Consider the following 41,561-nt stretch of genomic DNA (forward strand, 5'->3'; position numbering starts at 1 on the left):
TTCCGGCGCCGAGACTATGAAGGCTGCGCATTCGTCAACATCCTGCTCGAAAGCGAAGTGAACTCGCCAGTCCACCGGGCCGCGGCGCGTCATCTTCTGAATATTCGGAACTTCGTGCGGGGGCTTGCCCAAGATGCCGGGCTTGCCGACCCGCAAGCCTTTGCGGAAACTTGGCACTTCCTGATGAAGGGCGCGATCGTCTCGGCATATGAGGGCGATCGGAACGCCGCCTGCCGCGCGCGTACCGCGGGAGAGGCGCTGCTCCGTTCATGGGACAGGGCAATCGAAGAGATGCCGTCCTGAACAGACGGGGCACTCCTTTCAGCCGACAAGTGCAATCTGGATATCTGCGACATTGGTTCCAGTCGGGCCAGTGATGAAGGCATCGCCCGTCGCCCGCAGCGCGGTGTATGAATCGTTGTTCGCCAGGATTTCCTTCAGCTTCAGCCCGTGATGCATAAGGCGGTTCATTGTGTCTGAATCCGCAAACCCGCCCGCTGCCTGTGTGGGGCCATCCCTGCCGTCAGTCCCCGCGCTAAGAAAGGTCCATGGGCGGCCTAGCGGGCTTGCCGCTTCGGTCTGAGCGAGCCGAAGCGCGAGCTCCTGATTGCGGCCACCGGTTCCGCCGCCCGTAACGCGCACCGTAGTCTCGCCGCCGCAGATGATTGCGGTCAATCCCTGTTGATCTGTGGTAAGCTTCATCATCCGGAGGATGGCTTCCGCTGCCGCTTGCACATCGCCGTCAAGCCAATGCTGATAGCAAACAGCGACGATGCCTTTACTGGCCAGGAACCGCCCCACGGCCGAGACTGACGCCGCATTCGATGCAATGATCTCGTTATGGACGTGGCAGAGACCGAATGAATCGGGTGCGGCAAGCAGAAGCTCTGTCACAGTCGCGGGCAGGCCGTGATCCAGATTGGCGGCGCGCAGCACCGCTTCCACAGGTTGACCAGGGCGCATTGGCGCGGTTGGTCCCGACGCGATGATTGTTGGATCATCGCCCGGAACATCCGAGACGATCAACGCCAGGACCGACGCAGGCGCGGCCGCGCGTAGTAGGCCGCCACCCTTCAAGAGGGAGAGCCTGCGTCGCACTGCGTTGATTTCCGTTATGTCCGCACCCGAGCGCAGCAGAGCCTCGGTGATCTGCTGTTTCAGCGCCAAAGTGAGGCCGGGCTTTGGTGCGACCGCAAGGGCCGACCCGCCGCCGGAAATCAGCGCCAGGACCAGATCTGTTTCAGCCGCGGTTCGAGCCAGCGACAAGATGGCCTCTCCGCCGCTGAGACTGCCCGCATCTGGCACGGGATGGCCGCCGGCGATGACCTGAAAATCCGCCACTGGACGCGCGGATTCTTGCGTTGTGACGACAATGCCGGCCGTCGCCTTTTCGCCCAACTCATTTGCCGCCGCTTCGGCCATGGCGCAGGCGGCCTTGCCAAGCGCCACGATTAGAACCCGCCGGGCCTTCGCAACACGTTCCTGATGGCGCTTCAGCGCCTGCCGGACGGCAGATGCCGGATCGGCTGCCTTGACGGCAACCGAAAAGCAATCGGCCAGAAGTGCCCGCACGTCGTCAGGCGACACGGTTGACCAACTCCGTACCGTCGAAGAAGGCGTCGAGGCTATCCGCGACCATCATCCCCATGGCAGCTCTTGTCTCGCGCGTTGCGCTTCCCAGATGCGGTAGAAGGACGGCATTGGGCGCATTCAGCAAGGTCGCAGGAATGTCCGGCTCGTTCTCGAAGACGTCCAGTCCGGCACCCCCAATCGCGCGCCTTTGCAGAGCGTCGGTAAGGGCTGCTTGGTCGATGATGTCGCCCCGCGCCGTGTTGATCAGATACCGCGACGGCCCCATGCGGCGCAGGCGCCCTGCGTCGATCAGGTGACGGTTTGCGCCCCCTCCGGGGCAGTGAAGCGAGATGATGTCGGACGCATCAATCAGAGCTTCCACACTGTCGCAGGCCAGTGCCGACAGGCCTTCAAGCTCTGTCTCTCGCAGCGGAGTCCGGCTGAAATAGGCAATTTTCATTCCGAAGGCCGCTTGTGCCCGCTGGGCCACCGCGCGACCGATACGCCCCATGCCGAGAATGCCTAGGGTGCGGCCGGACAGCGCCATCCCCATCATGTGGGTCGGGCGCCAGCCTTGCCAGCGGCCCTGGCGCAGCTCGCGTTCGCCTTCGGCAAGTCGGCGGGTCAGCATCAGGATCAGGCCGATCGTCAGATCGGCTGTCGCGTCGGTCAGGACGCCGGGCGTATTCGTCACCGCAATGTCTGCGGCCTGCGCCGCCGCAAGGTCGATGTGATTTACGCCGACCCCGAAATTGCCAAGTATCCGCGCACGCGGCCGGTCGGGAAAGGCCGAAACATCCAGCCGGTCGCTGACCGTCGGGCAAACCGCATCATATTCCAGCATGGCCCGCCGGATTTCCGATGTGGACATGGCGACATCCGCTTCATTCAGCGTCACCTGATAGCGCGCGGACAGCCGGGTCTCGACTTCGGCGGGCCAGCGCCGTGTCAGCAGGACCCGAGGGCGGGTCACGACATTATCCCGCATGAGCAAGCCCGGCGAGCACGCGTTCGACCGTTTCGCCGAAAGCAGACGGATTTGGGATGATCGTGTGGCCGGCCTCCCGGATGATCTCGACCTTCTCCTGAGCGGATTCCCCGAAAGCGGAAACGATTGCCCCGGCATGTCCCATCCGTTTGCCCTTGGGCGCGGAGAGCCCGGCGACATAGGCCATCAGGGGTTTCTTCATGTTGTCCCGGGCCCAGATTGCCGCCTCGGCCTCTTGCGGGCCGCCGATCTCGCCGATCATCACCACCGCATCGGTCTCGGGGTCTTCGCTAAAAAGTTCGAGAATATCCCGGAAGGACGATCCGTTGATCGGGTCGCCGCCGATCCCGACCGAGGTTGACACGCCGATGCCCCGCGCCTGCATCTGGCTTGCGGCTTCATAGCCAAGCGTGCCGGAACGGCCGACAATGCCCACCCGGCCCGGCATGTAGATATGACCGGGCATGATGCCCATCATGCCCTGCCCTGGGGTGATCGTGCCTGCACAGTTCGGGCCGGACAGGCGCATCCGGTTTTCGGCCTTGTAGCGCCGCATATAGCGCTTGACCCGCATCATATCCTGGGCAGGAATCCCATCGGTGATGCAGACGCAGTATTTGATCCCGGCATCGGCGGCCTCCATGATGGAATCCGCGGCAAAGGGGGGCGGCACGAAGACGATGGTCGCCTCGGCGCCCGTTTCGGCCACCGCACCCTTGACGGTGTTGAATACCGGCAGGTCGAGATGTGTCTTTCCGCCCTTGCCAGGCGTCACCCCGCCGACGACATTGGTGCCGTAATCAAGCATTTCCTGCGCATGGAACGAGCCGATGCGGCCCGTAATGCCCTGCACCAGGACCTTGGTGTTCTTGTTCAACAGAATTGCCATCAAATCTCCTCCTCAGGTCGCGCGCCCGGTGGTCGCTTTCCACTCGGTCACCGCCCGTTCAGCCGCTTCGGACAGGGTGTCGGCGACGATGACGCCAGGCGCGCGCTCGGCCAGGATCGCCTTGCCCTCCTCAACCTTGGTCCCGGAAAGCCGCACCACCAGCGGAACGGCGACGCCCACCTCTTCAAGCGCCTTCGCAACACCCTCCGCCACCCAGTCGCAGCGGTTGATGCCGGCAAAGATGTTCACGAGGATCACTTTCACGTTCTTGTCCTGAAGCACCGCCCGGAAGCTCTTCGCCACCCGTTCGGGGCTTGCCCCGCCCCCGATGTCGAGGAAGTTGGCCGGCTCTCCGCCTGCGATCTTGATCATGTCCATCGTGGCCATCGCCAGGCCCGCGCCATTGATGATGCACCCGATTTCGCCATCCAGCCCGACATAGCTGAGGCCACGATCCGCGGCGAAAGTCTCGCGCGGATCTTCCTGGCTCTTGTCGCGCAGTTCCGAGATGTCGGGGCGGCGGAACAGGGCGTTTTCATCGAAGCTCATCTTGCAGTCGAGCGCCACAAGGTCATCCCTTGAGACGACCAGCGGATTGATCTCGAGCATCGAGGCATCAAAGTCGCGGAACACCCGATAGCAGCCCAGAATCGTGTTCACCGCCTTGCCGATCAAGGCGCCGTCCAGACCAAGCCCGAAGGCAATCTCACGGGCCTGGAATTCGTGCATCCCAAGGCCGGGATCGACAGAGCAGCGAACCAGACTGTCCGGTTCCCGCTCGACAATCTCCTCGATCTCCATCCCGCCCGAAGACGAGGCAACGATCATGATGCGCTCTTCCTTGCGGTCCAGGACGAAGCCCAGATAGATCTCGCGGTCAATATGGATGGTCTCTTCGATGTAGAGACGATTGACCAGCTTGCCGGGCGCCCCGGTCTGTGACGTGATCAGCCGTCGCCCCAACATCCGTTCGGCGGCTTGCTCGACTTCCTTTTCCGAGCGGCAAAGCTGGATTCCACCCGCCTTGCCGCGCGCCCCGGAATGGATCTGGGCCTTGACGACCCAGGCTTCCCCGCCAATTTCCTGCGCCCGATAGTGCGCCTGTTCGGGGCTGTAGGCCAGTCCGCCGCGCGGCAGGCGAACCCCTTGGCTCGCCAGAAGTTCCTTGGCCTGATATTCGTGAATATCCATGTTCTGCCCGTCCTATGCCACGCGCTTGCGGATCGTTTCGTCGATGGCGATCACGTTTTTCGCCATGCGCTCAGACGCGGCGTCGATCATCTTGCCGTCCAGGCTGGCCGCGCCCTTGCCCTGATCCGCAGCCTCACGCAGGGCCTCGATGATGCGGCGCGCCCGCTGCACTTCGGCTTCGGGGGGCGAGAATTCCTCGTTCGCCAGTTCGATCTGGCTGGGATGGATTGCCCATTTCCCCTCGATTCCCAGAGCCGCGCCGCGCCGGCAGGCATCACGGAACCCGATCGGATCAGAGAAGTCACCGAACGGTCCGTCGATCGGCCGCAGGCCGTAGGCTCGGCAGGCGACCGTCATGCGCGACAGGGCCGCGTGCCACTGGTCGCCCGGATAGTTCGGGTTCAGGCCACCGATGTTCACCGTGCGCGCCTTGTTGAACGCGGCATAGTCCGCCACCCCGAAATGCATCGCTTCAAGTCGCCCGGGGGCGGCGGCAATCGCTTCGACATTGGCCATGCCCAAAGGCGTTTCGATCAGCGCCTCGATCCCGATGCGATGGGTGAACCCCTTCGCCATTTCGATCTGATTGAGCATCGCCTCGACCATGTAGACGTCGGCCGGGACCCCTACTTTTGGCACCAGCACCAGATCGAGGAACTGCCCGGCCTGCTCGACGACATCCACCACGTCGCGGTACATATAATGGGTGTCCAGCCCATTGATCCGTACGGACATGGTCTTTCCGCGCGCCTTCCAGTCGATGTCGTTCAGAGCCTGGATGATGTTGGTCCGTGCGCGTTCCTTGTCGTTCGGCGCGACCGCATCTTCCAGGTCCAGAAAAATGCAGTCGGCAGCACTTTCGGCAGCCTTCTCGATCATCGCCGGGTTCGATCCGGGCACGGCCAGTGTGCTGCGTTGCAGTCCCACCTTGCGCAGGTGGTTAATGGTATGGCTCACGGTATTTCCTCCCTTGCCTCGTTCAGGCGACTTTCGCGGTGGCGGGTGCGGCCGTCGCGCTGAAATGGCGGATCGCCGCGCCGACACCTGTTCCGGGCTCGATCTGGATGCCGCAGTCGATCATCGCCATCTCGGCGACCGACAGCGCGGTGGCCACCATTCCCTCGTTCAGCCAGCCCAGATGGCCGATCCGGAAGACCTTGCCCATCACCTTGCTGAGCCCCGTTCCCAGCGAGGTGTTGTAGCCGCGATACGCCCGTGCGATCACGTCGCGCGCATCGAAAGTCTCGGGCACGACGATGGCGCTGACCGTGTCGGAGTGCCATTTCGGCTCTTTGGCGCAAAGCCGCAGCCCCCAGGCCCCGACCGCCTTGCGCACGCCGGTGGCAAGCCGGTTGTGCCGGTCCCAGACCGCCTCAAGCCCCTCTTCCAGCAGCATGTCGCAGGAAACCGAGAGTCCGCGCAGCAGTTGCGTGGCTGGCGTGTAAGGGAAATAGCCGGAATCGTTGGTGGCGATCATGTCGTCGAAAGAAAAGAAGGTCCGCCCAAAGCCTGCTCGCTTGCGCGCCTCAAGCGCATAGGCCGATACCGAGAGGATCCCGAGCCCGGCCGGGAGCATGAAACCCTTCTGGCTGCCTGATACCGCACAATCCACGCCCCAGGCATCCTGATCGAATTCGATGGATCCGATGGAAGAGACCCCGTCCACCATCAAAAGGGCCGGATGGTTCGCCGCATTCAACGCCGCCCGGATCGCCTTGATGTCCGAAGTGACGCCGGTCGCCGTTTCGTTGTGGGTGGCAAACACCGCCGCATACTCATGCGACACGTCCTTGCTGAGCTTTTCGGCATATTTCTCGACCGGAACGCCTTCACCCCAGTCGCAGTCAATCACGTCGACTACGAGGCCCAGCCGCTGCGCCATATCCACCCAAAGATGCGAGAACTGACCGAAGCGGCTCATCAGCACCTTGTCGCCTGGGCTGAGCGTGTTCTGGATCGCAGCCTCCCAGGCGCCGGTTCCCGACGACGGGTACAGGAACACCCGGCCCGATTTGTTGCGGAACACGGTCTTCAGCTTTTCGAAGATCGGCAGCGTCAACTCGGGGAAATCCGGCGCCCGCATGTCCTGCATAGAGACATTCATCGCCATGCGGACCTGTTCGGGTATGTTCGTGGGGCCAGGAATGAAGAGATGCGTGTAGCCGGGCATGGCAGATTTCTCCCAAAGAATGCCCGACCAAATTCTAGCAATCCGCCCTTGCGGCAACACACGGCAGGATAGGGATTTTCGTCTTCCGTGGGGCATCGCCCTACCCGTTCGGAACTAGGCATCCACCTCGCGCGACCAGATTGCCACGGCCCTCGCGCGATTTTGGACATCCAGTTTCTGGTACAGGTTTTTGAGGTGGTATTTTACCGTGTTCTCGGAAATGCCGGTCCGGTTCGCGATTTGCTGGTTGGTCCAGCCGCGTGCCAGCACGTCCAGCAACTCGCGTTCACGGATGGTCAGTCCGGCCAGCGGTGTCTCGTTGATCCTCGTGATGTCGAGGTAGGGAACGCTGATGTGTCCGCTGGCCACCTGGCGGACGGTATTGAACAGAACACTGGCCTTGTCATATTGATAGCAGAACCCGTGAACCCCGAGCCGAACGGCCAGCCGCAACGCTGTGGCGTCGCGGCTGTTGCAGAAGACAACGCTTTTCAGCCGGCTTTCGCGAGCGCGCAGCCGTTTGAGTACTTCTGGAGCTTTCATGTCCGTCATGTCCCAAGCCATGATCGCCACGTCGAAATCCGAATCATCCGCGGCCAGCAGGTCCGCCGCACGATCGCTGGTCGCGATGATGCTGAGATCCGCTTCCACCTTTGAAAGCTCCATGATTGCCGATTGAACAAGCGGATTGGCATCGACGTAAAACAGTCGACATCTGGTGTCTCCAACCGTCGTTCCGTCCATCGTTCCCTCCCTGATCCCGCCCGCGCCCCCTCCGCGCCGAGACCACAGTAGGACGACCGGTCTATATGTAAAAGCAAAAAAACTGCACTACACGAGCATCACACGCGAGTCTTGATCTACTTGAAAATACTACCTTTATGGGTAGCTGCGTGCGCCTTTGTGGATAGATTCTCATTGCATATCAAAAAGAATCTAAGACTACCCTGTCTTTGGTTGATAGATATCTGCGCCAACCACAGTCGAAAATCGGAGGAGCGACATGGCCTTCAAGACGGATATCGAGATCGCCCGGGAGGCGAAGAAGAAGCCGATCATGGAGATCGGCGCCAAGCTGGGCATCTCGGCTGAGCATCTGCTGCCCTATGGCCACGACAAGGCCAAGGTCAGCCAGGAGTTCATCAAGTCGCTGGAGGGCAAGAAGGACGGCAAGCTGGTCCTGGTGACAGCAATCAACCCGACCCCGGCGGGCGAGGGCAAGACGACGACGACGGTGGGGCTTGGCGACGGTCTGAACCGGATCGGCAAGAAGGCCGTGATCTGCATCCGTGAGGCCAGCCTTGGTCCGAACTTCGGCATGAAGGGTGGTGCGGCAGGTGGCGGCATGGCGCAGGTGGTGCCGATGGAGGAGATGAACCTTCACTTCACCGGCGACTTCCATGCGATCACCTCGGCGCACAACCTGCTGTCGGCGATGATCGACAACCATATCTACTGGGGCAACGAGCTGAACATCGACGCCCGCCGCATCGTCTGGCGCCGCGTGATGGACATGAACGACCGGGCGCTGCGCGATATCGTGGTCAACCTTGGCGGCGTGTCGAACGGCTTCCCGCGCCAGACCGGCTTTGACATCACCGTGGCGTCCGAAGTCATGGCGATCCTGTGCCTGTCGAACGACCTGGAAGACCTGCAGAAGCGGCTGGGCGATATCGTGGTGGCCTATACCCGCGACAAGAAACCGATCTACTGCCGCGACATCAAGGCTGACGGCGCGATGACCGTTCTGCTGAAAGACGCGATGCAGCCGAACCTGGTGCAGACGCTGGAGAACAACCCGGCTTTCATCCACGGCGGTCCGTTTGCAAACATCGCCCACGGCTGCAACTCGGTCATCGCGACCAAGACCGCGCTGAAGCTGGGCGAATATGTCGTGACCGAAGCCGGCTTCGGGGCTGACCTCGGCGCGGAGAAATTCTTCGACATCAAGTGCCGCAAGGCGGGCCTCAAGCCCTCGGCCGCGGTGATCGTGGCAACCGTGCGCGCGATGAAGATGAACGGTGGCGTCGCGAAGGCCGACCTCGGGACCGAGAACGTCGAGGCGGTCAAGAAGGGCTGCCCGAACCTTGGCCGCCATATCGCCAATGTGAAGTCGTTCGGCGTGCCGGTGGTGGTGGCGATCAACCATTTCTACAGCGACACCGATGTCGAGATTGCTGCTGTGAAGGCCTATGTGGCCGAACAGGGCGCCGAGGCGATCCTGTGCAAGCACTGGGCACAAGGCTCGGCCGGGATCGAGGAGCTTGCGAAGAAAGTCGTGTCCCTGGCGGAATCCGGTGCCGCGAACTTCGCGCCGCTCTACCCCGACGAGATGCCGCTGTTCCAGAAGGTCGAAACCATTGCCAAGCGGATCTACCACGCGGACGAAGTGCTGGCCGACAAGTCGATCCGGGACCAGCTGAAGGCCTGGGAGGCCGCGGGCTACGGCAACCTGCCGATCTGCATGGCGAAGACGCAGTATTCCTTCACCACTGATCCGAACGTGCGGGGCGCGCCGACAGGCCACTCGGTCCCGGTCCGCGAAGTGCGGCTTTCGGCGGGGGCAGGGTTCATCGTGGTGATCTGCGGCGAGATTATGACCATGCCGGGCCTGCCCAAAGTGCCCTCGGCCGAGGTGATCCGGCTGAACGAAGCGGGCCATGTCGAGGGGTTGTTCTGAAGCATGCGCGCGATAGACAGGAGAGGCGCATGACAGCAGTCGTGATTGACGGCAAGGCCTTTGCGGCCAATGTGAGGGCGCGAGTCGCCGCGCATGTGGCGAAGCTGAAAGAGGAACGGAATCTGGTCCCGGGTCTAGCCGTGGTTCTTGTAGGCGAGGATCCTGCCAGCCAGGTCTATGTCCGCAACAAGGGTGAGCAGACGCATGCGGCCGGCATGGGCTCGTTCGAACACCGGCTATCATCTGACACGGCGGAGGCAAATCTTCTGGCGCTGATCGCCAGACTGAACGCCGATCCTTCCGTCCACGGTATCCTTGTTCAGCTACCACTGCCGCCGCATCTGAATGCTGAACTCGTCATCAACGCCATTGATCCGGCCAAGGACGTAGACGGCTTTCATATTTCGAATGTCGGGCTTTTGGGCACCGGGCAGAAAAGCATGGTGCCCTGCACTCCTCTGGGCTGCCTGATGCTGCTGCGTGACCGGCATGGATCGCTTGCGGGGAAGGAGGCGGTAGTGGTCGGCCGATCGAATATTGTCGGCAAACCGATGGCGCAGCTCTTGCTGGGCGACAGCTGCACCGTGACCATCGCGCATTCCCGCACGAAGGATCTTGCCGAGGTCTGCCGCCGCGCCGATATCCTTGTGGCCGCAGTAGGCCGCCCCGAGATGATTCCCGGTGACTGGGTGAAGCCAGGCGCGACGGTGATCGACGTCGGCATCAACCGGATCGAGCGCGACGGCAAGGGCAAGCTCGTGGGCGACGTGCATTACACCAGTGCGGCGGCGGTCGCGGGCGCGATTACGCCGGTGCCTGGCGGCGTGGGTCCGATGACCATCGCCTGCCTCTTGGCAAACACGCTGACGGCCTGCTACCGCGCGAACGGGCTTGCCGCACCAGACGGACTGACAGCCTGAGCGGCCGAATGATTGACCTCGCAATCTGTAGGTGCCGACCAATCAAGGCCGGCACCTGTAACGTGGTTTGGCCCTTTCAGGGCCGGTCGTATATTGGGTAGCCGCTCAGCAAATGCGCAACTTTCGACCGCACACTGCTTTCGACCAGATCATTTCCGTCTGCGCCGTTGCGGGCAAGGCCATCGATGACTTCCAGGATCAAATTGCCGATCGTCGCCACCGCCTCGGCCTTCATGCCGCGCGAGGTGATGGCCGGAGTTCCTAGGCGTATTCCCGACGTGATCATTGGCTTTTCGGGATCGAAGGGAATGCCGTTCTTGTTGCAGGTGATGTGCGCCCGGGAGAGCGCCTGTTCCACGGCCTTGCCGGTCAAGGCCTTTGGCCGCAGATCGACCAGCATCAGATGGGAATCCGTCCCGCCCGAAACGATCTCGACGCCGCCTTTCTGCAGAAGGCGCGCGAGAACCTTTGCGTTTTCCAGCACATGGCGGATGTAGTCCTCAAACGCCGGTTCAAGTGCTTCGCCGAAGGCTACGGCTTTTGCGGCAATCACATGCATCAGCGGGCCGCCCTGAAGACCAGGGAAGACCGCTGAGTCGAGCCTTTTGCCAAGTTCTTCGTCATTTGACAGGATCACACCCCCGCGCGGGCCGCGCAAGGTCTTGTGCGTGGTTGAGGTCACAACATGAGCATGGGGCAGTGGGCTTGGATGGTGGCCCGCCGCAACAAGCCCAGCGAAATGCGCCATGTCGACGAAGAGTTTTGCACCGACAGAATCCGCCACCTGCCGGAAGGCCGCAAAATCAGGGTGCCGGGAATAGGCCGAATGGCCGGCGACGATGACCTTGGGCCGATGCTTCCGGGCCAGATCCTCAACCTCGTTCATGTCGATCAGGCCGCTCTCCCGACCAACGCCGTAATGCACCGGATTAAACCATTTCCCCGACATATTGACCGGCGCGCCGTGCGTCAGGTGCCCGCCCGCGGCCAGATTGAGGCCAAGATAGGTGTCCCCCGGCTGCATCAGGGCCATGAAGACAGCCTGATTGGCCTGGCTTCCCGAATTGGGCTGCACGTTCACCCATGCGCAGTCGAAAAGCGCTTTCAACCGGGTGCGGGCCAGTTCTTCGACCTCGTCGACATGCTGGCATCCGCCGTAATACCGGCGGCCGGGATAGCCCTCGGCATATTTGTTGGTCAGGACCGAGCCCTGTGCTTCAAGCACGGCTCTGCTGACGATGTTCTCAGAGGCGATAAGCTCGATCTCGTCGCGCTGCCGGCCATATTCTCGGCCGATCATGGCCGAAAGTTCGACATCGCTGTCTGCGAGATGTCGATCAAAGAAGCCCGTCAAGGACATCATCTGTTTCTCCTACATAAAGCGGTGCGTCAGCCGGTCCAGCCAAGGGCACCGGAAATCACGTGGATGGTCATCATCAGCGTACTGATGTCGTCCTGCGTCGCTGCCTCGGGACCGCCAGACGCCCGGACCTTGCGAAGCGTATCGACCTGAAGGCGGTGCAAGCCTTCCATCTGCGGGCGCATCTCATGGACCCTGGCATGGAATTCGGGGAACCGCTGGCAAAGATTGCCTTCACCTGTGATCCTCAGGATCATCTCTCGCGTCAGATCATGTTCCGCGCTGATCGCACCGAACACCGCTGCGGCGCTCTGCTTGTCGGTGACGAGGTCAGCGTAAAGCGATGCAATGCCGAGGTCAGACTGAAGCAAGAGCTTTTCGGCTTCGTCGATCACAAGGCGGAACAGCCGCGATCCCTCGAACATCCTCCGCAAAAGTGCCATGCCGCTGTCGCCGCGCACGCGTGCCAGATTGGAAAGGGCGGTGCCGATGCCGTACCAACCTGTCAGCATGTGCCGGTTCTGGCTCCAGGCGAAGACCCAGGGAATGGCGCGCAGATCTGAAATATCCCGTGTCGCGCCACCGAACCGGCGCGCCGGGCGTGACCCCATCTTGAGAAGGCCAAGCTCTGAGATCGGGCTGGCCTGATCGAAGTAGCTGATAAATCCCGGCGTGCGGATGAGGTCGAGATATTTCGTGTGGCTCAGGCCCGACAGGGCCTCAAGCGCCTCGAAGAATTCGCCCGCTTCGTCGGGACGCTGCGCCCCCGGCGGTTCAAGCGTGTGAAGCAGGACCGAAGCGACAAGATGTTCCAGGTGGGCAAGCGCGGTGCCGCGGTTAGCAAAGCGGGCAGAGACGATTTCTCCCTGCTCCGTCACGCGAAGGCGGCCATTCACGGTCCCGGGCGGCTGGGCCCCAATGGCTCGGCCCGTCGGCGCGCCGCCGCGGCTGACCGAGCCGCCTCGGCCATGAAAGAAACTGACGTCGATGCGGTGTCGCGCGCCCACTTTCCGCAAAGCCATCTGGGCCTTGAAGAGCTCCCAATTCGAGGCCAGAAATCCGCCATCCTTGTTGCTGTCGGAATACCCCAGCATCACCTCTTGGGAATCGCCCGCCTCGTGGATCATCCGGCGAACGGCACGGTTGCCCAGCACCGCCGTCATGATGCCGGGTGCGGCGCGCAGATCGGCGATCGTCTCGAACAGCGGTACGACGGACAGCGCCTTTTGGCCGCCATGGAAGGGGCCGGTCGCCCAGCGGGCAAGTACATGTACAGCCAATATGTCCTCGGCCGATGTCGTCATGGAAAGAACAAATGCCCCGATCGCGGCGGGGTCGCGGCGGCGTGCGTCGATCAGGACTTCGAACAGCGTGATCAGGTCCCGCGTTTCTTCCGAGGTTTGTAGAGACGCAAAGTCGGGCGGGTCTTCTTTCAGCGCCCGCGCAAGCCGCGCCGACCAGCCGAGCGTACCGGGCATCGGACAGTCCGCTGGGTCGAGGAGACGGAGAATTTCAGCTAGGCTACGGTTTACCACGGTCGCATTTTGCCGGATATCCAGCGAAACGGTATGAAACCCGAAGATCCGCGCCCGCCGTTCCAGCGGCAGGACCCTGCGGCGTGATACAGCCGCAGCGCCGCATTCGCTAAGCCCATGGCGCAACGCCATTACCGCGAGGCGAAATTCCTCGCTGCGGCCGAATGGTACCACCCCCGGATCACCGGAAAGTGTTGCCTCCAGGCGCAAGAGTAGCGCGGCCGCAAACTGTCGGAATGGCTCGCCAGGATTGCGTTGTTCGATCGCGGCACGGGCTGAGCCACAGTGGTCTAGGGCGTCCTCCAGAGCTGCCATGAACCGCGTCGATGGTTCTGCGACGCTCATTGCAACCGACAAGCTGGGAATCAGCGCAAGAAGGGATGCCCTGGCCTTGGACAGCGCCGCTTCTCGGTATCTCTGCAATGCGTACCGGGTGACCTCTGCCGTCACAAACGGGTTGCCATCGCGGTCGCCGCCGATCCAGGAAGAAAACTGCAGAAAATGCTCGGGTGGCTCTAAACCGTATTGATGTTCAAGGGCATATCCCAACCCATCGACGAGAGTTGGCAGGGCGTCAAACAGCACCTCGTGGAAGAAGTGTATGCCCCAATCAATTTCTTGCTGGACTGTTGGCTTGGCAAGCCGCAACTCACCCGTCAACCAAAGCAGTTCGACCTCGGCAAGCAGCGCGTCGCGATAGGAAGCTTCCTCCTGTGGCGCCCAAGTCCGAGTCAGCAACTCGGTAAGGCGGCGATAGATGCGCCGATGAATCTCAAGCACCGTTACCCGCTTGGTTTCCGTCGGATGGGCGGTCATTGTCGGGCAGATGCGCAGTCGCGACAGAGCCGCAGCCATCTGGCCCGGCGATACCTGCATCGACCTGGCCCGCTGCAATACGGCGGAGAAACCACCCGCAACCGGGGCTCCTCCACGCTCGCTTAGCCGTCGCAACTGACTTGCCTCAAACTCCTGGGCGATCGCCGACATCTGGTGCCACGCTCCAAGGCATTGGAGGGCAAGAAAATGCCTGTGGGATGGCACCTGATCGATAGCGATCCTGCCAGAGAGGAAGTCACCGATCTCGGGAAAATCGCGCTGTCCGGCTTTGATTAGGCATGCCCTCAACACTGCGGCCGCGCCAATCTCATCCGCAGAGACTCCCGCGAGTCGGCGCTCCGGGGATACTCTATGCTGGGGCAAAACTTCAGATTCTGCTGTCATACGCCCAGTATGGCCATGCAAAATTCACGCGCATCCAACAATCGAATAGAAAATCCTACCCATTTGGATCGCTGAAACTCACCCATCGTCCGATGTCTCGATCGCGGATGCTCTCTTTGACGGCGCCAAGCCCTTTGAGTAGCCAAGGACTACCTGTGCGGGTCGTAGCTGCCAAGTTATTCTTGTGCCATCATCTTTATCAATGTCTATCCCGCAGGTCCGCCTCTCCGCTTTTTAGGTGTAAAGCTGCCGATTGACCACCTGTCGCCGACTTGAGTGCCGCCTCCGAGTTGAAAGGGAAGCGGTGCGCGGCTCTTGCCCGAATGAGACGAGAAAATATGCCGCGCAATACCCAGAAGTACCAAGACCAAAGTCTCGGTGGCGGCGACCGGTTCCTGACAAGAGACGAAATCCGCAACTTCAAGATCAAGGCGCATCGCGGCGATCAAGCAGCGGCCGTTCGCCTTTTGGAACACAGCGTGAAATGTCAGCATCGGAAATTGGCGTTTAGGAGATACTTCTTGTCGGTGGAATTGGGAGCCGCCATCTCAGAAAATGCACTGGTTTACTTGAAGCGCATTAGCGTAGATTTCTCAACCGAAGCCCTGAACGAAATCGAGAGACTTGCCATTTCAGATCTTGAAATGAAAGCCACGAAGTAAATGCGGCAAGAAATCCGTCTTGCTGGCGGGCAACGGCAATAGTCTACGAAGAGGGGGCAGCTCAACCTTGGCGAAGGCGGCGACAGGACAGTTGTCTCGGATATCGATCTCCCGTCACCCTGGCCAGCAAAGCGCGGACAACAACTATCAGACTCATGCCCACGGTGACTGGGACGATGACGAACAAGAAACCATGGGTGAAGCCAACGTCGCCGCTCATCGCTGCCGTAACCGCAACCGCGCCGGCAGGCGGGTGAAAGGCGCGAGACAAAGATATCGATATCAGAGTCAGGCCGACAGACAGGGCAACATTGAGAATAGGAATGTGAACCGCTGTCGCTATCAGTACGCCGATTGATGCAGCCATTGCGTTGCCGCCAATAGCTGGCCATGGCTGGGCGTACGGGCTTCCGGGGCACATGAATATGAGTGTCGCCGTCGCGCCAAATGATGGAATAAAGATAACATCCGGGAAGGGAATCGCCAGCAATAGCACGAGAAAACCAACCAAGGCAATCGCGATGGACGCCCCTATAGCCGCCCTGATTATTCCAGAAGACTCTAAATTGGCTTGCGCAATGCTGGATGCAGCCTCTTCGGAACTCTCACAACTCTCGCGCGTTTGACACAAGCTTGACATTTCCTGAATTAACCACCGGCCGCATCTGCTGGTGTCAGTGCGTCCGCGGTGCGCGGTCCGAGACCGACTTCGGTTTCTTCTTCCTACGGAGTTCCCTGGTTGCGCAACGCTCGAACGGGTTGGATTTTGGCGCAGCCAGGTAATCAGCTCCTACCCAGAGTCGCATCACGCAGGTAGAGATCTCGACTGGAAGAAAATCTCACGCTGCCGCGACCCCGGTGTGAAAGATTTCGCGTGATTCACTCAAAGCACTGATTGCGAAAGTTCTTTTGCGAGGATAATGATTGAACTGTCTGGTGCCTGCGATCGTGCAGGATAATCGGGAATGCGGTGAAATTCCGCAACGTGCCCAACGCTGTAAGGTGGACGGGTCTGCAGTTGCCACTGGCCTCTTGGCCGGGAAGGAGCAGGCCCGGAAGAAACCGAGTCAGAAGACCGGCCAGACGAGACCGGAGCGCGGGATGGTCAGCCCGCAATCCGTTTCGATGACGGGGGATCCGTGCCGTGCCAGCCTTTGTCCAACCTTGCCCCGCGACGGGACCGGTTCCTGCGGGCGCTTTCAGCGCCGAGGAAACTGCCGCTGTCTACCGGGCCATCTACAGCCGCCGGGATGTGCGCAGCCAGTTCCTGGCGCGACCCGTCGACGAGGCCGTCCTGCTTCGGCTGCTGGGGGCTGCACATCATGCGCCCTCGGTCGGGTTCATGCAGCCCTGGAATTTCATCGTAATCCGCGATCAGGCGGTGAAAGAACGGGTGCAGACGGCCTTTCGCGCCGCCAATGCCGAAGCCGAGGCGATGTTTCCCGAAGCGCGCCGCCCGCATTATTCGGCGCTGAAGCTGGAAGGCATCACCCAGGCCCCGGTAAACCTTTGCGTCACCTGCGATCGCAGCCGGGGCGGGCCGGTGGTGCTGGGCCGCACCCATGCCGCCGAGATGGACCTTTTTTCCTCGGTCTGCGCGGTGCAGAATCTTTGGCTGGCGGCCCGGGCCGAGGGGATTGGCGTCGGTTGGGTCAGCATCTTCCGCGATGGCGCGCTGCGCGAGATTCTGGATCTGCCCGGCCCGGTCGTGCCGGTGGCCTATCTGTGCCTTGGCCATGTCGATGCGCTTTATGCCGAGCCCGAATTGCAGGCAAAGGGCTGGGCAAGCCGATTGCCGTTGGAAGAGCTGATCTATCGCGACCGCTGGGGGCAAGGTGACGGCTGATCCCTTGCCCAGCTGGTTCCGCGCCGGGTACCGGGGGCTTCGCCTGCCGTGCCATTTCGGCGAATGGCTGCAGGGACGCCTTGGTCGGGAAGGCCCGGTCGCGCTGGTCACGCTCATGCCCCGCCTTTGGGGAATGCACGCGCAAATGCGGCGAGGGCCGCTGACGACTTGCAGGTTCGGGGGCGGTTCGGGGCGCCTGCCGCTGCCGCTGATGCGGCGCTTTCTGCAGGATCTGGACCTGCCGGCCACCGGCCGCTTCCATTTGCGGCCAAGCTTCGTTCCCGGCTCGGGCACCGGCATGTCGACCGCCTCGCTTCTGGCCGTGGCGGCACTTGCCGGCTATCGCGGGACGGTCCTGCGCCTTGCCCGGGCCTGCGTCGCGGCCGAAGGCGCGAGTGACCCGCTGATGTTCCGCGGGCCGGATCGCCTGCTCTGGGCGTCCCGAGAGGCGCGTCTTCTTTCGGTCATGCCCCCACCGCCGCAGGCACATCTGCTGGCAGGGTTCTGGGGCCCGCCCGAGCCGACGCGCGCTGCGGACAATGGCTATGCGGATATTGCCGATCTGGTCCGGGCCTGGGCGCGGGCGCCGGACCTGGCCGGATGCGCCGCGCTGGCCAGCGAAAGCGCCGCGCGCTGCCAGGCCCTTCGCGGCCCGCAGGACGACCCGACCGCGCAATTGGCCCGCGATCTTGGCGCGCTCGGCTGGGCGCGGTCGCATTCAGGCCCCGCCCGGGCGCTGATCTTCACACCGGGTCAGGCGCCGCCGGCAGGGTTGCAGGCACTGCGCGCAGCGGGTTTGCGCGACGTGCGGGTAATGAGTACCGGAAACCGCTGAAAGGATCAGTCGATGCGCGATCACGGCGGCAACCTGGACTGGGCGATGGCGCGCTGGGGCGCGGGCGATTGGCTGGACCTGTCCACGGGCATCAACCGGCGCCCCTATCCGATGCCGGCCCTGTCGGGCGATGACCTGCGCGCACTTCCGACACAGGCAGCGCAGCAGGCGCTGGTCGCCGCCGCCCGCGAAGCCTGGACCGTGGCGCCGGACTTTGCCTGCCTTGCGCTTGGCGGGGCCCAAGCGGCGATTCAACTAGTGCCCAGATTGGCCCGGGCGGGGCGGGCCTGCGTTCTGGCGCCGACCTATAACGAACATGCCGCCTGCCTGCGGACCGAGGGCTGGATTGTCGAAGACAGCCGTGACCTTGCCGCTCTTGAAGGCGCCGATCTGGCCGTGATCGTCAACCCCAACAACCCTGACGGCCGCTGCACCGCGCAGCCGGCCTTGCATGCGCTGGCAAGCCGGGTCGGGCTGCTTGTCGTCGATGAAAGCTTTGCCGATCCCCTGCCTGACCTGTCCCTGCTGCCGCATCACCCGCCGGAAAACCTACTGGTCCTGCGGTCGTTCGGCAAATTCTATGGCCTTGCCGGGCTGCGGCTGGGTTTTGCCTTTGGGCCCGAGCGGCTGATCGGCCGGCTTGCGGCGATGGCCGGGCCTTGGCCGGTTTCAGGCCCGGCGCTGGCCGCCGGAAGGGTTGCCCTTGGCGATCGCGTCTGGGCCAGAATGATGCGGGCCCAGCTTGCGCAGGATGCGGCACGAGCCGACACATTGGCACAGGCGGCGGGCTGGGATCTGGTGGGGGGCACCCCGCTTTTCCGCCTGTATCACACGCCCGATGCCCAGGCGGCGCAGGACCATCTGGCCCGCCACCACGTCTGGGGCCGCATTTTCCCCTGGTCTTCGACCCTGATCCGGCTAGGGCTGCCGGGTGGCGAAGGCGAATGGGCGCAGCTGGCCGGGGCCTTGCCCAGACCGTCACATGGCCAGGTCGAATAGACCCTCCAGATCCAGATGGGCTTCCAGATGCGCGGCAAGCGCATCGAGCACGGTCTCGACCCCGGCGGCATAGGCCAGTCCGGAAGGCACCGCGCCAAGGTCCCTGAGAAAAGCCGCACGGAACGCATCGTCGGTGAACATTCCGTGCAGGTAGCTTCCGCGCACCCTGCCGTCGGCACTGGTCGCCCCTTCGTCCCTGCCATCCAGCAGCCGGGCGAAGGGCTGACCGCAATCAGCCCCTTCGGTTCGGCCGATGTGGATCTCGTAGCCATCCACCGTCAGCCCGCTGGCGCAATGAATGGCTCTTGACCGTGTCAGGCGTTTGTCGGCCGTCATCACGGTCTCAATGTTCAGAAGGCCCAGCCCCTCGGTCACGCCTGCAGGCCCTTCGATCCCGTCGGGGTCGGCCACGCTGCGGCCTAGCATCTGATAACCGCCGCAAATGCCCAGCACATGGCCACCGCGTCGACGATGCGCGGCAAGATCAATGTCCCAGCCCTGTTCACGCAGGAAAGCAAGGTCGCCGCTAGTCGACTTCGAACCGGGCAAGATGACCAATGTGGCGTCTCCGGGGATCGGGCGGCCTGGCAGGATCATCTCGACCGTCACCCCCGGCTCCTGCTTCAGAGGGTCAAGGTCATCGAAATTGGCAATACGCGACAGGGCAAGGCAGGCGATCTTGACCTTGCCGTCCTGGCGGCCACCGGCAAGGTCAAGCGCATCCTCGGCTGGAAGCCGTGCGGCAGCCGGGAACCAGGGCAGGACGCCGTAGCCGCGCCAGCCTGTGCGCGCCGCAATCAACCGGTAGCCGTTGTCGAACAGCTGCGGGTCGCCCCGAAACTTGTTGACCAGGAAGCCCCGGACCATCGCCGTATCCGCCGGGTCGAGAATTGCCTGCGTCCCGACGATTTGCGCGATGACCCCGCCGCGGTCGATATCCCCGGCCAGCACCACCGGCACATCCGCCGCCCGAGCAAAGCCCATGTTGGCAATGTCACCCGCCCGCAGGTTCACCTCGGCCGGACTGCCCGCACCCTCGACGATCACAAGGTCTGCGCGCGCCTTCAGCCTCCCGAAGCTCTCAAGAACCGCCCCCATCAGCTGCGGTTTCAGCGCCGCGTATTCCGCCGCCCTGGTCGTGGTCAACCGGCGCCCTTGCACCACCACCTGGGCACCCCGGTCGCTTTCGGGTTTTAGCAGCACCGGATTCATGTCGGTATGCGGCGCCACCCCGCAAGCCAGGGCTTGCAGGGCCTGCGCCCGCCCGATCTCGCCCCCGTCCTCGGTCACGGCTGCATTGTTCGACATGTTCTGCGGCTTGAACGGCAGCACGTTCCGCCCCCGCAACCGCGCCGCCCGGCACAGGCCTGCGACCAGCATCGACTTGCCCACGTTCGAGCCGGTTCCCTGGATCATCAGCGCTGGCATCGGATCAGAATTCCACTCCGGCCTGGGCCTTGATCCCAGCGCGGAACGGATGTTTTACCACCGCCATCTCGGTCACGAGATCGGCCGCTTCGATCAACTCGGGCTGGGCATTGCGTCCGGTCAGGCAGACATGGGTCATCGCGGGTTTCTCGGTCACAAGAAACTCGACCACCTCGGCGATATCCAGGTAGTCATACCGCAAGGCGATGTTGATCTCGTCCAGCAGGACGAAGCGGACCTTCGGCTCGCGGATCAGCTCCTTTGCCTTCTCCCATCCCGCCCGCGCCGCCGCGATGTCACGGGCGCGGTCCTGGGTTTCCCAGGTGAACCCCTCGCCCATAGCGTGGAACTGGCAGAGATCCTCGAAATGCGTAGTTAGCAGCCGTCTTTCGCCGGTGTCCCAAGCCCCCTTGATGAATTGGATGACGGCGCAGGGCATGCCATGAGCGACGCAGCGCAGGATCATGCCGAAGCCCGAAGAAGACTTGCCCTTCCCGGGGCCGGTGTGAACAATGATCAGACCTTTCTGTCCATTTCTTGTCAGCATCATCCGGTCGCGCGCGGCCTTTTTCTTGGCCATCTTTCTTGCATGTCGCGCAGATTCGTCCAGCACATCCTCGCCGGTCCACGAATTCTCGTCAGTCATGCGGACGGTCCTTTCTCTTGACTTGAAAGCTTTGCTGAACGATTGAGTGTCTAAGTAACGCTGGTGCCTGTTCATAAGACAGGTCAATAGGGAATGCGATCAGCTTTGCGACCTATCGGGTCAAGATGCTGAAGCGCAGCCGCCCCCGCGACCGTGACCGGGAAGACCTGTCCCATGCCACTGGCGTCAACGCCGGGAAGGCGGACAGAGCGCCGAGGCGCCGCAAGGCACCTCGATATCCGCAAGCCGGGAGACCTGCCAGTGCGAATGTCAACGGGCGGACGGGGTGTTCCGCGACCGGGAAGGCGCCTTGTCGGCGTCCCCTCGGCCCTTTCCCCCTACGCCGCAAGGATGTGAAGGTTGAACGGCCAATGGCGGTGACGCTTCTCGTATGCACAACATGTCGCGCCGGAGAGCCCGTGCAGGATTGCGGCGATGTCCCCGGCGCCCGTCTGGCCACCGCGCTGGAAGCCTTGGGCGCGCCCGAGGGCGTGGCGATTGCCCGTGTCGAATGTCTGTCCGCCTGCTCGCAGGGCTGCGCGGTGGCGCTGAGCGCACCGGGCCGCTGGTCCTATGTCTATGGCCGCATGACCGAGGCCGACGCGCCCGACATCCTTGCCGGAGCCGCGCGCTATGCCGCGGCTCCCGATGGCCTTGTGCCCTGGCGCGACCGCCCCGCCATTTTCCGCAAGCAATCGCTTGCCCGCATCCCCCCGATCGGAGAGCCCACATGACCGACCTTGCCAAGATCCCCGTCACCGTCATCACCGGCTTTCTCGGGGCCGGAAAGACGACGCTGATCCGCCATCTGATGCAGAACCCGCAGGGCAAGCGGCTGGCGGTTCTGGTGAACGAATTCGGCACCGTCGGGGTGGACGGCGACATCCTGAAATCCTGTGCCGACGAGAACTGCCCCGAGGAGAACATCGTCGAGCTGGCGAACGGCTGCATCTGCTGCACCGTCGCGGACGAATTCATCCCCACGGTCGAGGCGCTGCTGGCCATGCCGCGGCGGCCCGATCACATCCTGATCGAGACCTCGGGCCTTGCCCTGCCGAAACCGCTGCTGAAGGCGTTCGACTGGCCCGCCATCCGCTCGAAGATCACGGTCGATGGCGTCATCGCGCTGGCCGATGCCGAGGCGGTGGCGGCTGGCCGCTTTGCCCCCGACCCCGAGGCAGTGACGGCGCAGGCCATGGCCGATGCCGGCATCGACCACGAAACCCCGCTGTCCGAAGTGTTCGAAGACCAGATTTCCTGCGCCGACATCGTGCTTTTATCGAAGGCCGATCTGGCGGGAGAGGCCGGGCTGGCCGCCGCCCGTGCCGTGGTCGAGGCCGAGGCGCCGCGCAAGCTGCCGATCCTGGCCATGACCGAGGGCATCATCGACCCCGCCGTGATCCTGGGCCTGAACGCCGCGGCCGAGGATGACCTTGCCGCCCGCCCCAGCCATCACGACGGGGCTGACGACCATGAGCATGACGATTTCGACAGCATCGTGATCGAGATCGGCGAAATCGCCGACCCCGAGGGTCTGGCCGAAGCTCTCCGCCGTCTGGCGCGCGAGCAGGACATCCTGCGCGTCAAGGGCCATGTCGCCGTCCAGGGCAAGCCGATGCGCCTTTTGATGCAGGCCGTGGGCGAACGTGTCCGCCATCAGTTCGACCGGCCCTGGGGTACGGCGCCCCGCGCCTCACGGCTGGTCGTGATCGCCGAGCATGACCGCATCGACCCCGCGGCGATCCGCGCCGTGCTGGCCGAGGCCGGGATCTGAGGCCCCGCGATGCATGTCGTCTTCCGCGAAAGCCACGGGCTTGAGGAAACCGAGGTGCCAACCGATCTGCGGCAGACGCCCGCCGATCTGCTGGTGCTTTCGTTCTCCGACAGCGACCTTGGCGCCTTTGCGGCGGGCTGGCATCGGGCGAGAACCCTGGACGCTCCGCTGCCGTCGCTCAGGTTGGCCAATCTGGTGGCTTTGCGGCATCCGGTTTCGGTGGACACATGGGTCGAAGCGACCGCCAGCCATGCCCGCGCGATCCTGGTGCGGCTGATCGGGGGCCTGGGCTACTGGCCGCACGGGATTTCCAGCCTGCAGGACATGGCCCGCCGCAGGGGCATCGCGCTTGCCGTGCTGCCCGCCGACGGGCGCGAGGATGCGGCACTGGATGCGGTCTCGACCCTGCCGGTGTCGACGCTGCGGCGGTTGCAGGCGCTGTGCGATGCCGGGGGGGCGGTGGCGGCGCAGGCGGCGCTGGCACAGCTGTCGCTGGCGGCAGGGCTTTTCGCCGGTCCGGTGACCGGGGCCAAGACCGTGCCCGACTGCGGCTGGTATGACCCGGCGCAGGGCGTGATTGCGCCGCCCGGGCCTGGCAAGAACCCGGTGGCGGTTGTCTTCTACCGCAGTTATCTGACCGTCGCCGATACCGCCCCGGTCGACGCCTTGATCGCGGAGCTTCGGGCGCGCGGCTTTGCGGCCCATGGCCTGTTCGTGCCTTCGCTGAAGGCACCCGGCGCAGGGGAATGGGTGCGGGCGGCGCTGGATCATCTCGGGCCGGCGCAAGTCTTCAACCTGACCGCCTTTTCGGCCCGCGACGGGGCGGGGGGCTCTGCACTGGATGCGCCGGGCTGCCCGGTTTTCCAGCTGGCGCTGTCCACCGCGCGGCGCAAGGACTGGGAAGGGGCCGAGCGCGGCCTGTCGCCGGCCGATCTGGCGATGCATGTCGTCCTGCCCGAGGTGGACGGCCGCATCTTCGCGGGCGTCGCCAGTTTCAAGGCCGCCGGCGCGCGCGACTCGGATCTGGAATATTCCCGTTTCGCCCATCGGGCTGAACTGGGCCGGATTGGAGCCGCTTTGGACCGGGCCGGGGGCTGGCACCGGCTGGCGCAGACACCGCGCGGCGACCGGCAGCTGGCGCTGATCCTGTCGACCTATCCCGGCCGCCCCGACCAGATCGCCCATGCCGTCGGGCTGGACGCGCTGGCCTCATCCGACGCTGTTCTGGCGGCATTGCAGGCGCAGGGCTATGCCACCGCGCCGGGCGCGGCCCTGGCCCCGGATCTGCGGGAACTGAGCCTTTCTTGGGATGTTCGAGACTATCGGGCCGCGCTGTCCAGGCTTCCGCAGTCCCTTCAGGATGCGCTGAACGCGGCCTGGGGTGCGCCACAGGACGATCCGTGCGTCCGCGACGGGGCCTTCCATTTCGCAGCCACGCGACGGGGCGGGGTTCTGGTCGCCCTGCAACCCGAACGGGGCGAGGTTGCGGCGCGCGAGGCCGATTATCACGACCTTTCGCGCACGCCGCGCCATGGCTATGTCGCGTTCTACCTGTGGCTTCAGACGCAGGGCCTGCATGCCGCGATCCACATGGGCGCGCATGGCACGCTGGAATGGTTGCCCGGCAAGGCGGTCGCCCTGTCGGAAACCTGCTGGCCTGAGGTGCTGACCGGCCCGCTGCCCTTCATCTACCCGTTCATCGTCAACGATCCGGGCGAAGCCGCGCAGGCCAAGCGGCGCATCGGCGCGGTGACGCTGGGCCATCTGCCGCCGCCGCTGTCGCCCAGTCGCCTGCCCGAGCGGCTGGAGGGGCTGGAGCGGCTTCTGGACGAATATTCCACCGCCGACGGGCTTGACCCAACCCGCCGGCGTCGGCTGATCGACGATATCCGCGCAACGGCCATGGCGCTGGGGGTGGACGATGACCTTGCCCTGCCCCGCGATGCGACCCCCGCCGAGACCATCACCCGCATCGACCGTTTCGTCTGCGATGTGAAGGAAAGCCGCTTTGGCGACGGGCTGCATGTCTATGGCGCGGGCGAGGGCGAGATGGCGGGTTTGCTGGCCGCACTTGACGGCCGGTTCGTGCCGCCCGGCCCCTCGGGCTCACCCCATCGCGGGCGCAGGGACGTGACGCCGACCGGGCGCAACCTGTTCTCGGTCGATCCCCGCGCCGTGCCCAGCCAAAGCGCCCATGCGCAGGGGATGAAACTGGCCGAGGAACTCTTGCGCCGCCACTTGCAGGATCACGGCGACTGGCCGCGCGGGCTGGTGGTGGATTTGTGGGGCTCGGCCTCGATGCGGACGGCTGGCGAGGAATTCGCCATGGCGCTGCATCTGGCGGGGCTGGCGCCGGAATGGGATACGGCCTCGGGCCGGGTGACGGGGGTGCAGGTCGTGCCGCTCGCGATCCTTGGCCGGCCGCGGATCGACGTCACCCTGCGCATCTCCGGCCTGTTCAGAGACGTTTTTCCCGGTCTGGCGCAGATGTTCGAACTGGGGGCCGAGGCCCTGGCCGCGCGCGACGAGGCACCGGAGGACAATCCCTATGCCCGGCGCGTTCCCCGCGTCTTCGGGCCGAAGCCGGGGTTCTACGGATTGGGCATGGCCGGACCGCTGGACGATTACTCGGCCGGGGGGCGCGCGGCCGCGGGCGAGGCCTGGCTGTCGCAATCGTCCTGGGCGATCGACGCGCAGGGGGCCGCGGCACCGGCCCGCGCCGCGCTGGAGGGCCGCCTGCGCGAGGCCGATGCCTTTGCCCATGTGCAGGACCTGCCCGAGACGGACCTTCTGATGGCGCCGGACTATGCCGCGCATGAAGCGGGGTTCGTCGCGGCGCTTGCCCGGCTGGGGCTTGCGGCCCCCTCGCTTTACCACCTTGACGCCACACGCCCCGATGCCCCGCGCGCCCGCGCGCTGACCGAAGAAATCGCCCGTGTGGTGCGCGCGCGCGCTGCCAACCCGGATTGGGCGGCGGGCATGATGCGCCACGGCTTCCGCGGCGCGGCCGAAATCGCGGCGACCTTGGACAATCTGGGGGCTTTTGCCCATCTGGCCCGCGCGGTTCCGGCGCATCTCTTTGACCTGTGTCACGAAGCCACGCTTGGCCGCGCGAACGTCGTGGCGTTCATGGAACGCGAGAACCCCGCCGCATTGGCCGCTTTGCGCGCCCGCTTTGCCGCCTTGCGCGCAGCGGGCCTGTGGCAAAGCCAGCGCAACGCGCTGAACGCGGAGGAAATACTGTGACGGCGGCGCCGCTCATCCAGGGCTGGTGCCCCGGCGCGCTGCGGCCCATGGCCTCGGGCGACGGGCTTGTGGTGCGGGTGCGGCCCCATGCCGGGCGCCTGTCGCCCGCCCAGGCGGCGGGGATCGCGGCGGCGGCGCGCCTCCATGGCAACGGGCTGATCGACCTGTCGGCGCGGGGCAATGTGCAGCTGCGCGGCGTGCGGCCGGACACGCACGCGCCCCTGATTGCCGATCTGTCGGCGCTGGGGCTGATCGATCGCGATCTGGCCGGCGAAACGCGGCGCAACATCACCGTATCCCCCTTCGCCCAGGCCGACGCGCTGGCCCTGGCGCTGGAAGACGCTCTGGCGGCTGCACCGGACCTGCCGGGCAAGTTCGGCTTCGCGCTGGATGTCGCGGCGTCGCGCTGGCTTGACGCTGCGCCGGGCGACGTCCGCATCGAACGGGGCGCCTCGGGCGGGCTGATCCTGCGCGCCGATGGCCTGCCCACCGGCCGCCCGGTGACCCTGGCGGAGGCCCCCGCTTTGGCTGTTGACATGGCGCATTGGTTCGTCGCGGCCGGAGGGGTGATCCAGGGCCGGGGCCGCATGGCCGCGCTGGTCGCGCGCGGGGTGCGGCCGCCGGAAAGCCTGACCGGAGCCGAGCCGCCCGCTCCTGCCTTGCCCCGCCCTGGGCCCGGCCTGTTCGCCGAGGGGGCGCTGGTGGCGTTGGCCTTCGGCCAGATGCAGGCGGCAACGCTGGAGGCTCTTGCCGCCACCTGCCACGACCTGCGGCTCACGCCCTGGCGGATGCTGCTGCTGGAGGGTGCGGTGGCGCTGCCGACGATTGCGGGGCTGATCACCGATCCGCAAGACCCCGCGCTGCGGGTCATCGCCTGCACCGGCGCCCCGGCTTGCCCCCAGGCGCTGGCGGCCACGCGGTCCCTGGCGCTGCAGCTGGCGCCGCTCGTGCCGCAGGACGGCACCCTGCATGTTTCGGGCTGCGCCAAGGGCTGCGCCCACCCTGCCCCCGCGCCCCTGACACTGACCGCCACGGCGACGGGTTTCGCCGTGATCCGCAATGGCCGCGCCAGCGCTCCCGGCCCCGTCATCGCGCCCGCCGACCTGCCCACCCTTCTGACCGGAACGCCCTGAATGCCCCACAGCTACATCACTGACGGCGCCGAGATTTACCGCCAGTCCTTTGCCACCATCCGGGCCGAGGCCGACCTGGCGCGCTTCACGCCCGAGGAAGAGGGGGTCGCGGTCCGGATGATCCATGCCGCCGGGATGGTCGGGCTTGAGGCGCATGTCGAATTCACCCCCGGCATGGCCGTGGCCGCCCGGGCCGCGCTTGAGGCGGGGGCGCCCATCCTTTGCGATGCGCGCATGGTCAGCGAGGGGATCACCCGGCCGCGCCTGCCGGCCGCGAACGCGGTGATCTGCACACTGCACGACCCGCGGGTGCCAGAGATGGCGGCGGCGATGGCAAACACCCGCAGCGCGGCGGCGGTGGAACTGTGGCGGCCGCATCTGGCAGGGGCGGTGGTGGCCATCGGCAATGCGCCGACCGCACTTTTCCACCTTATGAACATGCTGGAAGATCCGGCCTGCCCACGTCCGGCCGCGATCGTCGGATGTCCTGTCGGGTTCATCGGCGCGGCAGAATCGAAAGCCGCGCTGATGCAAGCGGCCCCCTGCCCGGCGCTGATCGTGCGCGGGCGACTGGGCGGTTCGGCCATTGCGGTTGCCGCCATCAACGCCCTTGCAAGCCGGAAGGAATAGCGATGGGCAAGATCCTCTGCGCCGGTCTTGGACCTGGCGATCCCGATCTGATCAGCGTGCGGGCCGACCGGACGATCCGCGCGGCAACCCATGTCGCGCATTTCCGCAAGGCGGGCCGCGCCGGGCAGGCGCGCCGCATCGTCGAGGGGATGCTGCGCCCGGACGTGACCGAACTGGCGATGGAATATCCCGTCACCACCGAACTGCCCTTTGACAGCCCGGGCTATACCAAGGCGCTTGCCGGGTTCTATGACGACTGGGCCAACCGTCTGGCCGATCTGGCGCAGGGTCAGGACGTGGTCGTGCTGTGCGAGGGCGACCCTTTCCTCTACGGCTCTTTCATGCATCTGCACAGCCGCCTTCAGGGCCGCGCCGAGATTGAGGTGATCCCCGGCATTCCCGGCATGGCCGGCTGCTGGACCGTGACCGGCCAGCCGATCACCTGGGGCGACGATGTGCTGACGGTGCTGATGGGCACCCTGCCCGAGGGTGACCTGGTGCGCCATGCCCGGGCGGCCGATGCGCTGGTGATCATGAAGACCGGGCGCAACCTGCCCAAGGTGCGCCGCGCGCTGGCGGCGGCGGGGCGGCTGGAGGCCGCCTTTCTGGTCGAACGCGGCACGATGCCCGGCCAGCGCGTTGCCCGGCTGTCCGAGGTGGACGGGGCCGACTGTCCCTATTTCGCCATCGTCATCGTGCATGGCCACGGGCGTCGCCCGGAGATGCCGGAATGAGCGGCTGGCTTGCGGTCGTGGGGCTTGGCCCCGGTGCCGGGACGCTGGTGACGCCCGAGGTCACCGAGACGCTGGCACAGGCGACCGATGTGCTGGGCTATGTGCCCTATGTCGCGCGCGTCACCCCGCGTCCGGGCCTGACCCTGCATCCTTCGGACAACCGCGAGGAACTGCGTCGCGCCCGCCATGCGCTTGATCTTGCCGCGGCGGGGGGCCGGGTGGTCGTGGTCTCGTCCGGCGATCCCGGCGTCTTCGCCATGGCCTCGGCCCTGTTCGAGGCGCTTGAGACGCGGCCCGATCTGCAGGGCCTTGATATCCGCATCCTGCCCGGCATCACCGCCATGCTGGCCGCCGCCGCCGCCGCGGGCGCGCCCCTGGGGCATGATTTCTGCTGCATCAACCTGTCCGACAATCTCAAGCCCTGGCCGCTGATCGAACGGCGGTTGCGGCTGGCGGCCGAGGCCGATCTGGCGATGGCCTTCTACAACCCCCGCTCGGCCGCGCGCCCGCAGGGCTTTGCCCGCGCCTTGGACCTGCTGCGCCAGGTCTGCGGGCCGGATCGGCTGATGACCTTCGCCCGCGCCGTCTCGACCCCCGACCAGCGCATCGCCAGCGTCACGCTGGCCGAAGCCCGGCCCGAGATGGCCGACATGCGGACGGTCGTCCTGGTGGGCAACAGCCAGACCCGGCGCGTCGGACGCTGGGTCTATACCCCGCGTTTCGCGTCATGAAGCCAGGCCATCACCTCGGCCACCGTCCCGACCGCGTGCCTGTCGGGCAATGCCGGCCGGTCGACCATGATCACCGGCAGGCCCAGCGCGCGGGCCGCGCCAAGCTTGGCGCTGGCGCCGCTGCCGCCCGCATTCTTGGCGACGACCAGCTGCACGCCATGGCGCTGCATAAGGGCAATGTCGCCGGCCTCGGTGAAGGGGCCGCGGTCCACCACCACCGCGGCCCCTGGCAGGGGCGGGGTTTCGGGCGCGTCGACAAGGCGCAGCACGTAGCGGTGTTCGGGCCGGGCGCGGAAGGCGTCAAGGCTCTGCCGCCCGATGGCAAGAAACACGGTCGCCGGGGCCACCGGCAGGGCCGCGACCGCCAAGGCGATATCGCCGACGCTTGTCCAGCGGTCGCCGTCCTGCGCGACCCAGGCGGGCCGTTCGAGCGCGATCAGCGGCACGCCGGTCGCCAGGCAGGCGGCCAGGGCGTTCCGGCTGATCTGGGCCGCGAAAGGATGGGTGGCGTCGATGACATGGCCGATCCCATTGTCACGCAGCCAGGTCGCCAGTCCCGCCGCGCCACCGAACCCGCCGATGCGCGTCGGCAGGGGGGCCGCCACCGGCGCGGCGGTGCGGCCGGCATAGGAATAGACCGCATCAAGGCCGGCCTCGGCCAAGGCGGCAGCCATCTGGCCCGCCTCATGGGTTCCCCCCAGCAAAAGGATGCGCGGCATGGCTGAGCCCTGGCTGACGATCATCGGTCTGGGCGAAGATGGCCTGCCCGGCCTGCCGGATGCAAGCCGCGCCGCGCTGGCCGCGGCCGAGGTCATCTTCGGCGGCCCGCGCCACTTGGCGCTGGTCGACGCGGGCGGGCGCGGCCAACCCTGGCCCGTGCCCTTCGACATCGCGCCGGTCCTGGCCCTGCGCGGGCAGCGCGTGGCGGTGCTGGTCTCGGGCGATCCGTTCTGGTTCGGCGCGGGAAGCAGCCTGGCCGCCGCGCTGGAGCCCGGCGAATGGCGGGCGGTTCCGGTGGCCGGTGTCTTCTCCTTGGCCGCTGCCCGACTGGGCTGGCGGCTGGAAGAGACCATCTGCCTTGGCCTTCATGCCGCCCCGTTCGAGCGGCTGGTGCCGCATCTTGCCCCCGGCGCCCGGCTGATCTGCACCCTGCGCGACGGCCCGGCCGCGGCGGCGCTGGCCGGTTGGCTGGTGGCCGAGGGCTGGGGGGACAGCCGCCTCTGGGTGATGGAGGCGCTTGGCGGGCCCCGCGCCCGCATCCGCCAGGGCAGCGCCGCCGACATTGCCCTGCCCGACGTGACCGCCCCCGTCGCTGTGGCGATGGAGCCCGTAGGGCGCGCGGGCCTGCCGCGCAGCCCCGGCCTGCCCGAGGCGCTATTCGCCCATGATGGGCAGATCACCAAATCCCCCATTCGTGCCCTTACCCTGGCCGCGCTGGCCCCCCGCGCCGGCGAGATGCTGTGGGATCTGGGCGCGGGCTCCGGCTCGGTCTCGGTAGAATGGGCGCTGGCGGGCGGGATGGCCTGCGCCGTGGAGCGCCGGGTCGACCGTATTGCCAACATCCGCGCCAATATCGGCCGCTTTGGCCTTTCGCACCGCATTGCCCTGCATGAAGGGGCTTCGGCCGAGGTGCTGCCCCGCCTGCCCCGCCCGGATGCGATCTTTGTCGGCGGCGGCTTCGACGAGGGTCTTTTCGCCCTCTTGCCCAAGGAGGCCCGGCTGGTCGTCAATGCCGTGACGCTGGAAACCGATGCGCTGTTGACGCGGCTTCACGCCTGCCAAGGGGGCAATCTGATGCGCTTTGACATCGCCCGGGCCGAACCGCTTGGCCCGATGCGGGGCTGGCACCCGCTGCGGCCCGTCGTGCAATGGAGCCGCGGGCCATGCGCGTGATCGGGCTGGGATTGAATGCGGCGGCGACCGTGGCAGAGGTGCAGGGCGCACTTGCGGCGGCGGGCTCGGCGGGCCTTGTCGCGACCCTTGCCACGCGGGCCGGCCACCCGGCGCTTTCGGGCCTTGCGCTGCCGCTTTGCATCCTGCCCGAAGCCGCGCTGCAAGGCGTGGAAACCCCCACGCAATCGTCCCGCATCCTGGCCCGCTTCGGCTGCGGATCGGTGGCGGAAGCCGCGGCGATCGTCGCCAGCCACGGCCATATCATCACGCCGCGCCAAATCCTTGGCGCCGTTACCTGGGCTTTGGCCGAAGGGCCGGGGCCAAGCGAAGGACATTCCGAATGACCGTTCACTTCATTGGCGCCGGCCCCGGCGCGCCCGACCTGATCACGCTGCGCGGGCGCGACCTGATCGCCGCTTCGCCGGTCTGCCTTTATGCCGGCTCGCTGGTGCCAGAGGGCGTGCTGGCCCACTGCCCGCCCGGCTGCCGGATCGTGAACACCGCACCTCTCAGCCTTGACGAGATCGTGGCCGAGATCGCCGCCGCGCATGGCGCCGGCAAGGACGTCGCGCGGCTGCATTCGGGCGACCTCTCGGTCTGGTCGGCGATGGGGGAACAGCTGCGGCGCCTGCGCGCGCTGAACATCCCCTATGACGTGACCCCGGGCGTGCCCGCCTTTGCCGCCGCCGCCGCCACGCTGGGGGCCGAGCTGACCCTGCCCGGCATCGCGCAATCCGTGGTGCTGACCCGCACCTCGGGCCGGGCCAGTGCCATGCCCGCAGGCGAGACGCTGGAAAACTTTGCCCGCACCGGCGCGGTGCTGGCCATTCACCTGTCAGTTCATGTTCTGGACCGCGTGCAGGCCGAACTGATCCCGCACTACGGCGCCGATTGCCCCGTGGCGGTGATCTTCCGCGCCAGCTGGCCGGATGAGCGGGTGATCCGCACCACGCTGGCCGCGCTGGACCCCGCCATCGGCGCAGGAGAGCGCACGGCGCTGATTCTGGTGGGCCGGACGATCGGCGCAGAATCCTTCGACGAAAGCCGCCTCTACGCAGGCGATTACGACCGGCGCTATCGCCCGGTCGGCACCGACCCGCGCTTTCCGGGGACAGGCGGATGATCCTTCCCCCCGGCCTGATGATTTCAGCCCCCGCCTCGGGCACCGGCAAGACCACGGTCATGCTGGGGTTGTGCCGCGCGCTGGCCGAAGAAGGGCTGACCGTGCAGCCGTTCAAGAGCGGACCGGACTATATCGACCCCGCCTTTCACCGTGCGGCGGCGGGGCGACCCTCGTTCAATCTCGACAGCTGGGCTATGGCGCCCTGCCTGATGGCGGCGCTGGCCGGGCAGGCAAAGGGGGCGGATATCGCCGTTGCCGAAGGCTCGATGGGCCTTTTCGACGGCGTGGCAGGCCGGGGGGGCAGCGGCCATGGCAGCAGCGCCGAACTGGCCCGGGCGATGGGCTGGCCGGTGGTTCTGGTGCTGGATGTGGGCGGGCAGGCGCAATCGGCCGCCGCCACCGCGCTTGGCTTTGCCCGCTATGACCCGGGGCTGCCCTTCGCGGGCGTGATCCTGAACCGCGTCGCAAGCCCCCGGCACGAGCGGCTGATCCGGCTGGGGATGGAGCGGGCGGAGATTCGGGTTCTGGGTGCCCTGCCGCGGCGCGGCGACCTGAAGCTGCCCGAGCGCCACCTTGGCCTGGTGCAGGCGGCCGAACATCCCGATCTTGAGACGGCCATCGCAGCCTATGCCGCCTTCCTGCGCGCCCATGTCGATCTGGCGGCGCTGAAGATGCTGGCGGCGGGGACAGCGACCGGCGCCCCGTCGCCTCTGCCCTGTCCCCCCGCGCAGCGTATTGCGCTGGCACAGGATGCCGCGTTCTCCTTCACTTATCCGCATCTTCTGGCAGGCTGGCATGCCGCGGGGGCCGAGGTTCTGCCCTTTTCGCCGCTGGCGGACGAGCCGCCGCCCGAGGCAGATCTGGTCTGGTTGCCGGGCGGCTATCCCGAACTTCATGCCGGCCGTATCGCGGCGGCGGGGCGCTTCATGGCGGGGCTGCGCGCCCATGCCGATACCCGGCCGGTCCATGGCGAATGCGGCGGCTACATGGTGCTGGGGCAGGCGCTGACCGATGCCTCAGGCACGGCGCATGCCATGGCGGGGCTGCTGGGCCTTGCCACCAGTTATGAGAAACGCCGGCTGCATCTGGGCTACCGGCTGGCCACTCTGCAAGCGCCGATGCCCGGCCATGCCCCGGGCACCCGGCTGCGCGGGCACGAATTCCACTACTCGACCATTCTTTCACAGCCCGACGCGCCGCTGGCCAATGTCACCGATGCCGACGGCGCCCCGGTCGCCGAGACCGGATCACGGCGCGGTCATGTGACCGGCACCTTCTTTCACTTCATCGCCGAGGATGCTGAATGACCGGCTTCGTTTCCTTCGTCTCCTCGGGCCCCGGCGACCCCGAGCTTCTGACGCTCAAGGCGGTGGACCGGCTGGGCCGTGCCGATGCGGTGCTGTTCGACGACCTGTCCTCGGGGCCGATCCTGTCGCATGTGCGGGAGGGGGCCGATCTGGTGGGGGTGGGCAAGCGGGCAGGCCGCGCCTCGCCCCAGCAGGACCATGTGAGCCAGCTTCTGGTGGACTATGCCCGGACCGGCGCGCGGGTGGTGCGGCTCAAATCCGGCGATGCCGGCCTGTTCGGGCGGCTGGAGGAAGAAATCACCGCGCTGCGCGACGCCGGCATCGGCTTCGAGATCGTGCCCGGCGTGCCCTCGCCCTGTGCCGCGGCGGCGGCGGCCGGTATCCCGCTGACCCGGCGGCTGACGGCGCGGCGGGTGCAGTTCCTGACCGGTGCGGATGTCTCGGGCGGGCTGCCGGCCGACCTGAACCTTGCAGCACTCGCCGATCCTCATGCGACGACAGTGATCTTCATGGGCCGGCGCACCTTCCACGACCTTGCCGGCCACCTGACCGCCGCGGGCCTGCCGCCCGACACGCCGGCGCTGCTGGCCGAAGGCGTGGCCACGGCCGACCAGAGGCTGTGGCGCGGCACGCTGGCCGCCCTGGCCGAACGGCTGAGCGGGGTCGAGGCAGGCGGCCCGCCGGCGCTGATCCTTTACGGTCCTCTGGCGCAGGGCGACGGTGATGCGTGAGCTGTTCCTGATCGGCATCGGCACCGGCAATCCCGATCACCTGACGGCGCAGGCGGCAGAGACAATCAACCGGGCCGAGTTGATCCTTCTGCCGCGCAAGGGGCCGGACAAGGAAGATCTTGCCGACCTGCGGCGGCAGATCCTGGCAGCGGTGCTGACCAATCCGGCGGTGCGGGTGGTGGAATTCGATCTGCCAGTGCGGGATGCGGCGAACCCCGACTATCGGGCGGGGGTGGACGACTGGCATGACGCCATCGCGCTGGCCTGGGCAAGGGCGGCCGGCGACGGGGCAGGAACAGTGGCGCTTCTGGTCTGGGGCGACCCGTCGCTTTACGATTCGACCCTGCGCATCGCGGCGCGGTTGCCCGCCCCGCCCCGCCTGACCGTTGTGCCCGGCATCACCGCGATCCAGGCGCTTGCCGCCGCGCATGCAATCCCGCTGAACCGGATCGGCGCGCCCTTCATGATCACCACCGGCCGCCGCCTGCGGGACGAAGGCTTCCCGCCCGGCTGCGACACCTGCGTCGTCATGCTGGACGGGGAATGCAGCTTCCAGTCGCTGCCGCCCGAGGGCCTGTCGATCTGGTGGGGCGCCTATCTGGGGATGGCGGCGCAGATCCTCGACCATGGCCCGCTGGCCGAGGCCGGGGCGCGGATCATTCGCGCCCGCGCCGCAGCGCGTGCAGAACACGGCTGGATCATGGACATCTACCTGCTACGCCGCGACGGCTGAGACCGGGCGCAGCAGCCAGCGCAGCGCCAGGGCCGCCAGCGCCAGCGCCAGCAGTCCGACGCCGCCGATGCTGCCAAGGCTGGCGGGGTGTCGTAGCACATCGGCCCAGACCGGCCGCACCAGACCCGCCGTGTCGTAGGGCGAGGCGGAATAGGCGCAAAGGTCCAGCGCGGTCTGCGACATCAGCATCTCGGCGTCGATCCGGCGGGCCAGGTCGCGGGCCTGCGCACTGGTCCCCGCGGCGTCCATCCGCAGGATCAGCTCGCGCGTCGCAGCCAGCCAGGCATGCGAACAGGCGTTGAACGGGCTGATCTCGTCCGAGATGCTGCCCGGCACCAGACCCCAGCCGCACCAGGCACGCTGGATGCGGGCATAGTTCAGGATGCGGGCAAAATCGGTGTCGCCGGCGACGCGGGCGGCAAGGGCAAGGATTTCGCCGGCATGATCGGCGATGATCGGCATCTGGCCATGGGTGATCTCGGCAATCGGCACCCCGGCCACGGGTCCGTCGCCATGGCCCGGGACATGCGCCTGAGCGGCCCCGCCGAGGCAAAGGCAAAGGCAAAGGCCGGCCGGGATACTCTGCCCCGCCGCCCCCTTCCGTGTCGCAAGGCCCATCCCGATCAGGCCGCCGAGAGACGCGACGCGCGCCGGCCCTCCAGCAAGCGCTCGGCCCAGGCGCCGAAGCCGAGGCCGATCACCGCCCAGAGGATCAGGTGAATGCCCAGCGTGGCGACGCGGAAGTTCCAGATCACCAGCGGGTCGAAACCATCGGGCATTTCGCTGATCGTCGGCAGGGCCACGAAGGCCACGGCCTGAAGCACGATGAACACCGCCGTCGTAATGATGCCGGCCGTCCAGGCGCCACGCTCGGCCCACAGCTTCCGGGCGACGAGGACGGAGACAATGGTGATGATGATCGAGGCCGCGATCAGCACGAAAAAAAGCGATGTCCGCGCGGCGATTGTGTCGTCGAAGCCGACGGCGGGGGGATTGGCCGGGTACTTCAGCAAGGGCACGACGCCAAGCGACAGAAACCCCGCCAGCGCCAAGAGAGCCGAGGTGCCGCGGGCGCCGACCGGGCCGATCCGGCCATAGGCGAAGGCAAACAGCAGCGAGAACATGCCGCCAAGCGCCGCGCCATAGATCAGCAGGCCGGTGGCCAGCCCGCTGGTGGCCTGGGTCTCGCGGGTGACGACAGGAGCCTCTTCCTCGGCAGGGGTGCTGGCAACCGACGCGGCAGCCTCGGCCGCGACCATCTGGTCCTCGAAGGCGATGGCAAGGTCCACCTGGGGTTCGCCGAAGGAATAGGCGAAGACGAAGGCAACTATCCCGGCAATGATGCCAGTGATCATGCCGCGAAGCAGCAGCGATCCGGTCATTTCAGAGAGCCTTTAGTGGCAGGGGAAGCCAAGAAGGTGACGGGCGTCGTGGACGTATTCGTGAATCGTCTCGCCCCGCACCACCGCAGTAGCGCCCTGCTCGGCGCCAACGAAATATAGGAAAATCGCGAACATAAGACTGCCGAAAATCCCCCAAGGCATCAGATCGCGCAAGGGAATGGGCTTGACCGCAGTGTCCTGCATCGTGGCATAGGTCATGTAAGTCTCCTTGGGATTTCGCGTCCCGTTAAGGTGTGTCCGATGCAAGAAGGTCTGACTCTCGCCTATGGCGATTACAGTGGCGCGACCGTGCCGGAATCCCACCGGCTTCTTCTACGTCAACGGTCCGTCAGAGTTACAAGCGGTGTGAAGCTGAGTCAATCCGCGCATTCGTTCGAGACCGAGGCCGTCGCCGAGCGGCCCCCAATATTCGTGAGACGCCAATGACCATTGTCCTCACCCTGGTGGTACATGGGCCGACCCTTGCCACCCGCAACGCCGCTTTCTCCGGCGATGAGCCGCTTCTGCCTGGGCCCCCGGCCGGCCAAAGCCTCCTCTCGCGTGGACGCAAGGCCCTTTCCAGCCCTGCACGGGCCTGTCTTGAGACCGCGGCCCGGCTGGGGGTCGCACCAAAGACAGACTCGGCGTTGGCCAATCTGGACTGCGGCCGCTGGACGGGTCTGGCTCTGGCTCAGGTTGCTGAAACCGAGCCTGAAGCCCTGGTGCAATGGATCGACGACCCGACCTGGCGCGGTCACGGCGGCGAAAGCCGTAGCGATCTGGTTCTGCGTGTTGCTGACTGGCTGCAGGGTCTTTCCCAGGATGGCACGCACTGTTTGGCGTTCACGCATAGCCCCGTAATTCGGGCGCTTGTCCTCCACATCCTCGAGGCTCCTGCACCGGCTTTCTGGTCACTGGATATTGGGCCCTGGACAATAACCGAATTCCGCCATGATGGCCGCCGCTGGACACTGAGAGCGCTGGCCTGCCCTCTTTCTTCCAATCAGCCATTTCGAGCGCGGCGGGTCTCAGCGCCCCCAACGGCCTCCTGAGAGGCGCACGGCGTGGGATCTCCGATTGACTCGCTCTGCCATATCTGACTTCTTGAACGAGATGGTGCCCGGCCGCTGCGAAGCGGACGGCTGAAAAGGGAACTCGGTGAGGTGTAGCCAACAGGCGCCGAATCCGTGACTGCCCCCGCAACTGTAAGCGGTGAGCCATCCTGCAACGGCCACTGGGGTATGATCCCCCGGGAAGGCGCAGGAGGGCTACGACCCGCGAGTCAGGAGACCTGCCATCTAGTTTTCAACCAACCCGGGCGGGGTGTCCCGGAGGAGAGACAGGATGACGGACCGGCCCCTGCCGCCCAATTGCTGCGCCTTGACCCCGCCCCAAGGGCGAAGGTCTCGACGCCATGTTCACCATTCAGCGACTGACCCACTGCGAAGACTGCTCGCATACCAGCGCGCCTTGTGCCACAGAACTGCGGCTTCTGGCTGCGCCGACGCGTCAGATCGCGGTGGCCGCGCCCTTCGTCGAGCCTGACTTCTCGCTCTCGGGCAAGATGCGGGTTGCGGATTGTGAGCGACCTTGCCGCCTGGGCTGGACCGTATCGGCAACGGAATGTCGGCTTTTCGCCGAAATGATCCCCGAGCGGCGGACAGAGCTCCCGTCATGTTGGCGCAGCTACAGGGCGTGGCTTTGCAATGACGCCGTATCTGGAATTACAGGGTGCAGGATGGGGGCCGAGGCTCGGACCGCCCGTTCTGCGCGACGTCAGCTTATCGTTGCACCGGGGTGGAATCTTGGGAGTGGTAGGGCCGAACGGGGCGGGCAAGTCCACGCTTCTGCGGTTGATCTACCGATTCCTGCGGCCCCGCTGGGGGCGGGTGCTTCTGGGCGGGCGCGACCTCTGGGCACTGGACGGGCGCGGCGCGGCGCGGCAGGTCGCAGCCGTCTTGCAGGAACAGCCCACCGACTTCGCCCTAACCTTGCGCGAAATTGTCGACCTCGGCCGGGCGCCGCATCGTCGGGGCTTGTCCCGCGACGGGGCACGGGATGCCGCGGCAGTAGCTGCGGCTATCGCCAGGCTTGACCTGTCACATCTGGCCGATCGCACTTTCGGCACGCTTTCAGGGGGGGAGCGGCAGCGCACTATGGTCGCCCGCGCGCTGGCACAAGAACCGGAGCTTCTGGTGCTGGACGAGCCGACTAACCATCTTGACATCCGTCATCAGCTTGAAGTGCTGGACCTGATCCGGGGTCTGGGACTGACCATCGTCATCAGCCTGCATGACCTGAACCTGGCCGCTGGTCTGTGCGACCAGATGGTCCTTCTGCACGAAGGCCGGGTCCAAGCCCAAGGTGCGACCGCCGAGACACTGCATCCCGACCGGCTTGAAACCGTTTTCGGTGTGACCGTACGCCCTGAAACCCTAGCCCCCTCAGGACGTGGCCATCTGACCTTCCATCTGACATACAAGGAGAACCCGTCGTGAAGCTCGCCTTATCCGCCCTTCTGGCGCTTGTCCCTCTTCCGGCGCTGGCCTTTCCCGTGACGGTGCAAAGCTGCAACCGCGAGGTCACTTTCGACGCCGCCCCCAAGGCCGCCATCTCGAACGACGTGAACCTGACCGAAATGATGCTGGCGCTTGGCCTGACCGACAGAATGGTTGGCTATACCGGCATCTCGGGATGGAAGACGCTGGACGAGGGCCTGCGCGATGGCGTGGCCGAACTGCCTGAACTCTCGGCGAAATATCCGTCGAAAGAGGTGCTGATCGGCGCTGGAGCCGACTTCTTCTTTGCCGGCTGGAACTATGGCATGAAAGTCGGCGGCGAGGTCACACCCGAGACGTTGGAGCCCTATGGCATCAAGGTCTATGAGCTGACCGAAAGCTGCATCCACATCATGCCGAGAGACAAGATCAGCATGGAGGACATGTACAACGACCTTCTGAACCTCGGGAAGATCTTCGGGGTCGAAGACAAGGCTGCAGCCCTGGTCGAGGGCTATCGCAGGGATCTGGCGGACTATCTGGCCCCACTCGCCCCGCTGGGCACCGCGCCGCGCGTCTTTGTCTACGACTCGGGCGAGGATGCCGTCTTTACCGCCGGTCGCTACGCCATGCCCACCGCAATCATCGAGGCGGCGGGCGGTGTGAACATCATGGACGATCTGGAGAAAAGCTGGGCCGAGATCGGCTGGGAAGCGGTGATCGAGCGTAACCCGGAAGTGGTCGTGATCGTCAACTACGGTGATGTGACGGCGGAACAGAAGATCGCTTTCATGAAAGGAAACCCGGCCTTCGCTAACATGGATGCGGTGAAGAACGACCGTTTCGTCGTTCTGGAATATGTCGAGGCAACGCCCGGCCCCCGCAACATCGCCGCCGTGCGCAAGCTGGCCGAAGCGCTGCGCGCGAAGTGACGCCATGACGGCAGGGATCAGCATGACCGCCCGCTCTGTCCATCAGCGCCGACTGGCCCTGCTTCTGGCGGTGGGTGCCATCGTGCTGGTCCTGTCCTTCTCGCTTGCCGTCAGCGTCGGCGCAGTCTTCATTCCGATGGGCACGGTCTGGGGGGTGCTGACCAATGCCGTCCGGCCCGATACCGCGCCGGTGGACTGGCCGCCGGGGCATCAGGCCATCGACTGGGACCTGCGGCTGCCCCGCGCGGTGCTGGCAAGCCTTGTCGGCGCGGGGCTGGCGATGACGGGTGCAGCCTTGCAGGCCGTCACCCGCAACCCGCTGGCCGATCCGCATCTCTTGGGCATTTCCTCCGGCGCGGCCTTCGGGGCGATCCTGGCGCTTTTGCACACCGGGCTGTTCCTCGGGCTGTCGACCGTTCCGCTGCTGGCTTTCCTTGGTGCGATGGCGACTACGGCACTGGTTCTGGGGGCCATCCAGACCGCGCAGGCGACATCGGCCGACCGGATGGTTCTGGCGGGGGTGGCGGTGTCGTTCATCGTGATGGCGCTTACGAACCTTCTGATCTTTCTTGGCGATCCGCGCGCCACGCATACGGTGGTGTTCTGGATGCTGGGCGGCCTTGGCCTGGCGCAATGGTCGCATCTGATCTGGCCCCTGGTGGTGCTGATACCGCTTGGTCTCTGGCTCTGGTTGCGGTCGGGCGATCTGAACGCCATGACCGTGGGCGACGAGACAGCGGCGACATTGGGCATCCCCATCGCCCGGTTCCGCCTGCAGGTCTTTGTCGCGGGAGCGCTGATCACCGGGGCGATGGTTGCATTCTCGGGCATCATCGGCTTCATCGGGCTGATGGTGCCGCATATCGTGCGGATGATCGTCGGCGGCGACCACGCCCGCGTCCTGCCGGGCAGCGCCATGCTGGGGGCGGTTCTACTTCTCTGGGCAGACATCGCCGCCCGCACCGTCATGGCCCCCGAGGACATGCCGATCGGCATCGTTACCGGTCTGGTGGGCGGCGCGTTCTTTGTCTGGCTTTTGCGCAGGAGATCCATGTGATGCAGCAGACAGGCCGACGCGCGGCAAAGGGGACACCATGATCACCAGCGATACGGTCAGCCCCTGCACCGGCGTCTGCCGGATCGACGCGGCGACCCGCTGGTGCCTTGGCTGCGCCCGCACCACCGACGAAATTGCCATCTGGCGCACGGGCTCCGCCACGTTCCGCGCCTCGGTCTGGCGCGCGCTGCCCGAGCGGTTCGCCGCTCTTGGTCTTTCGGTGCGCCGGCTTCACTGGACGGTCGAAGAAACTCGTGCCTTCGTTGCAGATAGGCTGGCTCGCGGCGCGGGAACCTGGGTCATGGGAGTGGTGGGCGCAGTCGGCGAATTTGCCCCTCGACCTGGGGCGACGGTCGAAGTGACAGTCGAGGGCGAGACCGTCATCGCCCGCACCCCGGGCGGTGCGCTGCGGCTGGTCATTGACAAATGGGTCCGTGCTCTGGCCTTCGGCCCCGAGGACAACCCGGCGACGCGCATCGCCCTTGTCACCCTGCGCGAAAAGCGCCGTGCCGATCGCCACGGAGTTCTGACACCGCTTGGCCGCGATGATGCCGCGCTGGATTTCGGGGCAAGGGGGCATCATTTGTATGACCTTGGCCTTGACCGGGCGGAGGCGCGGTTCTGCGTCCGCCTGCCGCCCGGCCCTGCCCGCAAGGCCGTAGAAGACGCGTTGGGGGTTCCGTTTCCGGCCAGCCTGGCCCGGATCGGCCCTGCC

At 65.8% G+C, this 41,561-nt stretch carries 41 protein-coding genes and 4 riboswitches; of the genes, 25 read left to right on the top strand and 16 right to left on the bottom strand.

The features are described 5' to 3' along the window. Nucleotides 1-303: hypothetical protein (locus tag C8N34_RS26505; RefSeq protein ID WP_425320673.1), on the top strand; the 303-nt coding region annotated here is incomplete at its 5' end. An 18-nt stretch (nucleotides 304-321) separates the two neighbouring features. Here C8N34_RS26505 and C8N34_RS22985 read toward each other — a convergent pair. The 7 genes from C8N34_RS22985 to C8N34_RS23015 form a co-directional block, all read right to left on the bottom strand. Then, nucleotides 322-1,587 carry a glycerate kinase type-2 family protein gene (locus tag C8N34_RS22985; protein WP_108130649.1) on the bottom strand — a complete coding sequence of 422 codons (1,266 nt, stop codon included), beginning with the start codon at nucleotides 1,585-1,587 and terminating at the stop codon, nucleotides 322-324. Continuing rightward, nucleotides 1,577-2,545, bottom strand: a complete 969-nt coding sequence (locus tag C8N34_RS22990) for a 2-hydroxyacid dehydrogenase (protein ID WP_108130685.1) — start codon at nucleotides 2,543-2,545, stop codon at nucleotides 1,577-1,579. Before C8N34_RS22990 ends, C8N34_RS22985 begins: the two co-directional genes overlap by 11 nt. Before the next feature lie 4 nt (nucleotides 2,546-2,549). Beyond that, complete coding sequence (sucD, locus tag C8N34_RS22995; RefSeq protein ID WP_108130650.1) at nucleotides 2,550-3,449, bottom strand: succinate--CoA ligase subunit alpha; 900 nt, start codon at nucleotides 3,447-3,449, stop codon at nucleotides 2,550-2,552. A 12-nt stretch (nucleotides 3,450-3,461) separates the two neighbouring features. Further along, complete coding sequence (locus C8N34_RS23000) at nucleotides 3,462-4,640, bottom strand: malate--CoA ligase subunit beta (RefSeq protein WP_108130651.1); 1,179 nt, start codon at nucleotides 4,638-4,640, stop codon at nucleotides 3,462-3,464. A 12-nt stretch (nucleotides 4,641-4,652) separates the two neighbouring features. Further along, nucleotides 4,653-5,597 carry an HpcH/HpaI aldolase/citrate lyase family protein gene (locus C8N34_RS23005; RefSeq protein WP_108130652.1) on the bottom strand — a complete coding sequence of 315 codons (945 nt, stop codon included), beginning with the start codon at nucleotides 5,595-5,597 and terminating at the stop codon, nucleotides 4,653-4,655. Between the two features lie 22 nt (nucleotides 5,598-5,619). Then, nucleotides 5,620-6,810, bottom strand: coding sequence for an aminotransferase class V-fold PLP-dependent enzyme (locus C8N34_RS23010; protein WP_108130653.1), 1,191 nt, complete (start codon nucleotides 6,808-6,810; stop codon nucleotides 5,620-5,622). A 114-nt stretch (nucleotides 6,811-6,924) separates the two neighbouring features. Then, nucleotides 6,925-7,554 carry a LuxR C-terminal-related transcriptional regulator gene (locus C8N34_RS23015; RefSeq protein WP_108130654.1) on the bottom strand — a complete coding sequence of 210 codons (630 nt, stop codon included), beginning with the start codon at nucleotides 7,552-7,554 and terminating at the stop codon, nucleotides 6,925-6,927. Between the two features lie 259 nt (nucleotides 7,555-7,813). Here C8N34_RS23015 and C8N34_RS23020 point away from each other — a divergent pair, with 259 nt between their 5' ends. Together C8N34_RS23020 and folD are read left to right on the top strand one after the other, a co-directional pair. Beyond that, nucleotides 7,814-9,490 (top strand): formate--tetrahydrofolate ligase, encoded by a 1,677-nt coding sequence (locus tag C8N34_RS23020; RefSeq protein WP_108130655.1) that lies wholly within the window; start codon nucleotides 7,814-7,816, stop codon nucleotides 9,488-9,490. A gap of 29 nt (nucleotides 9,491-9,519) precedes the next feature. After that, on the top strand, nucleotides 9,520-10,410 hold the full coding sequence (gene folD, locus C8N34_RS23025) for a bifunctional methylenetetrahydrofolate dehydrogenase/methenyltetrahydrofolate cyclohydrolase FolD (protein ID WP_108130656.1): 891 nt from the start codon (nucleotides 9,520-9,522) through the stop codon (nucleotides 10,408-10,410). 76 nt (nucleotides 10,411-10,486) lie between these two features. Here folD and glyA read toward each other — a convergent pair whose 3' ends face one another. Continuing rightward, the gene (gene glyA / locus C8N34_RS23030; RefSeq protein ID WP_145693856.1) at nucleotides 10,487-11,770 is read right to left on the bottom strand and encodes a serine hydroxymethyltransferase; all 1,284 of its coding nucleotides are present in this window, start codon (nucleotides 11,768-11,770) and stop codon (nucleotides 10,487-10,489) included. A gap of 29 nt (nucleotides 11,771-11,799) precedes the next feature. Next, nucleotides 11,800-14,526, bottom strand: coding sequence for a phosphoenolpyruvate carboxylase (locus C8N34_RS23035; protein ID WP_108130658.1), 2,727 nt, complete (start codon nucleotides 14,524-14,526; stop codon nucleotides 11,800-11,802). 338 nt (nucleotides 14,527-14,864) lie between these two features. Between C8N34_RS23035 and C8N34_RS23040 the strand changes: the two genes are divergently transcribed. Continuing rightward, a complete protein-coding gene (locus C8N34_RS23040; protein ID WP_108130659.1) occupies nucleotides 14,865-15,188 on the top strand; it encodes a hypothetical protein in 324 nt (107 codons plus the stop codon). Between the two features lie 61 nt (nucleotides 15,189-15,249). Here the strand turns inward: C8N34_RS23040 and C8N34_RS23045 are convergent, their stop codons facing one another. Further along, nucleotides 15,250-15,819: an HPP family protein gene (locus C8N34_RS23045; RefSeq protein WP_158640801.1), complete on the bottom strand. Its 570-nt coding sequence runs from the start codon at nucleotides 15,817-15,819 to the stop codon at nucleotides 15,250-15,252. 286 nt (nucleotides 15,820-16,105) lie between these two features. Beyond that, nucleotides 16,106-16,286: riboswitch (cobalamin riboswitch) on the top strand. Nucleotides 16,287-16,332: 46 nt separating this feature from the next. On the opposite strand from C8N34_RS23045, the gene bluB reads away from it, so the two are divergent. The 3 genes from bluB to C8N34_RS23060 all read left to right on the top strand — a co-directional run bounded on the left by bluB (nucleotide 16,333) and on the right by C8N34_RS23060 (nucleotide 18,868). Next, nucleotides 16,333-17,034 carry a 5,6-dimethylbenzimidazole synthase gene (bluB, locus tag C8N34_RS23050; protein WP_108130661.1) on the top strand — a complete coding sequence of 234 codons (702 nt, stop codon included), beginning with the start codon at nucleotides 16,333-16,335 and terminating at the stop codon, nucleotides 17,032-17,034. A gap of 211 nt (nucleotides 17,035-17,245) precedes the next feature. Then, a complete protein-coding gene (locus tag C8N34_RS23055) occupies nucleotides 17,246-17,869 on the top strand; it encodes a hypothetical protein (RefSeq protein ID WP_242013897.1) in 624 nt (207 codons plus the stop codon). Nucleotides 17,870-17,881: 12 nt separating this feature from the next. Next, the gene (locus C8N34_RS23060; protein ID WP_108130663.1) at nucleotides 17,882-18,868 is read left to right on the top strand and encodes a threonine-phosphate decarboxylase; all 987 of its coding nucleotides are present in this window, start codon (nucleotides 17,882-17,884) and stop codon (nucleotides 18,866-18,868) included. Here C8N34_RS23060 and C8N34_RS23065 read toward each other — a convergent pair. Both C8N34_RS23065 and cobO read right to left on the bottom strand, forming a co-directional pair. Then, the gene (locus C8N34_RS23065) at nucleotides 18,848-20,296 is read right to left on the bottom strand and encodes a cobyric acid synthase (protein WP_108130664.1); all 1,449 of its coding nucleotides are present in this window, start codon (nucleotides 20,294-20,296) and stop codon (nucleotides 18,848-18,850) included. The genes C8N34_RS23060 and C8N34_RS23065 overlap by 21 nt on opposite strands. A gap of 4 nt (nucleotides 20,297-20,300) precedes the next feature. Beyond that, complete coding sequence (cobO, locus tag C8N34_RS23070) at nucleotides 20,301-20,942, bottom strand: cob(I)yrinic acid a,c-diamide adenosyltransferase (protein ID WP_108130665.1); 642 nt, start codon at nucleotides 20,940-20,942, stop codon at nucleotides 20,301-20,303. A gap of 44 nt (nucleotides 20,943-20,986) precedes the next feature. Continuing rightward, a riboswitch (cobalamin riboswitch) is annotated at nucleotides 20,987-21,219 on the top strand. Between the two features lie 94 nt (nucleotides 21,220-21,313). On the opposite strand from cobO, the gene C8N34_RS23075 reads away from it, so the two are divergent. Genes C8N34_RS23075 through cobJ form a run of 7 tightly spaced genes read left to right on the top strand, consistent with a single transcriptional unit; the run spans nucleotide 21,314 to nucleotide 29,190 of the window. Further along, nucleotides 21,314-21,676 carry a DUF1636 family protein gene (locus C8N34_RS23075; protein WP_108130666.1) on the top strand — a complete coding sequence of 121 codons (363 nt, stop codon included), beginning with the start codon at nucleotides 21,314-21,316 and terminating at the stop codon, nucleotides 21,674-21,676. Further along, a complete protein-coding gene (gene cobW, locus C8N34_RS23080; protein ID WP_108130667.1) occupies nucleotides 21,673-22,716 on the top strand; it encodes a cobalamin biosynthesis protein CobW in 1,044 nt (347 codons plus the stop codon). Before C8N34_RS23075 ends, cobW begins: the two co-directional genes overlap by 4 nt. 9 nt (nucleotides 22,717-22,725) lie before the next feature. Next, complete coding sequence (gene cobN, locus C8N34_RS23085) at nucleotides 22,726-25,962, top strand: cobaltochelatase subunit CobN (RefSeq protein ID WP_108130668.1); 3,237 nt, start codon at nucleotides 22,726-22,728, stop codon at nucleotides 25,960-25,962. Next, nucleotides 25,959-27,095 carry a precorrin-3B synthase gene (cobG, locus tag C8N34_RS23090; protein WP_242013898.1) on the top strand — a complete coding sequence of 379 codons (1,137 nt, stop codon included), beginning with the start codon at nucleotides 25,959-25,961 and terminating at the stop codon, nucleotides 27,093-27,095. Before cobN ends, cobG begins: the two co-directional genes overlap by 4 nt. Continuing rightward, a complete protein-coding gene (locus C8N34_RS23095; RefSeq protein ID WP_108130669.1) occupies nucleotides 27,096-27,725 on the top strand; it encodes a precorrin-8X methylmutase in 630 nt (209 codons plus the stop codon). It abuts the gene before it with no gap. A gap of 2 nt (nucleotides 27,726-27,727) precedes the next feature. Next, the gene (locus C8N34_RS23100) at nucleotides 27,728-28,459 is read left to right on the top strand and encodes a precorrin-2 C(20)-methyltransferase (RefSeq protein WP_108130670.1); all 732 of its coding nucleotides are present in this window, start codon (nucleotides 27,728-27,730) and stop codon (nucleotides 28,457-28,459) included. Beyond that, the gene (cobJ, locus tag C8N34_RS23105) at nucleotides 28,456-29,190 is read left to right on the top strand and encodes a precorrin-3B C(17)-methyltransferase (protein ID WP_108130671.1); all 735 of its coding nucleotides are present in this window, start codon (nucleotides 28,456-28,458) and stop codon (nucleotides 29,188-29,190) included. The genes C8N34_RS23100 and cobJ overlap by 4 nt, the downstream gene beginning before the upstream one ends. Here cobJ and C8N34_RS23110 read toward each other — a convergent pair. Continuing rightward, nucleotides 29,166-29,909, bottom strand: a complete 744-nt coding sequence (locus C8N34_RS23110) for a cobalt-precorrin-6A reductase (protein WP_108130672.1) — start codon at nucleotides 29,907-29,909, stop codon at nucleotides 29,166-29,168. The two genes, cobJ and C8N34_RS23110, sit on opposite strands and share 25 nt — an antisense overlap. On the opposite strand from C8N34_RS23110, the gene cbiE reads away from it, so the two are divergent. The 6 genes from cbiE to cobF are packed head-to-tail and all read left to right on the top strand — an operon-like array spanning nucleotide 29,908 to nucleotide 34,977. Continuing rightward, nucleotides 29,908-31,083 carry a precorrin-6y C5,15-methyltransferase (decarboxylating) subunit CbiE gene (cbiE, locus tag C8N34_RS23115; protein WP_108130673.1) on the top strand — a complete coding sequence of 392 codons (1,176 nt, stop codon included), beginning with the start codon at nucleotides 29,908-29,910 and terminating at the stop codon, nucleotides 31,081-31,083. The genes C8N34_RS23110 and cbiE overlap by 2 nt on opposite strands. Continuing rightward, nucleotides 31,074-31,427, top strand: a complete 354-nt coding sequence (locus C8N34_RS23120) for a cobalamin biosynthesis protein (protein ID WP_108130687.1) — start codon at nucleotides 31,074-31,076, stop codon at nucleotides 31,425-31,427. Before cbiE ends, C8N34_RS23120 begins: the two co-directional genes overlap by 10 nt. Continuing rightward, on the top strand, nucleotides 31,424-32,206 hold the full coding sequence (gene cobM / locus C8N34_RS23125; protein ID WP_108130674.1) for a precorrin-4 C(11)-methyltransferase: 783 nt from the start codon (nucleotides 31,424-31,426) through the stop codon (nucleotides 32,204-32,206). Before C8N34_RS23120 ends, cobM begins: the two co-directional genes overlap by 4 nt. After that, the gene (locus tag C8N34_RS23130; RefSeq protein ID WP_108130675.1) at nucleotides 32,203-33,513 is read left to right on the top strand and encodes a cobyrinic acid a,c-diamide synthase CobB; all 1,311 of its coding nucleotides are present in this window, start codon (nucleotides 32,203-32,205) and stop codon (nucleotides 33,511-33,513) included. Before cobM ends, C8N34_RS23130 begins: the two co-directional genes overlap by 4 nt. After that, nucleotides 33,510-34,244 (top strand): uroporphyrinogen-III C-methyltransferase, encoded by a 735-nt coding sequence (cobA, locus tag C8N34_RS23135; protein ID WP_108130676.1) that lies wholly within the window; start codon nucleotides 33,510-33,512, stop codon nucleotides 34,242-34,244. Before C8N34_RS23130 ends, cobA begins: the two co-directional genes overlap by 4 nt. Then, a complete protein-coding gene (gene cobF, locus C8N34_RS23140) occupies nucleotides 34,237-34,977 on the top strand; it encodes a precorrin-6A synthase (deacetylating) (protein WP_108130677.1) in 741 nt (246 codons plus the stop codon). Before cobA ends, cobF begins: the two co-directional genes overlap by 8 nt. Here the strand turns inward: cobF and C8N34_RS23145 are convergent. The 3 genes from C8N34_RS23145 to C8N34_RS23155 form a co-directional block, all read right to left on the bottom strand. Then, complete coding sequence (locus C8N34_RS23145) at nucleotides 34,960-35,478, bottom strand: hypothetical protein (RefSeq protein ID WP_108130678.1); 519 nt, start codon at nucleotides 35,476-35,478, stop codon at nucleotides 34,960-34,962. The two genes, cobF and C8N34_RS23145, sit on opposite strands and share 18 nt — an antisense overlap. Nucleotides 35,479-35,600: 122 nt before the next feature. Continuing rightward, the gene (locus C8N34_RS23150; RefSeq protein ID WP_108130679.1) at nucleotides 35,601-36,359 is read right to left on the bottom strand and encodes a CbtA family protein; all 759 of its coding nucleotides are present in this window, start codon (nucleotides 36,357-36,359) and stop codon (nucleotides 35,601-35,603) included. A 12-nt stretch (nucleotides 36,360-36,371) separates the two neighbouring features. Then, complete coding sequence (locus tag C8N34_RS23155; protein ID WP_422387683.1) at nucleotides 36,372-36,563, bottom strand: CbtB domain-containing protein; 192 nt, start codon at nucleotides 36,561-36,563, stop codon at nucleotides 36,372-36,374. Continuing rightward, nucleotides 36,532-36,721: riboswitch (cobalamin riboswitch) on the bottom strand. Its footprint overlaps the gene before it by 32 nt. A gap of 81 nt (nucleotides 36,722-36,802) precedes the next feature. Between C8N34_RS23155 and C8N34_RS23160 the strand changes: the two genes are divergently transcribed. From C8N34_RS23160 to C8N34_RS23180, 5 genes are all read left to right on the top strand, one after another. After that, the gene (locus tag C8N34_RS23160; protein WP_108130681.1) at nucleotides 36,803-37,411 is read left to right on the top strand and encodes a histidine phosphatase family protein; all 609 of its coding nucleotides are present in this window, start codon (nucleotides 36,803-36,805) and stop codon (nucleotides 37,409-37,411) included. Nucleotides 37,412-37,456: 45 nt separating this feature from the next. Further along, a riboswitch (cobalamin riboswitch) is annotated at nucleotides 37,457-37,672 on the top strand. 393 nt (nucleotides 37,673-38,065) lie between these two features. After that, the gene (locus tag C8N34_RS23165) at nucleotides 38,066-38,857 is read left to right on the top strand and encodes an ABC transporter ATP-binding protein (RefSeq protein WP_108130682.1); all 792 of its coding nucleotides are present in this window, start codon (nucleotides 38,066-38,068) and stop codon (nucleotides 38,855-38,857) included. Continuing rightward, nucleotides 38,854-39,789, top strand: a complete 936-nt coding sequence (locus C8N34_RS23170; RefSeq protein ID WP_425320674.1) for an ABC transporter substrate-binding protein — start codon at nucleotides 38,854-38,856, stop codon at nucleotides 39,787-39,789. The genes C8N34_RS23165 and C8N34_RS23170 overlap by 4 nt, the downstream gene beginning before the upstream one ends. Nucleotides 39,790-39,793: 4 nt before the next feature. After that, a complete protein-coding gene (locus C8N34_RS23175; RefSeq protein ID WP_108130683.1) occupies nucleotides 39,794-40,846 on the top strand; it encodes a FecCD family ABC transporter permease in 1,053 nt (350 codons plus the stop codon). Between the two features lie 37 nt (nucleotides 40,847-40,883). Then, the coding region (locus tag C8N34_RS23180; protein WP_108130684.1) for a DUF1289 domain-containing protein at nucleotides 40,884-41,561 on the top strand (678 nt) is incomplete at its 3' end.

Origin of the sequence: Gemmobacter caeni, assembly GCF_003054195.1 — a bacterium.
Classification (GTDB): Bacteria; Pseudomonadota; Alphaproteobacteria; order Rhodobacterales; family Rhodobacteraceae; genus Gemmobacter; species Gemmobacter caeni.

Bases quoted from the DNA above. Each gene is read 5' to 3' on its own strand.
- sucD (WP_108130650.1), bottom strand. From the start codon at position 3,449: ATGGCAATTCTGTTGAACAAGAACACCAAGGTCCTGGTGCAGGGCATT.
- C8N34_RS23000 (WP_108130651.1), bottom strand. From the start codon at position 4,640: ATGGATATTCACGAATATCAGGCCAAGGAACTTCTGGCGAGCCAAGGG.
- C8N34_RS23010 (WP_108130653.1), bottom strand. From the start codon at position 6,810: ATGCCCGGCTACACGCATCTCTTCATTCCTGGCCCCACGAACATACCC.
- C8N34_RS23015 (WP_108130654.1), bottom strand. From the start codon at position 7,554: ATGGACGGAACGACGGTTGGAGACACCAGATGTCGACTGTTTTACGTC.
- C8N34_RS23020 (WP_108130655.1), top strand. From the start codon at position 7,814: ATGGCCTTCAAGACGGATATCGAGATCGCCCGGGAGGCGAAGAAGAAG.
- folD (WP_108130656.1), top strand. From the start codon at position 9,520: ATGACAGCAGTCGTGATTGACGGCAAGGCCTTTGCGGCCAATGTGAGG.
- glyA (WP_145693856.1), bottom strand. From the start codon at position 11,770: ATGTCCTTGACGGGCTTCTTTGATCGACATCTCGCAGACAGCGATGTC.
- C8N34_RS23035 (WP_108130658.1), bottom strand. From the start codon at position 14,526: ATGACAGCAGAATCTGAAGTTTTGCCCCAGCATAGAGTATCCCCGGAG.
- C8N34_RS23040 (WP_108130659.1), top strand. From the start codon at position 14,865: ATGCCGCGCAATACCCAGAAGTACCAAGACCAAAGTCTCGGTGGCGGC.
- C8N34_RS23055 (WP_242013897.1), top strand. From the start codon at position 17,246: ATGCGGCGCTTTCTGCAGGATCTGGACCTGCCGGCCACCGGCCGCTTC.
- C8N34_RS23060 (WP_108130663.1), top strand. From the start codon at position 17,882: ATGCGCGATCACGGCGGCAACCTGGACTGGGCGATGGCGCGCTGGGGC.
- C8N34_RS23065 (WP_108130664.1), bottom strand. From the start codon at position 20,296: ATGCCAGCGCTGATGATCCAGGGAACCGGCTCGAACGTGGGCAAGTCG.
- cobO (WP_108130665.1), bottom strand. From the start codon at position 20,942: ATGACTGACGAGAATTCGTGGACCGGCGAGGATGTGCTGGACGAATCT.
- C8N34_RS23075 (WP_108130666.1), top strand. From the start codon at position 21,314: ATGGCGGTGACGCTTCTCGTATGCACAACATGTCGCGCCGGAGAGCCC.
- cobW (WP_108130667.1), top strand. From the start codon at position 21,673: ATGACCGACCTTGCCAAGATCCCCGTCACCGTCATCACCGGCTTTCTC.
- cobN (WP_108130668.1), top strand. From the start codon at position 22,726: ATGCATGTCGTCTTCCGCGAAAGCCACGGGCTTGAGGAAACCGAGGTG.
- C8N34_RS23095 (WP_108130669.1), top strand. From the start codon at position 27,096: ATGCCCCACAGCTACATCACTGACGGCGCCGAGATTTACCGCCAGTCC.
- C8N34_RS23100 (WP_108130670.1), top strand. From the start codon at position 27,728: ATGGGCAAGATCCTCTGCGCCGGTCTTGGACCTGGCGATCCCGATCTG.
- cobJ (WP_108130671.1), top strand. From the start codon at position 28,456: ATGAGCGGCTGGCTTGCGGTCGTGGGGCTTGGCCCCGGTGCCGGGACG.
- cbiE (WP_108130673.1), top strand. From the start codon at position 29,908: ATGGCTGAGCCCTGGCTGACGATCATCGGTCTGGGCGAAGATGGCCTG.
- C8N34_RS23110 (WP_108130672.1), bottom strand. From the start codon at position 29,909: ATGCCGCGCATCCTTTTGCTGGGGGGAACCCATGAGGCGGGCCAGATG.
- C8N34_RS23120 (WP_108130687.1), top strand. From the start codon at position 31,074: ATGCGCGTGATCGGGCTGGGATTGAATGCGGCGGCGACCGTGGCAGAG.
- cobM (WP_108130674.1), top strand. From the start codon at position 31,424: ATGACCGTTCACTTCATTGGCGCCGGCCCCGGCGCGCCCGACCTGATC.
- C8N34_RS23130 (WP_108130675.1), top strand. From the start codon at position 32,203: ATGATCCTTCCCCCCGGCCTGATGATTTCAGCCCCCGCCTCGGGCACC.
- cobA (WP_108130676.1), top strand. From the start codon at position 33,510: ATGACCGGCTTCGTTTCCTTCGTCTCCTCGGGCCCCGGCGACCCCGAG.
- cobF (WP_108130677.1), top strand. From the start codon at position 34,237: ATGCGTGAGCTGTTCCTGATCGGCATCGGCACCGGCAATCCCGATCAC.
- C8N34_RS23150 (WP_108130679.1), bottom strand. From the start codon at position 36,359: ATGACCGGATCGCTGCTGCTTCGCGGCATGATCACTGGCATCATTGCC.
- C8N34_RS23155 (WP_422387683.1), bottom strand. From the start codon at position 36,563: ATGCAGGACACTGCGGTCAAGCCCATTCCCTTGCGCGATCTGATGCCT.
- C8N34_RS23160 (WP_108130681.1), top strand. From the start codon at position 36,803: ATGACCATTGTCCTCACCCTGGTGGTACATGGGCCGACCCTTGCCACC.
- C8N34_RS23165 (WP_108130682.1), top strand. From the start codon at position 38,066: ATGACGCCGTATCTGGAATTACAGGGTGCAGGATGGGGGCCGAGGCTC.
- C8N34_RS23175 (WP_108130683.1), top strand. From the start codon at position 39,794: ATGACGGCAGGGATCAGCATGACCGCCCGCTCTGTCCATCAGCGCCGA.